The organism is Moraxella sp. CTOTU49097, from assembly GCF_032064105.1.
In the GTDB taxonomy this organism is placed as follows: domain Bacteria; phylum Pseudomonadota; class Gammaproteobacteria; order Pseudomonadales; family Moraxellaceae; genus Faucicola; species Faucicola osloensis_B.
Window position 1 is genome coordinate 1 of the sequence record NZ_DAMBOA010000007.1, and the last position, 57,671, is coordinate 57,671.

A 57,671-nucleotide genomic window follows, 5' to 3' on the forward strand; every position below is an offset into this window, starting at 1 on the left:
TTTATGTTTGTGATAGTTGTAAAAGTACATTAAAATGCATTGATATCATAAATAACTAGGATAAACAATGTTCACAGGTATTATTGAAGCTACTGGAAAAATCGTTGCCATTACGCCGACGCAAGGTGATGTACGCTTAAAAGTTCAATCTGACGATTTAGACTTTGCTGATGTCAAATTGGGGGACTCGATCGCAAGTAACGGGATTTGTCTCACTGTTGTAGAACAGGGTAAAGACTGGTACGCTGTTGATGTTTCACGTGAAACACTCAATAAAACAGCGATGCAACAATGGCAAGTAGGCGATGTATTAAACCTTGAAAAAGCCATGTTGCCTACCACACGATTTGGCGGACACATTGTCACCGGTCATGTTGATACCACGGGTACGGTTAAACTTATAAGAAGTGATTCGCGCTCGATTTACATAGAGATTGAGATTCCAAGCGAGTTTACCAAATATGTCGCTACCAAGGGTTCTGTAACGGTCGATGGTATTAGCCTGACCAGTAATTTGGTAGAAGGTAATGTGATTAGTTTAAATATCATCCCGCATACAGCGCAGGTCACCAACATAGCCAGACATTGGAAAGTGGCAACAAAAGTTAACATCGAGGTGGATGTGGTAGCCAGATATTTAGAAAAGCTTCTTGTGTCAACATCAGGGAACATGTCAAATTCTAACCATGAAGGCATTACCTTAAGTTTCCTACAACAAAACGGATTTAGCAAATAGCATGGATAATATACCTGCTACACGTTTAGCTGAACAAAAATCGTCAAATTTGCATTTATTTTTAGGCGGTAAACAGGATGTGCTTACTGTAGTGGCTACAAAGGTTGTCCATTAAGAAATATTTATCCATTAAGGAATATTGGTAGCAAATGATATTGGTGGTTAAAAATAACAAATAGTCAGTTGCTAATTGCAAATCATAAATTTGTCAGCAATTGACGAAAAATTTTGAGTATGGTGAAAGATTGAACTTCTTTTTTCTCGAAAAAAGTGCAACAATAACTCAATCAAATCAATGTGTAATGATACATATTGAAACATGAGGTTAAGGTTATAGGGAGTTTAAATGGACACGCTACTATCAAATAATTTTTTCAACCGTGCTATCATGTTAACACTGTTAGCAACTTTATTAACCGCTTGTGGCGGTGGGGGAAGTAGTAACAGCGATAGTTCAAACCCTACACCTATTCCTACACCTACCCCTAACCCTACACCTATTCCTAACTCTACCACTAATAGCACAGTAGAATTGGCGGCGATGAATTTATTGAATAAAAATCGCAGTGAGTGTGGTTTTGGTAGTCTGACAGCCAATCAAAATCTTAACGTTACAGCAATGAATCATGCCAACTATATGGCATCGGTAACTGAAACAAATAAACAGCCATTTGCAAGTCACGAAGAGCAAGCTGAAACGGGTTTATTAGATACAGGGATTACCAACCCCTATTATTCAGGTATTGATTTAGCCGATAGACTAAAGCCCTCTACCTTGGGTAAAAATGCCGTTAGTACTCATTACGCTTCTCAAGCAGAAGGTGAGAATATTTCGTTATCAAACGTCTCCACTAACAATAGTAGTTATACGGTAAATGACACTGCCACAGTCGAAGCCATGTTATATAATTTATTTGCTGCCCCTTATCACCTGCGCAGTTTAGTTTATCCGCAATCTACTGAGGTAGGATTAAGCTATCAATTAGTCAAATGGACCGTCAATAATGAAATTAATCATACCAGTCTATTAGAGATTGTATCTGCATTACCTTCCAGCCAAAAATATATAGAAAATACCAAGCTATTAAATTTCCCTTGTAATGGGGTCACTACTGGCTATGAGCTCACAGATGAAACCCCGAACCCATTTGGTACAACCCGAGATTTAAAAGGCCAGCCGACTGGACAACCTGTATATGTGTTAGCACCTTTTGATAAAACTATTGCCGAGGCGACAGCCACAATAACGCAAAATGGTACATCGATAGGCGTGATACATACGCTCACAAGCCTCTCTGACCCAAATAAACTATTAAGTAAAAATGAAGTCATCTTCATCCCAGATTTACCGCTTAAACCCAATACTAGCTACCAAGTCAGTTACCAACTGGTTTATAATGATGGACAAAAAACCACCAACCAATTTACTTTTAAAACTCGACCCTAATAATATTTGACTTCAAACAAAAAAAGACCAAGTTAATTTGGTCTTTTTTTATTGTCTCAGACCATGTAATGATTGATGGCTTCGATAAGTTTTTGCTTATTGATAGGTTTGGTCAAAAAACTGTCCATGCCCGCTTCTAAACAGATATTTCTATCATCATCAGAATCGTTGGCGGTTAAGGCAACAATCGGCACACTATCTTTATTGAGACGAATAATGCGTGTCGCTTCAATACCATCTAAGATTGGCATACGACAGTCCATCAACACAAGTCCGATTCGCTGACGATTTTCACTGAGTAACTTAACCGCTTGCTCCCCATCATCGGCTACAAGATACCGGTAACCCAAGGTGTCCAAATGTTTTTTGGCAATTTTTTGGTTAACGGGGTTGTCTTCTGCTATTAGTATCAATTTTTGACCAGAGTGATGGGCATCGGTTGGGCTATCAACACTTGTTTGCTCGTCATCAACCAATTGAATTGGTGTATCCAATAATACATTATAGTTATTAACGGGTGGTGATGCCGATGCTACGCTAACGTTAGAATGAGAGAGATTAGGGTACTGCTGCAAAAATTGCTTAAATGCCAGTTGTACAGGGAGATGGGTGTTGGTTTTTTCTTTTTTGATTTTTAGCTCATATAGATGATTCACCTCCGCAATCAAGTGGCTTAAAGACGCAGGTTTTTGCAAATACCCATCAAATTGTAATTGGCGTTCGGGTGGCAAAGTTTTGGAGGATTCCATGCTTAAAATAATTTTAATCGCATCAGCATAAAAATGAATATTATCTAATAAATGGTTATTGGCTTTGAGTGCTACATCATCAATCACAAAGACCGGCATCAAGCCTTGTAAATCAAGATTATTAATCGTATCGATAACGGCTTCATCCATAGATGTGAAGATATAGTGCGATAATTCCACATAATTTAAAACTTTATTCACTCGCTCAAAGATAGAAAATGGCGAGATCATAATCAGTGTTACCCTTAAATTACCAGTTTTATATTGGTAAGCAGACTGCAGACTAAACTTTGGAATCGGTAAAAATAGTTGGAATTCACTCCCTTGACCAAATTGACTTTCTAAATGAATAAACCCGCCCAATAAATGTGAAAAACTATTTGAAATAGCTAAACCAAGCCCTGTGCCGCCAAACTGCCGACTAATGGAATCATTGGCTTGTCCAAAGTAGGAAAATAATTTTTGCTGGTCTTTTTCTGTAATGCCCAAGCCGGTATCTTTTACGGATATTTTTAACCAAGCTTTGCTGACAGTGGTATTTTGGCTGGTTTTAGCCTTGATTAATGGGTGATGGCTATCGGTTTTATCAACCGTGATAGCCACGTAGCCCTCTCGGGTAAATTTCACCGCATTGGTCAATAAGTTTAAAATAATTTGGCGTAATTTACCTTCATCACAATCAATAAAACGCGGAGTAAGAGGATCCACAAAAATATACAGACTAATTTTTTGACGTCGGGCATTACCAAGCATCAGCTCAGTGGTTTGGCGTAGTAGTTTCAAGAGATCAATAGACGTGACATTGGTTTGTAGCTTACCTGCGTCTAATTTGGCAACATCCAGCATATCATTGAGCAGTTGAATCATGGTCTGGCTAGATTGCTGCAAGGTTGCGATGGTTTCTTGATGCTCGCTATTAAACTGCGCTTTATCTTCAGCAAGTAGATCTATCATGCCGACTAGACCACTCAGTGGGGTACGCAATTCATGTCCCACTACTGCCCACATTTTATTGAAACTGGTTAATTTATCAGCAGTAAATTTATCTTCGACCCACGCTTTTTGCAGCTTATCGTGATAAGCGGTGGTATCTTCTAAGCCACAGCTATAACCTTGTAGTTGACCAAAACGGTTATAATACGGGGTAATGCGTAAATCAAAATACAGATTTCGCTGTAGATTGGTCACGGGTAAAGTCGCATGAGTCTGAATATTTTCGAGCGAACTTAGTAGCTGCTGCGTGGTTTTATTGGCACCGGTGATAAAGTCACTGAGAATATACATCGACCCCTGTTGAAACGGGGTACTAAACACTTGCGAAAATTTATGGTTAAAGTACACAATCCGACCATTTCTGCTCATGATAAATAGCAAAATTGGTGAAGTATCGATCAAAATATTTTGTCGATAAGTTAACTCGCGAACCTTATCATAATATTGCCCCATCTTATAAGCATATCGGTTAAACAGCTGAGCCAAATAGAGCGGTTCAGGGTGGTTACGAAACTCATGAAGCTTGGCAGGCTGATAACCTTCACTAATTTGCAAGTGCAAATTTTGGGCATAATCAAGAAATTTATACCAAACCTCGTAACTCTTTCGCAGCTGAATCATCACATATAAAAATAGGCAAAGCCCTAGTAGCAGCGGCAGCAAATAGATAGGGTTGGCAAAATCACGCCAAAACGGGAAATATTGTACTTTAACGTATAAGCGGTAACCCGCTGCCAGATTTTGCCAAACTTCAAAGCCACGAGCATCATAAAATATTTTATTGCTTTGTTTGGCAGATAGCGTCCAATTCGGTAAGGCGTCAGAGAAATCGTTATGGTCGTTTTTGACAACGGTAGTATCACCCGTCGGCTCAAAGACAATCAACTGATAATTTTCAATCATTTCATGTTGGTCTAAATTAACCTGACTCCAATCGTGCTCACCGTGGGTGATTTTATGATTGAGTTTATCAACCAGTTCAACGAGGTAGCTTTTACCAAGCTGCTGTTGCTGCTGCAACGCATAAAGCCAAAGCAGTCCATAACCTGCCACTATTAGTATCAGCTCGATAGCCACTAAGGTTATGATGAGTCGCCGAGCTGCTGGGCGATTGTAGAGAGAAAACTGGTTTGACACAGCGTGATATACCCAATAAAGAAAACGGTCAATGAAGGTAAAAGAAAAAAACCCATCATCACAATGCTAGATTTAAGTATTGTGCCAATTCATATTATAATAGCAGAAATTTATTGTATTTAAGACGAAATTTATCATGTCTCAAACCCCGCTTAGGGTCGTATTTGCTGGTACGCCCGAATTTTCTAAAGTCGCCTTACAAGCACTCATCAGTCACCAAAAAGCCCTTAATATTGACATTGTGGCAGTCTATACACAGCCTGACCGCAAATCTGGTCGTGGGCAAAAAATTAGCGCATCGCCCGTGAAGGCACTTGCCTTGGAAAATAACATTGCTGTGGAACAACCTGAAAGCTTTAGCTTAAAATCAGCTAATGGCAATGTTTCACGTGAAACACTTAAACACTATCGACCCGATATCATGGTGGTAGCGGCTTATGGATTGATTTTACCGCTTGGCGTGCTACATATCCCAAAATTTGGCTGTATCAATATTCATGGCTCATTATTGCCACGCTGGCGCGGTGCAGCGCCCATTCAGCGTGCGATTTTAGCAGGTGACGACACTACAGGTATTACCATTATGCAAATGGCGCAGGGACTCGATACGGGCGATATGCTGTATAAAATAGAATGCCCAATCACTGTCACAGATACCACCCAACTATTGCATGATAAGTTAGCCAAATTAGGCGGTGAAGCCATTGTCACGGTGTTGTCAGATTTAGAAAACTATCAACAAAACGCGCAAAAACAAGACGACGCTTCGGCTAATTATGCCGAGAAAATCACCACGGCAGACGGTGAGATTAACTGGCAAAATGATGCCATCAGTATTCAGCGTCAAATCCGTGCGTTAAATGCCTTTACCTATCTGGATGAACATAAAGACCCCAACAGCCGTATCAAAATAATAGAAGCAGCGCCCATTAAACTCGACCAACAAACCCATGAACCTGCAGGTAAAATCGTCAGTGTGGGTCGTAACGCGATTTTGGTGGCCTGTGGCAAAAACGCGACCAACCACCAACATCAGGGCGTACAACATCTGATTAATATCACCCAAATGCAGTGGCCAGGTGGTAAGCCGTTAACCGCTGAGCAAATTGCCAATGGAGATAAACTCAACGATGGTGATATTTTTCACTCATAACCAATTAGGCACATCATGACCCAATTACATTCTCAGCTTAACACTCGCGCCAAAGTTGTCGCCACCCTTGAGCGTATCCAACAAGGCGAGTCATTAGCTAGCTTGCTTGACCCACTACTTAACCAAGTGAGCGAAAAAGACAAAGGCTTTGCCCATGAATTATTGCTTGGCACACTGCGTCAATGGTGGGCACTCGCTCGTATTGGTGAAAGCTTGATTGAACATGAAGTCACTGACAAAGGCGTATGGGCAGCACTCAATATCGGACTTTACCAACTACTGTATATGGACACGCCAGATTACGCGGCGATTGGTGAAACGGTCGAAGCAGTCAAACAACTGGATAAAGGTTACGGTGCTGGACTTATCAATGCCATACTGCGAAAGGTGCAAAAAAACCCTGCCAAATTTGCCAAAAAAATTGAGAAAAACCACAGTCTACCTAATTGGCTTGCCAAACAGCTCAAACAGGATTGGGGTGAATACTATGCCGAGCTTGGACAAGCGCTTCGCCAACCTGCGCCCATATTCTTACGCGTCAATCGCAAATTTTGTAGTGTAGAGGATTATGCCGATATATTAACCCAACAAGGCATCGGTTTTGCCCTAGTGTTCATTGGCATTGAGAAAGTGCAAACCATTCAACTCACTGATTCTATAAGAATCACCGATTTGCCTAAATTTGCCGAAGGATGGGTCAGTGTGCAAGACAAACACGCCCAGTTATCAGCACATATTTTGGCAAGCCTCGCCTTAGACAAATCTTTGACGGTACTAGATGCTTGCACTGCGCCTGGGGGTAAACTGGCGCATTTATTGGAGCTTGATCAGTCAAAAACGTTTCACGTGAAACATCAAAATATCGCGCATGTAATCGCTTTGGACAATGATGAAAAACGTTTACAACGGGTAAGCCAAAACCTTGAGCGTTTGCAGTTAAACCAAGAGAATGTACAATTGGTATGTGATGATGCCACAACGTTTCAAGCAGATACCCAATTTGATATGATAGTGCTTGATGCACCTTGTACCGCAACGGGTGTGATTCGCCGCCATCCTGATATCGCATTGCTACGTACTGAAGAAGATGTGGGGCAAACTGCCGCGTTACAAGCCAATATTTTAGCCAACTGTTGGCATAATTTAGCTACTAACGGCTATCTACTCTATATCACTTGCTCGATGTTAAAAGCAGAGAATGAAGACCAATTACAAGCGTTTTTAGCCACACACAAAGCGGCGCAAATCGTGGATTTTAGCCTTAATTTATCTAACCAAATCAAACGGGACATCGGCTATCAATGCTTGCCGCTTCATCAAAACGATGGCGATGGCTTTTATTATGCCTTACTGCAAAAACGTGGCTAAAAAATTGGCATTCATCGCAATGCTAGGTTTATGCTAAACTGCATCAAATTGATTAAATGGATGGAAAGATGAACTATATCAGCACCCGTGGCAAAACGGCCCCTATGCAATTTAGTGATGTGTTATTGATGGGGCTTGCCCCAGACGGCGGCTTAATGCTACCTGAAGAATACCCACAGATTGATGAAGCAACCCTTACCCAATGGCGCACTTTAAGCTACCCTGAGCTTGCCTTTGAAATCATGCAATTATTCGCCACCGATATCCCAAAAGACGATTTAAAAACACTGATTGATAAAACTTACACCGTGCAGGCATTTGGCAATCCCGATATCACCCCTGTTCGTACACTCAAAGATGGCATTAAAATCATCGAGTTATCAAACGGTCCCACACTGGCATTCAAAGATATTGCCATGCAGTTTTTGGGCAATGCTTTTGAATATGTGTTAAAGAAAAAAAATGAGCGTCTGACCATCATCGGCGCCACATCAGGTGATACAGGCTCAGCTGCTGAATATGCGCTGCGCGGCAAAGACAATATCGAAGTGTTCATGATGTCACCCCATGGCAAAATGAGTGAGTTCCAGCGCGCACAAATGTATAGCCTCGATGACAAAAATATCCATAACATCGCCATCAAAGGTATGTTTGATGACTGCCAAGATATCGTAAAAGCCCTGCAGCAAGATGCTGAGTTTAAAGCCAAATACAGCCTTGGAACTGTCAACTCTATTAACTGGGGTCGTATCCTCGCGCAAATCGTCTACTATTTTAAAGGTTACTTTGCCAGCACCACTGACAATAGCCAAAAGGTGAGTTTCTGCGTGCCATCGGGTAACTTTGGTAATATCTGCGCGGGACATATTGCCCGTGAAATGGGATTACCCATCGAGCGTTTAATCGTTGCCACCAACGAAAACGACGTTCTGCACGACTTTTTTACTACTGGTAAATACAGCCCGCGTACCGCTGACAAGACCTATGTGACATCAAGCCCATCGATGGATATTTCAAAAGCGTCGAATTTTGAGCGTTTTGTGTACCTGCTCGCTGAGAAAAATGGCGAAAAAATTAATACACTTTGGCAGGATGTCAACGCAGGCAGAGGCTTTGACATGTCGGATTTGATGGCAAACATCAATGGAAAATATGGCTTTGCATCGGGTAAATCAACGCATGCCGACCGTATCGCCACGATCAAACAAGTGTATGCCGAAGACAATCAGCTAATTGACCCGCACACCGCTGATGGGATAAAAGTGGCACGTGAAGTACGCAAAGAGGGTGAGGTGATTGTATGCGCTGAAACCGCCTTGCCAGCCAAATTTGCCGAGACCATCACCGAAGCTGTCGGTCAACTTGACATTCCCCGTCCTAAGCATACCGATAATATCGAAAGCTTGGCGCAGTATGTGACTGTACTTGATAACGATGCAAATTTGGTGCGTGCGCAAATTGAACAGTTTGTGGTAGCCAAATGATAGCTATCTAATAAATTGGGTCTAATAAAAGCCTTTTAATTTGCTGGTTAAAAGGCTTTTTTGCATTATTGTTCTTTTTTGCCTTACTGTTTATGGACAAATTTGCGCAGTATCGCTTTGACTTCATCCGTCTGCAGACGGTTACTAAAGTGAGTATTTTCTTGTTGAATACGCGCTAGGATTTCTGTGGCATTACGCATCAAGTCTTTGGTTTGTCGTACCGATGGCACCGATTTTTTGGCAAGTATTTCTGCTTTTTGGCGCGCCGTGCTTAATACCTCATCGCTAGTAGCAAAAGCTTGATTGGCTAAGCCTAATTCAACTGCCTGTATGCCTGTAATTTTTTCACCCATCACAAACACCTCAAAGGCACGCTGATAACCAATTTTTTGCGTCAGTAAAAGGGTCGAACCTGCTTCTGGCACCAACGATAAATCCACAAATGGGGCCAATAATTTAGCGTTTTCTACGATATACACCAAATCACAATGAAGTAGCAGCGTCAAGCCAATGCCAACGCCTGAGCCTGTCACCGCTGCCACAATGGGTTTGGGGTAATCGCCCAAAAACTGCACGAAATCTAACGCATTAAGCTCGGCATCGTCGTTTTCAGCTTTGTTTAAAAAATCGACAAGATCATTACCTGCGGTAAAAAAATCACCGGTTGACGTAAATAAAATCACTTGAATATTATCGTCACTTTTTGCCTGTTCCATCGCAGTTTGTACGGCTTGGTACATGGCATTGGTTAGGGCATTTTTTTTATCGGCACGATTAAATTGGATTTCTAAAACGCCATTTTGCGTGTGAAACTTGACAAATTGTTCCATGAAAGTGTTTACCTTAGTATCTCATCAGTGTCTAGTAGGTATCTAGTGCTAAAAACCAAGTCAACAATATAGCATTATTCTAAGCTTAGATTCCAAACTTAGTAAGACAATGAGCGCAAAAAAATCAAACTAAAAAAAATTTAAAGCCAAAATGCCAAGCGTTAGATACTATGTATTCAGAAAATTTTAGGCAATAAAAAAGGCATTTAAATTAAATGCCTTTTATAAACTGATTTTTTAAATTAATTGCATAGTTAACTCATACAGTATTAACCAATACGGCGTTTACCAGTGGCTAGTTCATAAACGAATAGCACAATAATGGCCCCAATGACTGAAAAGATTAAACCGGTAAAGCCACCATTGGCATTCATGCCTAGCATACCTGCTAAGAAGCCGCCTACTAACGCACCAATAATACCCAGTACAATAGTAAGAATCCAGCCCATTGCGTCCGCACCTGGCTTGATAGCACGTGCGATAACACCAACGATAAGACCCATGATAATCATATAAATAAAGCTCATTTTAACACTCCTAATTTTTTAACTTGTCTAATTTTTAACTTATTTTGTTGACTAATCGATTGGCAGGCGTTACAGCGCTAAATTATTATATTTATAGTTTTGACTAATAACTGCTAACTGCCTCTCTGATGACTGTTATTTTATAGACAAGCTACCAGCAGTTAAAATGTTGGTTTGTTAATTATGTAAGTTCTCTTTGAAGTATTAAGAGGATTTTTTATTTAATGTAATGCTATGTCAGTAGACACGATTAAATGTAAGTTCCGTTATCTAGATTCGATTTCTTGATAAAGCGCAGCGTATTGTTGGGTAAGTTTATGTTTAGCGTCCAAATAAATCAGCGGTAAACTTTGATGATGGGATTGTTTCATGATAATCGAAGGGCTAAGTTTGGTGTCATACACAGGATAGCCTTCATTGACTAACGTTTGCACCACTTCTTTGGGTAAATTGGCGCGTGGGTCAAACTGATTGACGATAATGCCTTCAATTAACAAGTCACTATTATGGTCTTGGCGCGTCTCTAAGATGTTTTGCACTAAGGTTTGCAGCGCGCGTTTGGAGAAAATATCACAATCAAACGGAACGATGACACGATCAGCTGCGATCAATGCCGACAAAGTAAAAAAGTTAAACGCCGGTGGCGTATCAATGTACACCCGATCAAACTGCTGTGTTAAAAGCTTTAAGCCGTCTTTTAATTTATAAATTTTATGTTTGCTTTCAAGGGGCTGCAAAATATCGGCAAGCATGGGGCTGGCTGGAATCACTGATAAATTATCAAATCGGGTGGTGTGAATACAGTGCTCCAACCCTTGATTGCGACTACCCGTCATACCGCCAAACGGAAATGCAAACATCATCGGCATGGGGCTAGACGTCGCTTGCAGGGTTTGCGAAAAGAAATTTTCAATATTGGGTTCTGTGATATGCGCGGGATGAATGTCTGTGGCAGCATCGCCGATGATATATTGGGTAGCGTTGCACTGTGGGTCAAGGTCGATGAGTAGGGTACGCAAACCTTGATGGGCGCTCATCGCGGCAAGATTGACAGCAATGCTGGATTTACCAACACCGCCTTTTTGATTAAAAATGACTCGGGTAAGCATTGTGTAACCTAATATTTTTACAAGTAATCATGAGTATGCTAAAAAATCACGATTTTTGCTAGCAAATTTACAAGGTTAGAACAGTTAGGCTTGCTGCAGTGCCTTCACCAGTCGACCATGAATACCTTCAAAGCCGCCATTTGACATCACAATCACCGCATCGTCATCGCCAATGTGCGCTGCAATATGCTTAATAATCGCATCGGTCGATGTCATCACTTGTTGGTTGGCAGCATTGCCTATCGCATCGGCAACTGACCAATCTAAATTGGCAGGTTGATACCAAATGACTTGGTCGGCGATACTCGCTGACGGCGCAAGCAAACCTTGGTGGGTACCAAGTTTCATGGTATTTGAACGTGGTTCAATCACTGCCCAGATTTTACGGTTTGGGTTATCCGCAAAACGTTTTTTGGCACCATCGAGCGTGGTTTCAATGGCGGTTGGGTGGTGGGCAAAGTCGTCATAAACTTCTATCTGTTTGCCGTTGTTATCGATTGTACCGACCAGCTCCATACGGCGTTTGATGCCCGCAAAATTGGATAAGGCTTCACAGGCGTGTGCAACCGATACGCCAACATTGTAGGCTGCCGCAATTGCCACTAAACCATTATTGACGCTATGTAGCCCGCTCATCTGCCAATTGACTTGTCCTTTGTGCCCCTCAAACATGACTTCGTATTGGCTTCCGTCTTGTTTCACTAGCTTTGCTTGCCAATCCGCGTGTGAATTAGTGGCAGCAATCGCTGTCCGCCAAATCGGTGACCAACAGCCTTTTTTAAGGGTTTCTTCCAAGCTTTCGGTATCTGCTGGCATGATGATTTTGCCATTTGACGGTATCATGCGTACCATGTGATGGAACTGGGTTTGGATGGCGGCAAGGTTTGGGAAGATATCGGCGTGGTCGTATTCAAGGTTGTTTAAAATTGCGGTGGTTGGGCGATAGTGGACAAACTTAGAGCGTTTATCAAAAAAAGCACTGTCATACTCATCCGCTTCGATGACAAAGTAACCTTCATGATCCGCAGTTTTATCACTACCCAAATAACTACTGTGGGCAAACGCTTTTTTTAGGCGTTCATCTGGGGTATCAACAAGTGGCACGCCACCAATCAAAAAGCCGGCATCAATGCCTGCATAGTGTAAAATCCACGCCAGCATGGTGGTAGTGGTGGTTTTGCCATGCGTGCCTGCGACGGCTAATACATGACGGTATTGCAATACCTGCTCTGCCAAAAACTGCGGGCCTGAGGTATAAGGAATACGCTCATTGAGCATATATTCAACCGCTTCGATACCGCGCTTCATGGCATTGCCGACAATCACCAAATCAGGTGCAGGTTGTAAATGACTAGCGGCATACCCTTGTATAATCTCAACACCCGCATTTTCAAGCTGGGTGGACATTGGTGGATAGACATTGGCGTCTGAGCCTGTCACGGTATGTCCAAGGTCACGCGCAAGCAGCGCCAACGAACCCATGAAGGTACCACAAATACCAAGAATATGAATGTGCATAAGTTTGCCTTAGGTCAAATACGCATTAGCGGCTAACCAAAGCCGCTAAACCCTGCTAAAAATTAACAATTTTAAAGGACAAATCATGCTTTGTCAGCTATTAAATCCCGTTGTAGGTTAACTTGCTCGCAAACACCCATGTCTAGTTTTCGGCAACGCATCCTGCCAAAGAGGTACAGAAAATAGTTTTACAAATTACTATGACAGTGCTAAGTTACTATAAATTCACCAAAATAGTGTTTTTGCACTATTTTTATGAAGTTAAAGAATTGAGGAGTGGTATGAAAAGCAGTGAGTTATTAAACAGTTTAAAGCAGTGTCATAGCAATGAGCCAGAGTTTATTCAAGCGGTCGAAGAATTCTGGGAAGATATCGCAGCGGTTTATGACCAATCCACTGTTTATCAACACCTTAATCTATTTGACCGCTTAACCAACCCTGACCGTGTTATTCAATTTCGTATCAACTGGGAAGATGACCAAGGCAATGTTCAAGTCAACCGCGGTTGGCGTGTGCAATTTAACAATGCATTAGGCCCTTACAAAGGCGGTATCCGTTTTCATCCCAGTGTGAATCTTTCGGTACTAAAATTTTTAGGGTTTGAACAAATCTTTAAAAACGCATTGACCGGTCTGCCCATGGGTGGGGGTAAAGGCGGTTCAGACTTTGACCCAAAAGGTAAATCAGACGCCGAAATCCGTCGATTTTGCTATGCCTTTATGCGCGAATTAGCGCCTTATATTGGTGCAGATATAGACGTACCTGCGGGTGATATCGGTGTCGGTGGCCGCGAAATCAATTATATGTTCGCTATGTATAAGACGCTTAATCGTGAATTTACAGGGGTATTAACCGGTAAGACGGTGGGACAAGGTGGTAGCTTGATTCGTACCGAGGCAACGGGGTTTGGTCTTGTGTATTTTTTACAAAACATGCTAGAAGCCCATCATGACAGCTTGATGGCTAAAACTGTCCTAGTCTCAGGTGCGGGCAATGTATCGTTACATGCGGCACAAAAATGTATTGAGCTTGGCGCACAGGTACTGACATTATCAGACTCAAAAGGTACTTTATATCTCAAGCATGGCTTTACCTTAGAGCAAATTGAAGCGCTCAAAACTTATAAAGCGCAAGACAAACGTTTAAAAGACTTCATCGGCACCAGTGATGACGCAGAATGGATCGACGGTAGCCGCCCATGGCATATCAAAGCCGATATTGCCTTACCTTGCGCCACCCAAAACGAAATCAACGGGCACGATGCACAAAATCTGGTCAATCATGGCGTTAAATATGTGGCAGAAGGTGCCAACATGCCCAGTGACGCCGATGCCATCGCCATTTTCCAAAGTAAGGGCGTCATCTATGCGCCGGGGAAAGCCTCAAATGCCGGTGGGGTTGCGGTATCAGGTCTTGAGATGTCACAAAACTCGGTACGTCAATACGCCACCTTTGCGGTGCTTGATGAGCAATTAAAAACCATCATGAAAAATATCCATGACGATTGTTTTAACCATGGTAAACAAGCGGATGGGAGCATTGATTATAAAAAAGGCGCCAATCTAGCAGGTTTTAACAAGATTGCTAAAGCCATGGTGAATTACGGCATTTTATAATGTTAGAAGTAATCTTAAAAAACCCCTCATTAACTTTAATAAATAAAAGCTCCGTCATTGTGATGGCGTTTTTTATTGAAGCCATAGCAATTAGTCAGCACAAGCCTGAAAAAATTTAAAGCTGGTGCTAGGCAGCCAATTCACATTGAGTTTTTTGTTTTGTAATTGCACAAAGCCCACATGTCCACCATGCTCGCTGTACAGTAAGCGCACACAAGGTGACACATCGGCTTGGGTGGCAAGAATGCCCAAAAATGGGTCGTCTTTGGCAGTGATAATCAGCGTGGGTTTAGTGATGTTTTTGAGTACAGGTAGGGCAGAGGCTTGGATGTAATAATTCGCCCCTGTGCCAAAACCATGACGCGGCGCGGTATATAACTCATCAAACTCGTCAATCATCTTGATATTTTTTAAGGCGTTAACTAATGCTGGCTCGTCGACCTTTTTTAAGGCTTTTTGTAATAAAGGATTGAGCAAATAAGGCGTATACACCCGTTTGGCGACAAAACGATGCATGGCTTTTGCCGAAGTCGTCAAATCGACGGGCGCTGAAATCACCACCGCTGCTTCACAGGCAGCTGCATCGCCTTGTTCACCCATATAACGCGCCAGCATATTGGCGCCGAGCGACACGCCACTGGCTACAATTCGGCTATAACCGTACTGAGTTTTTAGCAGGTCAAACATATGCACTGCTTCGGCAGTATCACCCGCGTTATAGTCCAATTCTGAGGTATTATCCACCCCGCCGCAGCCGCGAAAATGGACGATAACCGCATCATACCCCAATCGGTGCGCTTGGTGGGCAAAGGCAATGGCGTAATGGCTATCACTGCTGCCTTCAAGCCCATGAAACATCACCGCCAATGGCTTATCGAGGTTTGGCTGATTGTCGGTATTGGCAAATACAAAGTCATAAGCCACTTGGGTGGTGCCGGTACGGTCAGGGTGAAGGTGACGCTGATAGTTAGGTTTTGGCAGTTTAATAAACTTGGGTAAAATGGTTTGAACGTGGGGATTGGCTAAGAAAAACGGGGTGCGAAATGGTGTTAGGGGTAGTTGGTGAATATTCATAATATGCCTAGTGATTGTTATGATTTTTGACTATTTTACGGCTTTTTGACAGTTTTTTCATGGCGACTTGTGAGGTAAGTTTGGGGTGTTATGTAGGGTTTTTGAGAAAAATTTTGCTAGGCTATCACTTTTACGCTGCTTCTTTGGTTATTGGCTTTTGGTTATTCGCTGGCTTTCACAGTTCCATAAAAGCCGATTTTTTCGCTGAGTGTTTGAACCGACTTTTGCGCAAGCTCCACGGTCAAAACGACATTTTTACCATAATCAACCTTTAAAATCATGGCATTAAAACCGTCTAATGTATGCCTGACAAAGGACTCATTGGCAAAATCGGTTTCAATCAGTATCAGGCTTAACGGCACAAACGCGTGCAAATTCATGTTATCAATCACGGCTTGCGCGGTGCTACTATAGGCACGTGTCAGACCGCCTGCACCAAGTTTGATACCACCAAAGTAACGCACCACAATCACCACGCAGTTACCAATGCCCTTGTGTTGTAACACGTTTAAAATCGGCTTGCCTGCCGTACCACTGGGCTCACCATCGTCATCAAAACCTGCTGAGGTAGTGTTGTGTGGGTCGCCAATAATATAGCCATAGCACACATGGCGCGCATCGGGATATTGGTTGCGTAATTGTTCCACGTGAAACATTAATTGCTCGCGGCTATCAATGGCAAATCCAAAGCCCAAAAATTGGCTTTTTTTAATCTCAAGTGTGGCAGTACATGGGTCGCTAAGCGTGTAATAGGTCATGGTTAATCTATGTTACAATAAACAAAACAAGCACTAGGATAACAAAAAAATGCGTTTAGACAAATTTTTAAGCAAAGCCACCGAGCTATCGCGTAAAGACTGCAAAAAAATCTTGCACGCAGGCGAAGTCACTGTCAATGGCGAGGTGGTCAAAGATTCAAGCTTACACATCGATGAAGTGGGTGACGATATCGAATGGGCGGGTGAGCCGTTATCAGTCGCGACGGGCAATCGCTACTTACTGCTATATAAGCCAGAAGGCTTTGAATGCACCCTAAAGCCAAAAGAATGGCCGATTGTTACAGACTTGATTGATGTACCCCAGCTAGGTAGTTTGCGGATTGCAGGGCGACTCGATGTCGACACCACCGGTGCGCTGCTACTTAGTGATGATGGTGGCTTTTTGCACCGTGTCACCAGCCCCAAACATCATGTGGCAAAAGTGTATGAGTTGACCCTTGCCGACCCAATGACTGAATCACAACAGGCATTTGCTATCAAAGAATTGGCAAAAGGCATCATGCTTGAGGATGAGTATGATAAAACCAAACCCGCTGAGTTAAGTTTTTCTGATGCTACCCATGCCAAGCTGGTACTCACGGAAGGCAAATACCACCAAGTCAAACGCATGATGGGCTACTTTGGCAATAAAGTCATTGAGCTACACCGTGCCAGCATCGGTAACATTACCTTAGCAGGATTAGAAAAAGGCGAAAGCCGATTTTTGACCGCTGAAGAAATTGACCAGTTTTAAGCATTTAGCGGCAATGTCACACCCACGATTTTCCAATGAATAAGCCCTTGGCGCTGTAAGCGGAGCGTTAAGGGATAGCCACGTACCTGTCCGGTGACTTCAAAACAGTTAACACCACAATAGTGTGTGGTCGGTTGGGTCTGTGACGTTGCTGTGGTGGCTTTGGGATTAGGCGATTGTAGTTGTTGTTTGATTTTTTGATTAAGCTCAGCTGAATTGCGCGCCAAAATCAAGTCTTTAATATCAATCTTATCCATCGCTACTGCCACCAAGCCCCCCAGTAGTTTGACATTTGTTTTGAGCAGCTCGGTGGTCGCTTGTCCTGTCAGCGCATACTGTACGCCCTCTGGCGTGACGGTATTATCCACGGCTTGATTGACCATTTTATTCACTAGGTCATCAGGGTTTAGCGTAATATTGAGCATCTGCAAAATAGGGGATTTTGCCACATGATTGGCTTTTTCCACCAATACAGGGCTTAGCTGCGATTTGATACTTTGCTGTAGTTGCGTAAATTCAATTGCTGCACTGATAGTGTCTGCTTGTTGTGCATCATAGGCTTTTTTCAGTTGGTACACTGCCCAATAAGGGGATGCAAATACCCAAGCGACGACAATCAGTGCGAGGATGATTAGCAAAGAGAATATTTTTTTCATAAATGACTATCAGGGTTAAAGTTTGCTAATTAGTTTAAAACAATGGGCTAAGCTGTTGCGTATTTTTCTTGCAAAAAAGGGAAAATATTTTTGCGCTGATTGCCGATTATTTGCTTGATTATTTAACAAAAATCGCCACTATATTGCATATTTTTAAATTTTAGTCTTTCAAAGGTTTGGCAGCTGTTAAACGTTGCTACCGGTCGAATCCACTCTTCCGTACTGTCAAAACTATGCTGCCAAAGGAGTTACTATGTCAAAACGCGATTTTTATGAAGTATTAGGGGTAGATAAAACCGCTAATGAACAAGAAATCAAAAAAGCCTACCGCAAACTTGCGATGAAATACCATCCAGACCGTAACCCTGATGACCCTGCCGCCGAAGAAAAATTCAAAGAAGCCTCGATGGCGTACGAAGTGCTAAGTGATGACAGCAAACGCTCAGCGTATGACCGTATGGGGCATGCCGCGTTTGAAAATGGCATGGGCGGTGGCGGTTTTGGCGGTGGAAACTTCCAAGACATTTTTGGCGATATTTTTGGCGGCATGGGCGGCGGTCGTGGTGGCAGTGCGGGCGGCTTCCAAGACATTTTTGGCGACATCTTTGGGGGTCGCACAGGGGGTGGACGTAGCAGACGCGGTTCAGATTTACGCTATATGCTTGATTTGACGCTTGAAGAAGCGGTGCAAGGGACAAAAAAAGAAATTACCTTTACCGCACCTGCCCCTTGTGAAACTTGTGATGGTAAGGGCGCCAAAGACAGCAGCGATATCGTGACCTGCGCAACTTGTGGTGGTGCGGGTGTGGTACGTATGCAGCAAGGCTTTTTTGCTGTGCAACAAACCTGCCCCAACTGTGGCGGCTCAGGTAAACAAATCAAAAATCCTTGCAATGACTGTCATGGCTCGGGTGTTAAAGAAAAATCACGCACCCTTGAAGTCACCATTCCTGCCGGCATCGACAATGGCGATCGGGTACGTTTAACGGGCGAAGGTGAAGCGATTACAGGCGGTGAAAGCGGTGACTTGTATGTTGAAATCCGTGTGGAACAGCACCCTATTTTTACCCGTGAAGGCGCTGACTTATACATGGATGTGCCAATCAGCTTTGCAGATGCAGCCTTAGGTCGTGAGGTGGAAGTACCAACGCTTGAAGGACGTATCAATTTACGCATTCCTGAAGGTACCCAAAGCCACAAAGTATTCCGTATCAAAGGCAAAGGCGTTACTCCCGTGCGCACGACGATGAGAGGTGACTTGTTATGCCGTGTGGTGGTAGAGACACCGACCAACCTTAACAACGAACAAAAAGAGCTACTTCGTCAACTACAATCATCCATGGGTGATCATCAACAATCACCACAGAAAAAATCCTTCTTTGATAAACTCAAAGAAGATGTCAAAGACTTGTTTGACTAGGTTTTATTGGTCTGATAGATGTTTCACGTGAAACATTAAACCCTTGTAATGATTGCAAGGGTTTTTTTTGGCATAAGCCAGTATTGAGTTAAGCTAGGATTCAGCGAGACAAGCTGTTATGATTTGAACTTAAAAAGTTATGCAAGAAAATCAGGCTAGAAAATCAGATTAGCAAGTTATACTAGGTAATTGGGCGAGATAAAGGATAAACAAATGGTAAAAATCGGGGTCATAGGCGCAGGTGGGCGCATGGGACGTATGCTGATTCAAGCAGTGGCACAAAACCCACAAACTACCCTTGCAGGGGCGATAGAGCGTCAAGGTTCAAGCTTGGTGGGCGTCGATGCGGGCGAGCTAGTTAATCTCGACAAAACTAATGTCGCTTTGGTCGATGACTTGGCAGGGGTCATTCATGATATTGATGTGCTCATAGATTTTAGCTTGCCTGAGTCGACTGCCAAAAACTTACAACTTTGTGCTGCCAAAGGCGTCAATATGGTCATTGGGACAACAGGCCTAAATGATGAGCAAAACGCCATATTAAAACAGGCAAGTGAAAAAATCGCCATCGTGTATGCGGGCAACTACTCAACTGGGGTGAATTTAACCCTTAAACTGCTTGAAATGGCTGCCAAAGCATTTGGTGACAGCGCCGATGTCGAAGTCATTGAAGCCCACCATAAACACAAAATTGATGCGCCATCGGGTACCGCTTATATGATGGCTGAAGCGGTTGCCAAAGGACGCGGTCAAAACCTAAAAGACGTGGCGATTTATGGCCGCGAAGGTCAAACTGGCGCGCGCAAAGCAGGCGAGATTGCTATCCATGCCATTCGCGGTGGCGAGATTGTCGGTGACCATACGGTGATGTTTATCGCCGATGGCGAGATAGTTGAAATCACTCATAGAGCCCGTGAGCGCATGACTTTTGCCGCAGGGGCGGTGCGTGCTGCGGTGTGGGTCAATGAGCAGCAAACAGGACAGTTTGATATGCAAGATGTGCTTGGGCTTAAAGATTAGCACCAACTGCTTGTACAACAAAAAAGCCGAAACATTGCCAAAGTGTTTCGGCTTTTTTATTAGCCAATGCTTATTTGGTTTTGGGTTGTAGCACTTGTTTTTTAAAGCCCGCTTTTTTCATTAGGGTTTCTAAACCATTACGCACTGCTAGCGTTAAATTTTTTGATTTGGTGAGTTGGGCTGCAAATTTTTTCTTAGAGTCAGGGGTTGGTTTTGGATTGGCGATGACGATTTGAGCGGCAGCGATATCGCTACTTAGCGTTTCGATATATTTGTCACGCAAGTTTGATACGCTAGGCTCGGTCAATTTGATTGCCGCAAATTTTTGTTTTTGGTAGCTCTTATAGGCAATCACCTCATTTAAAAACTGGGTCTGAATCGCGGCTTTTTGGGCATCGGTTTTGGCTTCGGCAACTTTAGGTTGGTATTTTTTTTCGATTTCAGCTTGTTTGACTTGGGTCTCAGCTTCCATCGCTTGACCCGCTTTGATTAAGGTCAATAGATTTTGCTGTAGCACGGTGGGTGCTGTTTGGTTGGTAGTTTGGGTAGTAGCACGAGTAGGCGTGGGATTGGTGGGCGCTGCATGCGCAACCTCTGTGGCAAGCACGGCAAGGGTCAAAGCTGTCAGAATTTTAGGGTGCATAAAAACCTCTTGATTTCTTTGTAGTACGCTTGTTTTTTTAATTCAATTAAACAGGGCTTTAAATTTGCGGGTTAAAACCCCGTTGCAAATTAGTAGTTCTGATATGTTGGTGCGTTTTTTCGTCTTAACGTTAATTAATTGGACACTAAAAGGGCACTACCATAACAGGTAACTGATTGAAAAATCAATAAAAAGTATAATAAAAATTGGTGTAAAAAAGCCGCTAAGCTGCAACAAGCATTTGGCAAGTTGACTACGCTAGCGGCTGTACATCATAGCGGCGTTAGATTAGCTGGGGCTTAAACTTCTTTATACAACTGCTTACCTTCCTCAATAAATTTTTGCTTCATCTGCTCCATGCCCAGGCGTACTTCATCGGCAGACGCTTCACCGACTTGCCTGACCAATTCGGTATCCACCTGCTTGATAGCGTGGCTGGCATCCGATAACTCACCTGTATCAGGGGTGATATCTTGCCCAAGCTGTGGCTTATTAAAATCAAGCCCTGCTGCATAATCTCGCACATTTTGGGTGATTTTCATCGAGCAGAATTTTGGACCACACATCGAGCAAAAATGCGCCGATTTATGCGCTTCTTTTGGCAAGGTTTCATCATGGAATTCACGAGCCGTGTCTGGGTCTAGGCTCAGATTAAACTGGTCGTCCCAGCGAAACTCAAAACGCGCTTTTGACAAGGCGTTATCCCGCGCTTGGGCACCTGGGTGTCCTTTTGCCAAATCTGCCGCATGTGCTGCGATTTTGTAAGTGATGATACCGTCTTTGACATCCTTTTTATTCGGCAGACCTAAATGCTCTTTTGGCGTGACATAGCACAGCATGGCCGTGCCGTACCAACCAATCATCGCCGCACCAATGGCGGAGGTGATATGGTCGTAGCCTGGGGCGATATCGGTCGTCAAAGGCCCAAGGGTGTAAAAAGGCGCTTCTTTACAGACTTCAAGCTGTAAGTCCATGTTTTCTTTGATACGGTTCATGGCAACGTGCCCTGGACCTTCAATCATAACTTGTACATCATGTTGCCATGCCACTTGGGTCAGCTCGCCCAAGGTTTTGAGCTCACCAAACTGCGCATCATCGTTGGCGTCTTGTAGGCAACCGGGACGCAAACCGTCACCCAGACTAAACGCCACATCGTAGGCTTTCATAATCTCGCAAATTTCTTCAAAGTGGGTATAAAGAAAATTCTCTTTATGATGGGCAAGACACCACTGTGCCATAATCGAGCCGCCGCGGCTGACGATGCCTGTCAAACGATTGGCGGTCACCGGTACGTAGCGCAGCAGTACACCCGCGTGAATGGTGAAATAATCGACACCTTGCTCGGCTTGTTCAATCAAGGTGTCTTTAAAGATGTCCCATGTCAAATCTTCGGCAACGCCATCCACTTTTTCTAGGGCTTGATAAATCGGTACGGTACCGATGGGCACGGGCGAGTTACGGATAATCCATTCACGGGTTTCATGGATATGCTTACCGGTTGACAAGTCCATGATGGTGTCCGCGCCCCAACGGGTAGCCCAGGTCATCTTGGCAACTTCTTCATCAATGCTAGAGCCCAGGGCTGAATTACCGATATTGGCGTTGATTTTAACCAAAAAATTGCGCCCAATAATCATCGGTTCTGATTCGGGATGGTTGATGTTATTGGGAATAATCGCCCGTCCCGCAGCGACTTCGGCACGCACAAATTCTGGGGTGATGAGTTTGGGGGTATTGGCACCAAAGTTGTTACCAGCGTGCTGACGCATATCAGTCAGGCCATGTTGTTTTTGGGTTTCACGGATGGCGATGTATTCCATCTCTGGGGTGATGATGCCTTGTTTGGCGTAGTGCATTTGGGTGACGTTTTTGCCATTGAGCGCTCGTCTTGGCTTGTCGATATGCCCAAAGCGCAGGTTGGCAGTGGCGATATCATTGGCACGCTCATTGCCGTATTGGCTTGAGAGTTTGGCAAGTTGCTCGGTGTCGCCGCGCGCTTCTATCCAAGCTTGACGCAGTTTTGGTAAGCCTTTGGTTAAGTCAATTTTGACATTGGGGTCGGTATACACCCCTGAGGTGTCATACACATAAAACGGTGGGTTTTTTTCGCCTTCTGCCTTGCCAAAACCACCCACCGGGGTATCGGTCAAGGTGATTTCTCGCATCGGCACTTGGATGTCAGGGCGTGAGCCTTGGATGTAGACTTTGCGAGATGCCGGCAAGGCGCGCGTCAAATCACGTGCTTCTTCTTCAAAGCGGTCGTCGGTAGGGTCACGGTGGGCAGGGGTTTTGTGGGTAACGTTGGTAAGTTGGTTCATAGCGAGTCCATGTTATGTTATGAAGTGATGGTTTGCTGGACTCGGGCGAAGATAGGTGAGTAGGACTGTTTCTAGTAAAAAACTAATTCTAGAAAAAACTGTTTCTAGTAAAAGGCTGATTCTAGTAAAAGGCTGATTCTAGAAAAATACTGGTCTAACTAACCTATAGACGACTTCCCTACGACGGTATTAACCGTTTCAGGTTCGACGGGTATGTCTCAGCCGCTGGTATGTCATCCAACTGCACCCCGAGTCAATATCTCCATATTAACAAAAACTCACAGGTTTACCTAATAGATTTTTAGCCATTTTTTACCGATGATTTACTGCACTAAATTACTGATTTTTTTGACAACTATCGGTATGATAGAGGCTCCTTGGTTGTTGAAAATGTTGTAATTATTGATATGGAATGCATCTGTTTGTGGAATCGTAAAGCGACTGGCGCCCGATGGCGGTTAGGGGCGATGGCAGTGTCATTGATAGGGTCGATGTCCCTCAGCCCAGCCGCGATGGCAAAAGATTTGTGGGAATTGTATAGCGCAGCCCAGCGTACCAATGGCAACTGGGCAGGGCAGCAATATGACTATTTGGCAACGCAAAAAAATGTGCAGCTGGCGTTTGGCGATATGCTGCCGCAAGTGGGACTACAAGGCAGTGTCAAACGTAATCAGTTTTATCCCAAAGACGATAACATCCCTGATACGGGCAATACCGCAAGCCAAGTCGGTATCGGACTGCGCCAAGCCTTGTTTCGTGCTGATAAATGGGCAAACTATGAAAAAGCCGTGCTCGCCAGTCAAGCCAATGACATCCAGCTATTACAGCAGCATCAGCAACTAATCGAGCAAATCAGCAAAGCCTATCTCAATGTATTGCGCGCTGAAGCGATGACAGATAGCCTTAATGCCGAGTTCACTGCACTCAAAGCACAAAATGACATGATGCAAGCGAGACTCGCGCAAGGGGTAGCGGCGCGGGTAGATACCGAAGAGAGCCGTGCAAGGCTTGAAAGCGTCAGCGCCTCTATTGCCAACAATGACGTGGCAATCGTGAATGCCAAACAGCAGTTATCACTGCTCACCGGTCAACCAATCAATCAGCTAGACAGTATCAAATTACCGCCTGATTTGAATCTGGTGGCAAGTCAAAGTATCGAAAACTGGATGCAGCAGTCACAAAATAATAATCTTGATATTCAGCTAGCACAAACCCAAGTGGCGATTGCCAACAAACAAGTCGATTATCTCAAAGCCAATATCTATCCCCGTGTCGATTTGGTAGGCAATGTGGGGTGGCAAGATTATACCCATAATAACCAAAGCGCTATTGATGGCACCAATTATAGCTTTGGGGTAGAAGTGGATTTTCCGTTTTATACCGGTAGGCGGACACGCGCAGGCGTTGAGCAAGGAAATCTGCAAGCACAAGCGGCAAAAAGTCGCCTCGCCTATGTGTACCAAGCCGCCATGACTCAGACTAGCCAAGCGTATCTAAATTTGGTCGCACAGCGTGCCACGATTAAAGCCCAGCAAGTTGCGGTGGATGCCAATCGCCGCGTCGCCCAAGCGTCAAAAACAGGCTATGATTTGGGGGTGCGCTCGATGGTAGATACACTACTGGCAGAGCGCCAATATCACGCTGCCAAACGCGATTTGATTAATGCGTATTTTGATTATCTAAATGCCTACATTGACCTACAAAAAGCTACGGGCAATCTGACCGATGAGACGGTCAAAGTGTTAGATAATCAGCTGATTTGATGCTCTTTTTTGGCAAAGTTTTAAGCTAAAAAACCCCGCCAATCGGCAGGGTTAATTTGCGTAGTACAGTTAAACAGATGACTATTTAACTTTCGTCCATTCTTTACGAACCGCAGCTTTGGTGCCGGCAGGTAGCGGAACGTAGTCGAGTGCAGTTGCTTGTGCATTGCCGTTAGTAAATGCCCAGTCAAAGAATTTAAGCGCTTCTTTGGCTTTTGCACCGCCTGTACGAGGTACGAGGATGAAAGTTGCTGCAGAGATTGGCCATGCGTTGGCTGCTGGCATGTTAGTGATAGTCACTGCAAAACCAGGATATTGTGCCCAGTTAATGTTTGATGCGGCTGCAAACGTTGAATCGTCTGGTAGTACAAATTTACCGGCGCGGTTTTGAAGTTGGGTATAAGCTAAACGGTTTTGTTTTGCGTAAGCATACTCAACATAACCGATGGAGTTTGCAACACGTTGTACGTTGCTTGATACGCCTTCGTTACCTTTACCACCCACGCTTGCTGAAGCATTAGGCCATTTAACGGTTTTGTCCGCGCCTACTTTTGATTTCCAATCGCTTGATACTTGGCTTAGGTAGTTAGTAAATACGAAAGTGGTACCTGAACCGTCTGAGCGATTAACAGTGGTAATCTTAGCGGCAGGTAGGGCAACGCCTGGGTTTAATGCTTGGATACGTGCATCGTTCCAAGTAGTGATTTTGCCCATATAGATGTCAGCAAGGACGGCGCCCGATAGTTTTAATTGACCTGGTTTGACGCCAGCGATGTTGACCACAGGTACGATACCGCCAATGACTGCGGGGAATTGGATTAAGCCGCTGGCATTTAGTTCTGCTGGGCTCATGGGCGCATCAGTGGCACCAAAATCAACCGTTTTTGCTTGGATTTGTTTGATACCGCCTGAAGAGCCGATACCTTGGTAGTTTACTTGGTTGCCTGTTGCTTTTTGATAATCGCTTGCCCATTTTGAGTAAACAGGTTGTGGGAAGGTTGCACCTGCACCTGTGATGTTGACAGCATTGGCTTGTACGCCTACAGCAGCGAATGCCACACTGACGATTAAATGTGATAGTTTCATAATAATTCCTTGATGGACAAATAAGATAATTGTCAGGGAAGATAGTAAATTAGCTTAGGGCGTCGCCAACCAATATGTCGCGTTTTAAATCACCCAACGCTGAAAAATTGTTGCCATGTTAATGTAACAAAATGTCAAATCTGTTACGGTTATGTTAAAGTTTGATGACATTGAAATCTTTGTTAGGTTTTTTGTTTGGTTTATATGATGCGATATCAGCGAATAGTCGCGCTGTTTTTCATCATTTTGTCGTAATTTTTAGTTATAGTTAGCTTTTCTTTAACGGCTTTTTTAATCACAATTTTGCACAGTCCATGAGTCACAATCCATGAGTTAGGAAGGGAAATATGAATTTAATTGGTGAGCATTTATCAAAAAGTTATGACCAGGATTTACAAAACTTGGTCAATTTGTTTTTAAAAATGGGTGGCATGGCAGAAGCCAATCTCACCAAAGCAATTGAATCTTTGGTAAAAAGTGATGTGGCGCTTGCCGAAGATGTCATTGATGGTGACAAAGAAATCAACTTTACTGAGCAGCAGCTTGATGATTTGGTGGTCAAAGTATTGGCACGTCGTCAACCTGCTGCCACCGACTTACGCCTAATCATGGCAGTGAGCAAATGCGGCGCTGACATTGAACGTATTGGTGATGAAGCCAAAAAAATCGCCAAGATGGCGCGCCGTGCCACCCGTGAAGGTCAATCACCGATTGGGTATCATGAAGCGCATCAAATGGGTAATTTTGTGCAGATGATGCTAAAAAATGCACTAGAAGCTTTCGCCAAGTTTGATGCAACAGGCGCTTACCAAGTGATAGAGCAGGATAATGAAATTGATGCGATGTACAAATCCGCGTCACGTGCGATGATGACCTACATCATGGAAGATGGTCGCTATGTAGCAAAAGTCATTGATATTTTATGGGTGCTGCGTTCGATAGAGCGTATTGGTGCGCATGCGCGTAATATCGCTGAGCAATTGATTTTTTGTATTACCGGTGAAGATGTGCGTTATCAAAAACTGGGTGCCAAAAAGGACAGCGCGCTGAATCCGGCGGCTAGCCATGAAATCGCCGATGCCTCACTAGATTATCAACCGAGCAATGGCGAAAACTAACGTTTTTTAGTCAAACCTGCTTTTAACCTGAATTGGTTGTCAGGGTTAGGTTATTTTAATGGACGGTTGCATGGTATTTTTAGGTGATTCTGCTACACTGTAGCCTATTAACTTTGGTGAAAAAACGATAGGAAACACCATGTCTAGCGAATCACTTAACACTCCAATCCCCACATCCACTGGGGAAAATATTACCCAAAAATCGTTACTTATTTTTGACTTGGACGGTACGTTGATTGATAGCGTCCCAGATTTGGCGGACGCCGTCAATGCGATGCTAACTACGCTTGGCAAAGCCAACTTTAGCGAAGATGTCATCCGCAACTGGGTGGGCAATGGCGGCAAAGTACTGGTGCAACGTGCTTTATCAGGCTCACAAACCATTGACCCCAATCTCACTGAAAACGATACCAATCAGGCGCTTGCCCTGTTTTTTGACTACTACCATCAAAACACCTGCGTCAGAACCCAGCCCTATGCAGGGGTGAGCGAAGGGCTGCGTCAGCTTAAAGAGCAAGGCTATACCCTCGCTATCGCCACCAATAAACCCATTGATTTTGTTCCTGCGATTGTAGAAAAATTGGGTTGGCAAGACCTTTTTGCTTATATTTTGGGTGGTGATAGCTTGCCTGCCAAAAAACCCGACCCGATGCCGCTACTGCATGTCTGTGACCAATTAGGCTTTAGCATCGCTCAAAGCTATATGATTGGGGATTCCAAAAACGATATTTTGGCAGGGCAAAATGCGGGCATGGATACGCTTGGATTGTCATACGGCTATAACTATGGGCAGGATATTCGTGATTATCATCCGACCCAAACCTTTGATGACTTTGCCACGCTGACTGAGTTTTTGAGTCATGCACGAGTTTAACTATCATCTCAACTTTGATACGCTGAATTTTCGCGAACACCCAGCGTTGTATCGGGTGGGGCGCGGTGAGCAAGGGGTGTTATTGGTGGAGCCGTATAAATCCGAGATTTTGCCGCATTGGCGATTTGCTACGCCAGAACTTGCGCGTGAGAGCAGCAATACCATCTATGCGATGTTTTTGGACTACCTTGCTAAAGGGGATTTTGTCGGTGCTGATATGGCGCGTAAATTTATCCAAATGGGTTATACGCGCTCACGGCGTTATGCCAATCACAAAGGGGGCAAAAAATATGACGGCGCTGTCCCTGACGCTAAAAAAGGACAAAGTGGCGCGCATGGGCGTGAGCAATTGCCGCAGCAATCACAACAGCTTGACTCTGCCCAAATAAAAGCCCAATCCGCGCAAATTTTTAAGCAAAAATGGGATGAATGCCGCGCCAATGCGGACTACAAAGCGCTAAAAAAACAGTTTGAAGCCAAATACGTCAACCACACCCAATACGATAACCTGCCGCCCACATTTTTTCGCGAGCATCCGTTTTTATAGCCTTGCTATATCTTGCTCTATGATGAGTTAGCACGAAAATTAGGCATTCGTTAATTGGCTGCGATAACTTAATGCCTCAGTTAAATGCGCGGTTTGGATTGCTTCACTGCCTGCTAAGTCCGCAATCGTGCGGGCGACGCGAAGGACGCGATGATAACCGCGCGCGGATAGATTCAGCCGACTTTGTGCCATTGCCAAAATACGACTTTCTGCATCGCCAAGCGGCGCAAATTGGTCAAGTTCACTGGGGGAGAGTTCATTATTGGCTTTGCCCTGTCTGGCTTGCTGACGCTGATAGGCTTGTATCACCCGCTCACGCACTGCCGCAGAAGATTCACCCCTCTGTGCTGACTGCAAATCACTGGCAGGCAGGGCAGGCACGGTAATATGCAAATCAATACGGTCTAGCAAAGGTCCTGATAGCTTTTCTTGATAGCGTTTGATTTGCTCAGGTCGGCACTGGCAGCGACCTGATTTATCCCCATAGTAGCCACAGGGGCAGGGATTCATCGCTGCTACCAGCTGAAAATTGGCGGGAAAGCGTACTTGAGAGTTGGCACGGCTGATGACAATTTCTTTGTTCTCGATGGGCTGTCTGAGTACCTCAAGCACCTTGCGATCAAACTCTGGAATCTCATCCAAAAATAACACACCCCGATTGGCGAGGGTGATTTCACCGGGTTTGGGCGACGAGCCGCCGCCCACGAGCGCCACTGCTGAAGTAGTATGATGGACTTGGCGAAAAGGGCGTGTGCCGTAGTCATAATCACTGTTGGCAATCGAATAGATACTGGCAACTTCAAGCGCTTCATGGTCGTTGAGCGGTGGCAAAATGGTGGGTAGGCGAGATGCCATCAAGGTTTTGCCTGTCCCCGGTGAGCCACAAAATAGTAGCGAATGCCCGCCTGCTGCCGCAATCTCTAGCGCACGTCTGGCTTGGTGTTGTCCTTTGACATCGGCTAAATCAAGCATGTAACTGGCTGATTGGTAAGATGCCTTGTGCTCGGCTTGGCTAAGTGGTTGCTCATTCATCAAGTGTTGGCACACCGCTTTAAGGGTATCGGCTTGCAACACCTTCACGCCATCGACTTTGACCGCTTCATCGGCATTGTCTTTGGGAACAATCAAGGTTCGCTGCTCCGCCTTGAGTGCGCGTGATACTGCCAACGCCCCAGCAATGCCTCGTAAATCGCCATTGAGCGCCAATTCGCCAATAAACTCGTACTGCGCAAGCACCGTTTCATCAATTTGACCACTCGCTGCCAAGATGCCTATGGCAATGGGCAAATCAAGCCGTGCGCCATCTTTGGGTAAATCCGCGGGCGCAAGGTTGATAGTTAATCTGCGATTGGGAAATTGAAAACCCGAGTTGATAATGGCAGAGCGCACCCTATCTTTACTCTCGCGTACCGCTGCTTCGGGTAATCCGACCATGGTCACAGCTGGCAATCCTTGAGATAGATGTACTTCAACCATCACGCTTGGCGCGTTTAAACCCACCACCGAGCGTGTATATACTTGAGCAAACGACATTTTTAAAATCCTTTTCCAACCACTTGGCGGCTACCTTGACATACAGCAGGCAGTTTTTTTATGGCAGCAACTAGACAATTTTTGATAAAAACGGCTAAATCATAGCATAATTCATCTGCTTTCTCATCATCGGCTATCTATGATGACTATGTTATAATCACAACCAATATTCCGAGAATTTTACGCTACACGCTATACGAGACTATTATGACAGACCAAACTCGCCCTTTATCTGACAGCGAACTGCCCACCTTTGATCGTCCTGTCGAAATCATCGAAAATCCGTATGCCAATGCCAATCGTAGCTACACGACCCAAACCCATTTGTTTAATGAAGCTATCATCAATAAATACAACCGCTCAGGTCCCCGTTATACCTCGTACCCAACCGCGCTAGAATTTACCCCGATTACTGACGGCATGGAAGCCCGCGTTTTGGCAGAAAAAGACCCACGGGTGCCAGTGTCTTTGTATTTTCATATCCCGTTTTGTCGCCATCTGTGCTATTACTGCGGCTGCAATAAAATCATCACCAAGAAAAACAGTGATTCAGGCGACTATTTAGCGTATCTTTTTGCCGAAATTCGGCATAAACGCAGCTTGATGCAAGGGGACCCTATCGTCGAACAAGTACATTTTGGCGGGGGCACACCCACCTTTTTGACTGATGATGAGTTGGTCAAATTGTGGAACTTTTTGCAAACCCAGTTTACTTTTAGCGATAAACCTACCGCTGATTATTCGATTGAAATTGACCCGCGAGAATTGCGTCCGACCACGCTTGAGATATTGCGTGGACTTGGGTTTAATCGGGTGAGTTTTGGTGTGCAGGATTTGCAAGAAAAAGTACAAATTGCCGTCAATCGCGTGCAGTCAGAAGAAATGATTCAAGGCGTGATGACGGAAGCTCGCCGCCTTGGGTTTCATTCTATTAATATTGACTTGATTTATGGGTTACCGCACCAAACGGTGGATAGCATGCGCAATACGGTTGAGCGCATCATCGATATATCGCCAGACCGTCTGTCTGTTTTTAACTATGCCCATTTGCCAGAGCGATTTAAAGGTCAGCGTCAAATCAATGAAGCGGATTTGCCAAGCCCTGCCGACAAACTGACCATGCTCGGTAATACCATCCATGCACTGACTGACGCAGGCTATCAATATATCGGCATTGACCACTTTGCCAAGCCTGATGATGAGCTGGCGATTGCGCAACGTGAGGGCAAATTGCACCGCAATTTTCAAGGGTATACCACGCATGGTAATTGTGATTTACTGGGGTTTGGGGTGTCGTCGATTAGCCAGATTGGTCTTCATATTTTGCAAAATCCAACGGATTTGAATGATTATCAAAATCTCATCAATGCGGGAAAATTGCCTGCGGTGAAGGTGATTTCTGCGCGCTTGCCTGACTTGCTGCGCCGTTATGTGATTATGAATCTGCTATGCCATGATTATATTGATTTTAAAGATGTGAATGCGCGCTTTAGTATTGACCCGATGACCTATTTTATTGATGAAATCCGCCAACTGGGCGAGATGCAAGCGGATAAACTCGTTGATATGGATGCCAAAGGCATTCGGGTGTTACCAAAAGGGCGACTGCTTGGACGTAATGTGGCGATGGTGTTTGATACTTATTTGGCGAGTAAAGAAGGCAATCGCTTTAGTAAGGTGATTTGATTTTAAAGAGAATGGTTATGAAAAAATTTTTGTTCGTTGCCTTATTATCGCTCAGTAATGTTGCGACGGCTGAAAATATTCCAAAAGCCTTTCAAGGAAAGTGGGTCGGCACTTGGCAAAGCCACATCAAGTCCAATGAAGTTAAAGCCTATTGTCAATTAAATGACTTTGACCACGTTTTAACGTTATCAATCAATAAAAATACCATGCAAATGAATTACTGGGAAGCAAGCGAAACAGTCAGTAATTTTAAATTTAGCCAAGTGAAACCTAACTATTTTTTAGGAACAGCAAAATTTGTACAGAGTGGATTTCTAACCGATGATGACGGTAACTTAATCGATAAAGATATTGTACTCAACCGTAAAGTTGAATTTATGCTAAAAAAGGGTGAGTTGATTGAGCTATATCGAGATGACCAAAACGATACAGGCAAATCCATTTGGTATAAACGCTACTGGAAAAAATGTAATTAGTGTTAATTTTAGGAAATGAAATGACCCATAAAATCCCCACCGACTTACTCAAAAAATCTGCCCACTGGCGCGAAGACATCCAGTTCACCCAAGACGTACTCGGCAAGCCGTTTCACTTTACCAGCACTTGGGGAATTTTCTCGCCCGAAAAACTCGATGAGGGCAGCCTTATGCTGCTTGACTATATCGAGTTCAAAGACGATGACCACTCAATCGACCTAGGCTGTGGCTATGGTGTACTAGGGATGACTGCCGCCCGTGAATGTCCAAACGGACAGCACCTGCTCATCGACAAAGACTTTGTGGCGGTGGAATATGCCAAACTTAACTGCCAAAAAAACCATTTAAATAATGCCCAAGTTCAGCTATCCAATGGCTTTCGTGATGTTGAAAAAGACAAAAAATTTAGCCTAGTGATGAGTAACTTACCTGCCAAAGCCAGTAAAGAGCAGCATTATCTGTATTTGCTCGATGCCTACAATGCGATGGAAAGTGGCGCACGGTTTTACGTGGTGACCATCAACGGCTTGCGGGACTTTATGAAACGCTCATTTGCTGAAGTTTTTGGTAATTCGGATAAAATCAAGCAAGGTAAAACTTATACCATTACCTTAGCAATCAAAGACTAACGCCCTTCAGCTAAATTCTGACCGTTTGGGTTTTTGATTTACTGTAGGCTCGTAACCGAATGTACAGGGTCTTGGTGACGGTGGCGACCACTTCATTTTGGTCGTCAACCACCTGTACCTCATAGTTGCGGAACACCGCTTTACCATCCTTTGCTAAGGCTTTTATGGAATCGATTTCGGTGTCATCAAGGTGAAAATCGGCAAACACATCGCTTTTGCCCGCTTTAACAAAATCAATGCTCGCCGACTTGTCCCATACCACGTACTCATTGCCCAGCGCTTGCATCAACAAAATCATCAAAAATGGGTCGGTCATCGAATACAAACTGCCCCCAAACTGGGTGCCGACGATGTTTTGATTGAGTTTGTTTAAGGGTAAACGCACGCGAATATGGTGGTTGATAAAATCAAGGCTTTCAACACGGATACCTGCCCCAAAATATGGCGGATAAAAGTTAAAAAACTGCTTTAAAAGCTTGGGGTTATGAAACGGATTAAAGTAATCTTTGGCTTGAGATTGAAAGGTTTGGCTTAGCTTGGATAAATTGGATAGCTTAGATAACATGGCAGACTCGTTTTTAACATGAAAAAAAGTAGTGGACAACACGCCATTGGCAAGGCAACAATGCTATTGTATGATGGATACCACTGATAGCAAAGCGTGACAAAATAATGGCAAAAGGTAAAGCAAAAAATAACGAAGATGAAGCATTCTGGGAGGCGATTTTGGCGGAAAAAGCGCCATCGCCACCGTGTGAATTGTGTGGACGTGATGAAGTTGAACTAACCCAGCATCATCTGATTCCCAAATCCCGCCACGACAAAGCCCGTACCAAACGCGAATTTAGCCGTGATGAAATGAAAAACGACATCGCCATGCTGTGTCCTGCTTGTCATGCACAAGTGCATGAAGTGTTTAGCAACCAAGAATTATCCAGCTACTACCATACGGTTGAGCGGCTAAAAGAACATACCGAGATGCAAAAATTTATCAATTGGGTAAAAAAACGCCCCGCTGGGCAAACTATTCGTGTCAAAAGTGGGGGTTCAGATTAAGATAATAACCACTTTTTAACCAGCTTGGTATAGCGCGGCATCACCACATACACCATCATAAACACCACCAGTCCGGTGATAATCAGTTTGGCAAGTAACGGTGTAGGGTGAACATTTAAAGCGTTAACAACTTGTTCGTACAGCCAAAAAATTACCGTGACTAGGGGAAAAATCGCTGACCAAGTCAGTAAAAACTGTTTCCAAGGTTTTGGCGTGGGTGGGGGCGAAACGTTGACCAAGTGTGGGTTTTGTGTCGGCAGTGGCTGAAATAAAAATTCTAACCCGCTTTGCACGTGATAGTTGTCATCATCTAGCAAATAAGGTTTGACCTCATCAATCAACTGGCGGCGTTCAGATGACGCCAGCCATGTGTGCAAATGCTCAGCCGTATCAAATCGCAAAATCACGGTAAAGGTTTGGGTCTTGCCCGCTATCGGGGTGATGACATGGCGATCAATAAACCCTGCAAACGGCTTTGAAAGCGTATCAACCTTTTCGAGCCACATTTGATAATGCACATGGTGCTCAGGCTTGACCCGATGACTAATGATTGCCGTCGCGCCTTGGTGGACAGAATGTAATGCGTTCGCGGTCGACGACATAAATTTTGCCTTGATAAATTGAGTTAATTGTAAAATTGCGATTCAGAAATTCTAACTAGTTTATGTTTATAATTTCTCTGACAGTATATCTATTTCATCAAATATTGGCAGTAAATTTACAGTCATCATATAGCTACCATAGTCAATAAAGGTAAGTTTATTGATGTTATCTTTTTCAAACCATAAAGCTTCGCATTCATCACATAAAAAAGCTTCTTTTGACAATTTTTTTTATCCAGACTTTAAGTATTTTACTTTGCTCACAGCGCGGACATAACATCCTTTAAATTTCCATAAGTCATAAAGTCGATAAAGTTTAATGTTCAATGCAAAAGTATAGTTACTTTAAAGATTGAAAAGTGATTGAATTAACTTAATATAGTATAAAAATCGTGAAATAGTAAACAAGCAATGCCCAAAAACAAAACGCCCACTATCGACCCTGCAACCATTGAAATTGCTGCAGCGACTGCCGACCGCAAAGCGCGATTGGATCACTTGATTAAGCGCCTGCCCAACTTGCCAGGCGTGTATAAAATGCTGGGCAAAAATGGCGACATCATCTATGTGGGCAAAGCCAAATCGCTCAAAAGCCGCGTCAATAGCTACTTTGCCAAAACCATCGACCACCCCAAAACGCGGGCGCTGGTGCAACGTATCGACAACATCGAAACCATCATAACCCGCTCTGAGACCGAAGCGCTGCTGCTTGAGCAAAACCTCATCAAGCTACATCGCCCGCCCTACAACGTGCTACTGCGTGATGATAAATCCTATCTGTACGTATTTATCTCAGCCGATAAACCTTATCCAAGACTGGCCTATGGGCGCGGCAAAGGGCAACACCAAAAAGGCAGATTTTTTGGACCTTTTCCTTCGGCGCATGCTGCCAAGCAAACCTTATTAATGATGCAAAAAATGTTTATGGTGCGCCAATGTACCAATACATTTTTTGCCCAGCGTCAGCGCCCTTGCCTAGAGTACCAAATCAAACGCTGTAAAGCGCCGTGTGTCGGACTGGTATCGCCCGAAGAGTATGCCGATGACGTCAACAACACCATTCGATTTTTAAAAGGTGAAGGCACGGATTTGCAAGTCAAATTGGTGGGTAAAATGGAGCAAGCGGCTGAAGACATGAACTTTGAGCAAGCCGCCTTGTATCGCGACCAACTGTCGATGCTACGCGAAGTACAAGCCAAGCAAGCGGTATATACGGTCAAAGGTGAAGCCGATATCATCGCCATCGCCAGTCAAGCGGGCATTACCTGTGTGCATGTCATGAATGTGCGTAATGGGCAGGTTTTGGGTGGCAACAACTATTTTCCTGATGTGGATAGCGAAAACGACATAGCGGATAACTTGTCTGAGTTTGTCAGCTCGTTTTATTTTCAAGTCAGTGATGATTTGCCCGAAGAGCTGATTATAAGTCATGAGTTGCCCGACCAAACCGCGATGACAGAAGCTTTAACTGAAACCTTTGGCAAAAAAGTGACGATAAAAACCAAAGTTCGTGAGCAGCGCAATGAATGGCTCACCCTTGCCCAAATGAATGCCAACAACGCCCTGCAAACCAAATTGGGCGATTATTTGGAAGTTAAATCTCGCTTTAACTCACTCAATGCGGTATTAAAAGAGTCGCTGCAAGGCAAATCGCTCGACCGTATCGAATGTTTTGATATCTCGCACACTATGGGTGAAGCCACCATCGCCAGCTGTGTGGTCGCTGACCAAGGCGGACTGCGCAAACGCGACTATCGCCAATATGCCATTCATGGCATCACGGGTGGTGATGACTATGCCGCCATGAAGCAAGTATTAAACCGCCGCTATAGCAAACAGCCGCTGCCCGATTTATTGCTGATTGATGGCGGTAAGGGGCAGCTTAATATGGCAAAAGACGTACTGAGCGAGCTGGGGATTTTATCCCAAACCTTGCTCGTCGGGGTGGCAAAAGGCGAAGGTCGCAAGGCTGGGCTTGAGGTACTGCATTTTATTGACCGTGAGCCACTCGATTTGCCAGCTGATAGCAAGGCACTGCATTTGATTATGCATATTCGCGATGAAGCACACCGCTTTGCCATTACCGCTCACCGCAAAAAACGCGATAAACGCCGCTCAAGCTCAGTGCTAGAAGCCATTCCTGGGTTGGGGGAAAAACGCCGCCGAGAGTTGCTCAATCATTTTGGCGGCTTGCAGCAGCTGCTTGGTGCGTCACAAGATGAAATTGGGCAAGTAAATGGCATTGGCAAGGTGATGGCCAATACCATTTATAAAGTGTTGCATGGCTGATATTAAATTTTTAGCCGTTTTGGATGAAACGGGTAGTTAACAATGATAATGACATGGCATTGTAAAAATGGCAGAAATTTTTTTTAAATCAATCGCAGCGGCGGATAGCGATATCTGCATGCACTGTGGCGCATGTTGCGCTAACTATCGGGTGTCTTTTTATTGGGCAGAAGGCGAGACACTCGGTATCCCCGAGGAGATGACGGTCAAAGTCAATGATTTTTATAGCTGTATGAAAGGTACCGAAACAAAGCCGGTCAGATGTATTGCATTAGCGGGCGAAGTCGGTAACTTGGTGGCTTGCCAAATCTATCATAAACGCTCAAGCACTTGCCAATCGGTACAAGTCGGTGACGAGCAATGTATCAAAGCCCGTCATCACTATGGGTTATCTAACGATATCTTTAGTCAAGTGCGTGCTTAATGGCTTTGATGGCTTTGTGATAAACGAACAGTCAGCTGTTTTTCCACTTCGGTTTTGAGCCATTGATTCAAATCCTCATTCATCAGCGTCATTGATTCGAGCAAATAGTTGTCGATATAGCCTTGTAGCTGTTTGACGATATCTTGTTTGATTTGTTCAATAGCGGGCGTGGTGGCGATAGATGGGTTGGCAATATCAACAAGTGGGTCAGTAACGCTCGTTTCTTGGGTCATCACGGCCGCTGTTGGGTCATGAGCTAACGACTCAGCAATGTTATCGGCAGTATCAGTGTGATCAATAGCATAGACCATCTCACTGCGATGGCGCTCAATCGTGACATCGCTGGTTGCGGTATCCGTGGATTGAGTTTGTTCATCTGGCTCGTGATTTGCACCCTCGATTGAGCCAGTTGATAGTTGCGTCGCTGGTTGGGGTGGGTTTGCCTGTTTTGCCAGATGCGCTTGTTTGGCAATGGCGCGTTCTTGCTCCAGCGCCGCAATGGCTGCGTCATCTTGTGCTTGGCGTTCGCGTTGTAGACGTTCTTCTTGCGCTTGGCGTTCTTTTTCGTTTTCTTGTGTTAACTGTATTTGTTCAAGATGCTGTTGTTCAAGTCGTTGTTGCTCAAGGCGCTCTTTTTCCAAGCGCTCGGTTTCTAGGCGTTCTTGTTCTAGCCTGTGTTGTTCCAATCTTTCTTGTTCTAGGCGTTGTTCTTCAAGCTCGCGCTCACGTGCTTGCGCTTGTAATTTTTCTTGGTGGTCACGCTCGATAGCCAGTAATTCCTCGACTTTATCATGCAGATTAGGCACGCTAAATTGATACTCATCAAGGTCGGTATCGGGGTAAAGCAAGGTAACGATATCATCGAGTTCTTGAATAATGGCGTGTTTGACAGGGGTAGGGGTGGCAAGCCAGCGCTTTGAAAATTGGTGGGAGAAGGCAAATCCTGACATGAATGGTGTCCAGCGTTAAGGATGAAATAGGATAGCTTCATTTAACGAAAAAACGGCTACAATTTCAATAGCCGTTTTCAAAATTCACACCCTTAAAATATTAATGCTATCATCGCTGTAATTACCATTTATCGTGACTGCCATTTGGCAAACAACAGCGAGCCATTGGTACCACCAAACCCAAAGCTGTTAGAAATCGCATGAGTTAAGTGGTTGACTTTACGGGCAGTATGCGGTACATAGTCAAGCTTGCACTCAGGGTCTTGATGATCCAAATTGATGGTCGGTGGCAATATTTGTTGTTGTAGCGCCTTAACGGTGAAAATCGCTTCGATACCGCCTGCAGCGCCCAGTAGATGACCGGTCATCGATTTGGTGGAACTTGCCACCATATTCTCACCAAAGATACCCGCAATCGCACGGCTCTCTGCCACATCACCCGCTGGGGTACTGGTGCCATGGGTATTGATGTAGCCAACGTCACTGGGTGCAATGCCAGCATCACTCAAGGCGTGGCGCATCGCCATAGCGGCACCTTCACCATTTTCCGGTGGCGCAGTGATGTGACTGGCATCATCACTCATGCCAAAGCCGACAAACTCTGCCAAAATCGTCGCACCGCGCGCTTTGGCATGGGCAAAGCTTTCCATTACTAACACGCCTGCCCCATCACCCAGCACAAAACCATCACGGTCTTTGTCAAATGGACGACTGGCTTTGGTAGGTGCATCGTTGCGCGTTGATAAGGCTTGCATTGCCGAGAAACCACCAATACCGAGCTGGCTTGAGGCTTTTTCACAGCCGCCCGCTACAATCACATCGGCATCGCCATACGCAATCAACCGTGCTGCCAAGCCAATCGCATGAGTCGCTGTGGTACAAGCGGTAGAAGTAGCAAGATTTAACCCTTTAATCCCATGACGAATCGCCACTTGCCCAGCTGCCATATTCACAATGGCTGAGGGCACAAAAAACGGCGAGATTTTACGCGGACCTTCGCTATTAAGTTTTACCGCTGTATCTTCAATGGTGGTGATACCGCCAATCCCTGAGCCGATAATCACCCCGATACGGTCAGGATCAACCTGCTGTACAGGCGCGGCTTGCAACTCACTGATAAAGCCTGCTTGCTTCAAGGCTTGTGCTGCTGCGGCAACGCCGTATTGTACAAAGGTGTCATACCGACGCGCGTCTTTGGCGTTCATGTACAAGCCGATATCAAACCCATCCACTGTGCCGGCGATTTGTGCGCGGTAGTCAGTGGCGTCAAAATGGCTAATCGCTTTGATACCGCTTTCGCCATTAATGAGCCGTTGCCAAGTGCTCTCTACATCCAGTCCTAGCGGGGTAATGGCTCCCATGCCTGTGATGACAATACGCTCATGGTCAGGGCGCTCGTCGTAGCGGGGCTTTTTTTGGCTAATTTTTGTAGTCATTTTATGCTCGAATTTTTGAATAATATTTTTTGAATAACATTTTATGAAAGTTTAGCAAAAATAGTGTACGAGTGTAAACACAATAACTTTAACGTCTTTAGGTTGATTGTATATAATCTTTAGCCCTTTGAACAACATTAGCCCTTACCCAAAGATGACCGAAGCCCAGTATAAAGGCTATAAGTTAAGTGTTATATGTCAGCGCTATAAGTAAGTGCTATCAATGTCATTGTCGATGTAAAAAACACGCGCCGTGTTAAAAACATACCTGTCCCAATACCACTTTTTTATTTGCCCCGGTGACACTGGGTAAGTTACTCGGTACGTTCAAAATCGTCTGCTGAGCCAGCCACGCAAACGCTACGGCTTCGACCCACAACGGCGACAACCCAATTTTATCAGTAGTTTGTATGCTCCAAGTGGCTAAATTATCTTGTAAACGGCTCATTAAATAGGCATTTAACGCCCCACCGCCACAGACAAACAACTCGCCTTGCGCACCAGCAGTGACGGACACAATGGCATCGCTGACGGATTTGGCGGTAAGCGCCACCAATGTCGCTTGTACATCGGCAGGTGAATACGCCAAATTGGGGAATTGCTGACCCAATTGTTCTAGCATAGCGTCAAGCCAAGCCAAATTAAACTCCTCTCGCCCGGTGCTTTTTGGGAACGGCTTGGCAAAAAATGGGTGGGTTAAAAGCAAATTTAATAATGGCTCAATCACTTGCCCCGATTTTCCCCAATCGCCATTGTAATCATAAGCTTGTTGGGTATGACGCTGGCACCAAGCATCAATGAGCAAATTTGCCACCCCTGTATCAAATCCAATCACATCATCGCTGCCATCAAGTACCGTAATATTGGCAATACCGCCTAAATTTAAAATCACTTTTGGCATGAATTTATCGGCATGATAAGGCGGTGTAGCAAACATGGCCTGGTGAAACGCAGGCACGAGTGGTGCGCCTTGTCCACCCACTGCCATATCACGGCGCCGAAAATCGCTCACCACCGCAATAGCAGTGCGCTCAGCGAGTACATTCGGGTCAAGCAGTTGTAAGCTAAATGACCACTGTGGACGATGACGCACGGTTTGCCCATGACAACCAATCGCGGTTACTTCATCAGGGGTCACCTGCGCTTTCTCGAGCAATTGATTGACCAAATTTGCGGCAAACTCAGCATAAAACACGCTCGCCCAACCGAATACATCCAGTTCGCTCTCGAACGCCAAATTCTCATCAGCGATGAGTTGTGCCACCCCGTTTGGTTGGGTGAGCGCTAACAACACGGCGCGTAAATCAGCGGGAAACGGCTCGCTCACCGTCGCCAAAATCTCGACAGGCTCATCATTGTCTTCATCAATCTCATAAAACTGGCACAGCACCGCATCGAGTCCGTCAAGGCTGGTGCCACCCATCATGCCAATCACATACGGCGAGTCGGCAAGTGGGTTTTCTTTGGTGGTCATCATATCATCCATGATGTCGGTAAAATGGCTAAAAAAACCTTCATCAAAAGGCAGGTTGGCAGGTAGTCCAGTCGGCAACGTTTGGCTCATAATTATTCTCGTTAGGGCTGTCAAAGTAGAGAGTGCCTTGATTATAGCATACTAAAAGCCTGCCTTATTTTATCTGCAAATTTGCTATAATGGCTAAACTTCACTTTTTTTCAGCCGTTTTAACCCGCGCTTTTTTCGAGGTAAGCATGACCGATTCTACTCATAGATTTTTACCAGCAGAAGAACAACTCAAACTCATCCAACGTGGTACGCACGAAATTATTTCGCAAGACGATTTAATTAAAAAACTCAAAGAAAACCGCCCACTGCGAGTCAAAGCAGGGTTTGACCCGACCGCACCCGATTTGCACTTGGGTCATACGGTTTTAATCAATAAACTCAAGCATTTTCAGGATTTGGGACACCAAGTGTTGTTTTTGATTGGGGATTACACCGCGCGCATTGGCGACCCAACGGGTAAAAATACCACTCGTCCGCCATTGTCTGAAGAAAAAATCTTGGAGAATGCCCAAACTTATAAAGAGCAAGTATTTAAAATCCTTGACCCCGCCAAAACCCAAGTGATGTTTAACTCTGACTGGTTTAGCAAAATGTCGGCAGGCGACATGATTGGTTTGGCAAGCCAGCAAACCGTGTCTCGTATGCTCGAGCGCGATGACTTCTCAAAACGCTATCACAGTCAAACGCCGATTTCGATTCACGAATTTTTGTACCCACTGGTGCAAGGTTATGACTCAGTCGCCATGCAAGCCGATGTTGAGCTAGGTGGTACTGACCAAACCTTTAACCTACTCATGGGTCGTACCCTGCAATCTCGCTACGGCCAAGTGCCACAAGTCTGTATCACCGTGCCGATTTTGGAAGGTTTAGACGGCGTACAAAAAATGAGCAAATCGCTTGGCAATTACATCGGTATTTACGACAGCGCAGGCTCAATGTACCAAAAAATCTTGTCCATGCCAGACACTTTGATTGCGCGTTATTTTGAGCTACTTAGCTTTAAACCCATGGATGAAGTCGAAGCCTTGCTAAAAGACATCGAAAACGGGCGCAATCCGCAAGAAGTCAAACGTATTTTGGCACTAGAGCTGATTGAGCGTTTCCATGACAAAGAAGCCGCCGAAAACGCTCACAAATCAGCGGGCAATCGCTTGGTAGATGGTGAGTTGCCATTGGATTTGCCAGAGGTGACGATTAGCCTTGATGGGCAAGCGCAGTTATTTATCACCCAAGTGTTAAACCAAGCCAATTTGGTAAAAAACTCAGCGCAAGCGAAAGACTTTTTGAAAAACCAATCGGTGAAAGTGGATGGGCAGGTGGTGGATGCAGGATTTGCCCTCAGTGCAGGACAAACGGTGGTGATTCAAGCAGGCAAAAAAGCGTATGCGAAAGTGACGGTTGAGTGATTTAATTTGTAATGTCTTTTAGGCAAAGTTAATGTTGATAGTAGGGTCTTATATAATTGCTAATAATTTTGCCTAAAATTTATATTGGAAATAATGACAATGAATTATATACCTAAACTTGAAGAGTTGAAAAATGAGTTTATAGATTTACAATTTCAAGATGAAGCTAAAAAAAGTACTCTTTTACAAAAACTAAGAATATATATTGAAAGACTATTTGGTGGACCTTCAAGTTATATTGATGATTTAGAACGAATTTCATTCTTTAGAATGTATTCCAAAACTCAATCTGAAAGTATGGAAGCATGGGAAAGTGGTAAAAAAAGATGTGTTGGTCTGATAGATAATATGATTGAAGATTTAACAATATTTACTCAAACACCAGTTTCTCAAAATCAATATATTAGTGAACCAACTAAAGTTTTTATTGTTCATGGACATGATGATTTAGCGAAAACAGAAGTCGCTAGATTTATTGAAAAGTTAGGGTTAGAGGCAGTAATTTTGCATGAAAGACCTAATTTAGGTGCTACTATTATTGAAAAAATTGAACGTGAAACAGATGTTGGATTTGGAATAGTTCTCTATACACCTTGCGATGTTGGCAACTCACAAGAAAAATCAAACGAACTTAATGCTAGGGCTAGACAGAACGTAATTTTTGAACATGGTTACTTAGTGTCTAAACTTAGAAGAGAAAAAGTAGTAGCTTTGGTAAAAGGTAGCGTTGAAAAACCAAGTGATATTGATGGTGTAGTTTATGAACCAATGGATTCGGCTGGGGCTTGGCAATATAAAATAGCTAAAGAGATGCAAGCGGTAGGCTACAATATAGATTTAAATAAGGTGGGTTGAAAAAATGAAAGCCATCTTCCTCGACCGAGCCACCTTTTCCGCTGATGTAGAGTTAACACCCCCACATGGACTTAGCGACTATCAAGTCTATGCACAAACGCCCAATGACCCCAAAATCATCATTGAGCGTTGCCAAGACGCGGATATTGTTATCACCAATAAAGTTGAGCTTACCGCCGAAATTATCGCGCAGCTTCCAAAGCTCAAACTCATCCAACTGACCGCCACAGGGATGAACAACGTCGATAAAGACGCTTGTGACAAGCACGGCATTACTGTTAAAAACGTCGCAGGCTATGCGCTCAAAAGCGTCCCCGAACATACCTTTATGCTGATACTCTCAGCCATGCGAGCGGCTCGCCACTATCATCATGAAGTGGTCAAGGGTGACTGGCAGAAAGATGGTCGCTTTTGTCTGCTCGACACGCCACTTATTGACCTTGAAGGCAAAACGCTGGGCATTATTGGCTATGGTACGATTGGCAAACGGGTTGGGGAAATTGCCAAAGTCTTTGGTATGACAGTATTGATAGCCGAACACCAAAACAAACCGCCAAGAAATAGCGATTATAGCGCGTTTGATGATGTCCTTGCTCAGTCCGATGTCATTACCCTACATTGTCCATTGACGGAGCAAACGCAGCATTTAGTGAATGCCGATACCATTGCCAAAATGACAAAGAAACCGTTGATTATCAATGTCGCGCGCGGCGGCGTGGTCGATAGTCAGGCAGTGGCTGATGCCGTAACACAAGGTAAATTATTAGGCTATGGGGCAGATGTGTTTGAAGATGAGCCGATTAAAGACAACGACCCATTACTCACACTTAAAGACCACCCAAGAGTGATTTTTACCCCCCATAATGCGTGGGGCAGCGTCAATGCCCAGCTTAACCTGTGGGACATATTGTGTCAGCAAGTGCAAGAGTTTACCCAACTATCCCATAAGGGAAATAACGAAAATAACGGAAAATAGATATGACAAGTAAACTGCAATTTCAGGACCTAACTATTGGCACTGGCAAAACCGCCGAGCGTGGGGCACTGATTACCGCGCATTACACGGGCTATCTACCAGATGGCACGGTGTTTGACTCATCACATCACCGCGGGCAACCGTTTGAAACCGTGATTGGCACAGGGCGGGTGATTAAAGGTTGGGACGTGGGCGTCTTGGGTGGCGAATACGCTCAAAAAATCGGCTATGACAGTCAAGTTGAAGACCCTGCCAATCTCATAGCCATGCAAGTCGGTGGCAAGCGCAAACTCATCGTGCCAAGTCACTTGGCGTATGGTGAGCGCCAAATCGGGAAAATCCCGCCAAATTCAGACTTAACCTTTGAAATTGAATTGTTGGATGTCAAAACTCGTGATTGAGATTAAATTGGGTATTTATCAGCACTACAAAGGCAATCTGTATCAAGTGCTGCACATCGCCAAACATAGCGAGACTGAAGAGGAATTGGTCGTCTACCGTGCGCTCTACCAAGCGTATGGGGTTTGGGTGCGACCGCTTGCGATGTTTGCCGAAACGGTAGAATTCAATGGCGAAGCTGTGCCAAGATTTAAGCTGATAAAACCGCTAGACAGTTAAGTTTGGCGGTAATTGATATAAAAATAATCGACAACAAAAAACCCCAAACTAATAAGCTTGGGGTTAATCGATTTATACCTAAGACAAATAATGGTGGCGTGGGGCAGGATCGAACTGCCGACACACGGATTTTCAATCCGTTGCTCTACCGACTGAGCTACCGCGCCATGTTTGTCAGCATCAGTATTTGAGCGGCTATTAAACTAAAAATCGCCAAAGGTGTCAAGCACTATTTTAAACTTTTTGCAAAAAGTTGCTAGTAACTGGCAAAATCCCAAGTTATATCAAGTTATATCAACTCATACATGGCTAAAATACGATGAATGGCGCCGCAGCCAGGTACAAACTTGGTATTGCCTTTTTTGCGCTCAATGTCGGTGACTTGCTTGACGAATTTGGGGGCAAGACCGCGCCCGCGATTGGCAGGATGCAGCACAATATACTGTAGCAAGCGGCTAGACTCGATGCCTTCATTAAAGCAGCCAATCGCGGCAATCGGTTTTTCATTAAACATCCCCAAATAAAGGATATCACCTTTGGCAAAGGCCTTTTCAAAAAACGCCAAAGCATCACGACCTGTAGCAAACTCAGGCGAGCTGTCGTACAATTTTTCCACCCGCAATTTAAGTTCAGGATCGTCAATGCTGTTGTTTTCAAAGTTATTGATGGCAACGGATTCTAATGGCATAAAGCCCTCCTTGTTAATTAGCTCACGTTTTAATTAGCGCATGTTGATTTAGTATAAAATAGTATAGGATACCAACAAACTTGTAATTGTTATTCCGTGTTTTTTGCTGAAAATAAAAGCTGTCAATGCTTTGGTAAGGCGTTGGGCAGCACGTTGGTAAGCCGTGATGGCTTTTTTGGCTTAACCAAATCTTGGACAAACTCTGTGAAATGATGATGTGTTTTTCAAAACAACCTGCTCGATGCCGTCCATTAACCGAGGGCGAAAAAGCCATCGCGGGTAGCGTATTTGGTGATACGTTACAGCTTGATAGTATACGCCTAAAAACCGCATGGTGGGTACTCAAAGGCTATGCGGTTAGTCCCAATGGTCATGTGTATTTTCATCCAGCAGATTTTTGTGATGATTTTAGTCAGCAAAATGTCTATCTGCGCGCGTGGCTGGTGCATGAATTGACCCATGTTTGGCAAATCCAACAAGGCATTAAGGTGTTTCGCCGCGCCCTGCTCAATCGGCGCTATAGCTACGAGCTGCAAGCCAATAAGCCATTTGGTCGTTATGGTATAGAGCAGCAAGCGCGTATGGTGGAAGATTATTATCGAAAACGTGAACTCAAACAGGATTATGAGCCATTACTCGCCTTTATTCCGTTTGCCAGTTTACAGCCTGCCACCGCCTAGCGTTATCAACTCTCTGTGTCGCTGTCATCACCCAATGTTTGTAGCGATTGCGGTAGTTTTTTAGCATAATTGCTTGATAGATGGGTGTCTTAAGTTTCAGTTAAGCTAAATCTGTATGATAGCCTCATCCTAAATTTGGTTATTATATAATGGCTATTTTTTGGTGCATTTGGATAAGGTGAGTAATCGTATGTCAGTGAATAACTCTCGATGGGTAGCATGGCGTCAGCAAGGTATCAATGCTTATGTGATGATGGGTATTGTCGCGCTATTTTTGACCCTGACCGCAAACGTTACTTTCTTTGATAAAGCCACTGAAGTCTATCCGTTTACCCAGCATATTGGGTTTATAGGCTCATTGCCATTGGTGCTATGCGGTGTGATGCTACTGGTTATTGTGCTGCTTAGCTATCGTTACACCCTTAAAGCGGTATTGATTTTTTTGCTATTGACCGCGGCAGTCACGGCGTATTTTACTGATACTTATGGCACTGTCTATGATGTGAATATGCTACAAAACGCGCTACAAACCGATAAAGCAGAAAGTGCCGATTTGTTTAACGTCAATTTTATCTTACGCATTTTATTGCTTGGGGTATTGCCTAGTGTTTGGGTGGCGTGGCAAAAGGTCACATTTCCCCCCATCAAGCGCAGTCTATTGCAGCGCGGCTTGACATATTTGGTCAGCCTCGGCTTGGTGGTGTTACCGATTTTGGCGATGAGTAAAAATTACGCCAGTTTTTTCCGTGAACATAAACAGCTTCGTAGTTATACCAATCCTGCGACCCCTGTATATGCACTGGGTAAACTTGCCAGTATACAGCTCAAACAAGCACAAGCTCCCAAAACCCAAATCATGCATGCAACCGATGCGGTGCAGGTGAGCAATTCCACCACCCGTAAGCCAAAACTGGTGGTATTGGTGGTCGGGGAAACCGCGCGCGGCGACCATGTGCAGCTAAATGGGTATAACCGAACCACCTTTCCGCAGATGGCTGCGACGGCTGGGGTAACTAATTTTAACCAAGTCATCGCCTGTGGTACCTCAACCGCTTATTCGGTGCCTTGTATGTTTAGTTATGTCGGTATGAAAGACTACGATGTGGATACCGCCAACTACCAAGAAAACGTACTTGATACCTTACATCGCCTAAAGATCAATATCTTGTGGCGTGATAACAACTCAAGCTCAAAAGGCGTCACTAATCGTTTGCCCGCGGCGGATTTTGTCGATTATAAAACCGCGCGCAACAATACGATGTGTAATACCAACCCCTATGGCGAGTGCCGCGATGTGGGTATGCTAGTAGGCTTAGATGACTACGTCAAACAACAAGCTAACCAGAATACGCTTAACCAAGACACCCTAATTGTGCTACACCAAATGGGTAATCACGGACCTGCGTATTTTAAACGATATGATAAGCAATTTGAAAAATTCACCCCTGTCTGCCAAAGCAATGAACTTGCCAAATGCGACCCACAAAGCGTGATTAATGCCTTTGACAATGCGCTACTTGCCACCGATGACTTTTTGGCAAAAACGGTGAACTGGTTAGACAAATATGACAGCACCCACCAAGTGGCGATGCTGTATGTCAGTGACCACGGTGAAAGTCTGGGCGAAAACGGCATCTATTTACATGGCATGCCTTATAAAATCGCGCCTAAAGCGCAAAAACACGTCGCATCGATGTTTTGGGCAGGTAAGCACTCAGGCATTCAAGCAGTGCCATCTAATACTGAGCTCACCCATGATGCCATTACCCCAACTTTGTTAAAACTGTTTGATGTGCGTGCGCAAACCGTACAAGGCAAACCATTATTTATCAAGTAAAGTTATCCAGTAAAGCCATTTGGGTAATTAGAGCCATTTAAGTAATGTTAGACATAAAAAGTGCGTCCAACCCCAGCGACAGTGACGGTAAGATAGATGGTTCAAAATAGATGAATATAAAGATCGCTAAATTAAAAAATTTTGCCAGTAGGCAGACCGTGCTCGGACTGGTGATGGCCATCATCTTTACGCTAACGCTGGAGCACAGTGCTATTGATGTAGCCATCAGCCAGTATTTTTATTCCCCCACAGATGGCTGGCTGCTTGCCAAAGAATCACTACTCCCTAACTTAATTTTTTATACCATTCCCAAAAGATTATTAATTGCGTTTGAAGTCTATATGGCCATCGCATGGCTACAACGCTACTTATTACAACGCCGTGCATCGAGTCATTGGCTTGCCAAGCAACAGGCATGGTTTAAGCCTTTTAGCTCACTATCACTGACTGAAATGGGCTATCTATTTATCGTGATGGTTTTGGTACCTTTGATTATCGCATCGCTTAAAGGGGTGACTCATGTGGTGTGTCCCAATCACTTGCAAATTTTTGGCGGTGAATATCCCTATCTAACGATACTAGAAGACATCCGAGCCGGAACCCGCTCAAAATGCTTCCCTGCGGCGCATGCCAGTGCTGGGTTTGCCCTGTATGCTTGGGCATTTATCCCAAGTCTTTGGCACAAGCGCTGGCAAATCGCAGCGATGGTGACGGTGATAGCTTGGCTAATGGGTGGGTATAAAATGTTGATAGGTGACCATTTTTTCAGTCATACCCTGGTATCTATGAGCTTGGCATGGGGGATTTGCGCAGCGGTGACATGGGCTTGGTGTCGGTTGTATGCTAAAAATACGTCCGCAAAAAATTCGAAGCGCTAATAGTTCATGGTATAAAGCTATAAAAAAGCGTTGAGGAACACCCCACGCTTTTTTTTGGTTTCATGGTTTTATAGCTAGCTTAATCGATTGATGGTCATCACCACTTTATAGCCATCGGGATGACTAGCAGTTAAGCGAGAAGGCAGTTTATCGTTACTGTTGCTATAGCTAAAGGTGGCTGTCCAATCGCCATTTTGGGCACTCACTAGGCGATTAGTGCTGTCTTTTTTACCATTGGCATCACTGGGTGCTGGCTGTCCTTGAATCCAGTAAGGCAGCTGTGAGATGGGCGCTTGCCAACCGGTTGCACGTAATAGCAATTCTTCAGGGGTAGCGGCATTGATGGTGCCTTTTTCGTTGGTTAACGTCGCAGATTGACCATTGTAGCTGATTTTGGTTTGACCTGCATTCATCGCACCGGCAATCTCAATGGCAAAGTTTTGACCTTGCTGTGTCCAAATATAAAACGCGCTGCCTGCCTGCTGCGGCGTGGTCATGCCAATTTTACCATTGATGGTAAATTGCGTGCTTGGTAGCGTACTTGCAGCCGCTTGCTGATTAGTGGTGGTCGATGGCGCCGTGGCTGTTTGGGTATTGACCACAGGGGTTGTCATCCCTGTGGCGACAGGCTTGGCTGTGATGGGTTTGGTAGTTGCTTGTACTGACTGACAGCCTGTTAGCAGCATGCTACTGATGCCCAAACAGGCAATACTTAACCCCGTGATTTTGCTGGTGATAGCTGGTAATAAATGCATAATATCCTCAAATGTTAATCAAATTTGTTAATCAAGTTTTCATCAAATGTTAACTGGTTGTGCTCAAGTATGATGGTTTAAAAAACTGATGGGTAAACTATAAATAGCCATTGTTAAGCCTGTTTTACTTAACTGCTCAAATTGGTGAAAAAGCGGTTGTTATTTATCTGTTGTTTATCTGCCATTTACCTGTCATCTATCTGCCTTACAACCGTCATTGTTCGCTAGTCGTCATGCTTAGAGACGATTTTAGGCAGCGCTATTGCAGATTTTCGGGTTGATAACCGAGCTCATTGACCAAAATTTGGTTGATGCGATCCGCTTCTTTTTGGTTACCCAAATTTAAGTACGCTTGTTGTAGCAGCAGGCCGCTAATCACATCGGGTACGATATCAAAATTATCTGATAACAGACTAATGACGGTAGCGTTATCAAACTGATGCAGCGCTTGTTGCGACAATATTTGCCGCGCCTTTAAACCGACTTCTTTATCATTGATTAATGCCGTCAGTAGGGCGGTCACTTCTTCATTATTTTGTTTTAAATTGACCAAGGTTTGCGCATATTCGAGTTGATAATCCACGTTTGCCGGTGCAAGGCGAATCAATTCTTTTAACAATCGCAGCTTACTGGCGTTATCATCATCCGGCAGTAACAACACCTTGGCAAATAAGATATCGGTATTATTGGGTAAACTGGTTTGTGCGCTATTAAGCAAGGCTAATGCTTGCGCGGTTTGGTTATTTTTTTGCAAAATATTGGCTTGCATGATGTAGCTTTGCGGCGCAAAACTGTCAAATTGCTCCCGTAGCTTGATGCTACTGGCAATCGCTTCCTCAAAACGCTTTTGCGAGATTAATAAATCAATCTGTTGCTGTCTGGCTTTGAGCACCAAGTCAGGTTGCATCACTTTGCCATAGTAGCCAATCGCATCATTGAGTAGGTTCTGGCGTTCGGCACTGACAGCCAAATAATAATTGGCTTGGTCCTTAAAGTTGGGGCTGGCAAGCAATGCTTTGAGCAAGCGATCTGCTGCGGCGTATTTTTTCAAATCAATACCCACCAAAGCGGCCAGTAGTTTGATTTCTTCATCTGTCAAAAACTGCTGATTAGCCGTGGCATTGAGCTGTTGCCAGACCTGCGCGCTTTTGCCTTGCTTTAGCATATAGCGAATTTGATAGACAAAGAGCGCTTTATTGTCAGGCACGGTTTTACGCGCCTTCGCAATAAACGCAATCACTTGATTACTGGGCGATAAGGCTTGCAGGATATCTGCTTTTAACGTCAAAAAAGCCGGGCTTTTTGGGTTGGTTTTAAGCGCCCGATTAATCGCCACTAACGCGGCTTTGGGCTGTTGAAACTGTAGCAGCAGACCTGCTTTCATGACCAGTAATGAAGGGTTGTTTTTGATGTCTAATCGATTGAGCGTAGCAAGCAGTTCAGCTTGGTCACGGGTTTCGGTGGGATAAATCCCAATCAAAATCTGACTTAAATCAGCGTCAGGATCGTACTGCAAAATTTGATTGAGCTTTTCGCCGGCTAATTCATACTCGTGCGCTTTGAGTGCCAAATGGGTCACATAAAAAATCGCAGGCACATGGTCAGGGTTTTGCTGCTGCCACGCATTGGCAAAAGCGAGCGACAACTGTGGTGGTTCATTTTGTAAAGATAAACCCAGGGCGCGTTCAAATACGGGGGCCGCATCCGCCAAAAAAGACTGCTGCTTATAGGTCGCTAACGCCTGATCGATACGACCGCGATCTGCGGCAAACTCTGCCATCAAAATCGCATACAGGCTTGGCTGGGTGACGGCATTGGCGGAATTTTGCTTTAGACTAGTGGGCTGCAATATCGACGGCGCAGGACGCCCCGTAGGTTTGGTATCAGCTTTGTGGGTGCTGACCACAGCACTCGGCTGATTAACAGACTGACTAGCAGATGCAAAATTTGCCCCGGCACTAAAAACCGCTGGGCTAAACAATAAACTTGCCAACGTGACCGTAGTCGCGACTACCTTTTTGCCTAAAGCGGTAGAGGGTTTAAGTGTATGAAGCGGTTTTAGATTCGGCTTTAGATTGACAAAAAGTTGATGTGGTGTTGTTAAATGCATCGGTAAACAAATCGATAAACAATAAGGCTTGACATATTTCGACGCAAAAAAGCGTGGATTGATGGGACAACCACGCACAGCGCAACAAGCCGATGAAATAACCGCTGGAAACAACTTTCGCATTTAGCTCGCTTGGACAGTAACGTACCTAAAAATTACAGTCAGTATTACAGTTAATGACAAGTAAGATGTAACAAAATGTTCATGAGAAACTTAAATTATACGGGGTTAACTGGTCGAACTATGTAGAATTATGGTTAAATCGTATGGGCAAATAGCAACCAAACGAGCAGATGTGGCAGCGTTAAGTAAAAAAATATGATGATAGCTCGAATGACCGTTCAAAATATTAGGTGTGCTAGATATGTTAATGCTTTAAATCGAAATGCTTTAAAGCATGGCTAAAGAATTTTCCTGAATCAAAAAAGCAGGATGTTTTTCATTTGTTATCAGCAATGGTATAATAATCCACTTTTCTAATTTACTTTTATTAAGTGGTTATTATTAAGTTGCTTTAGGTTTCTTTATATTGCCACTGTTCCCCCTGTGTTATCAAGCATGACAAATGTCGATAGGATGATATGGGCTGGATGTCGCTTAGCTAGCACGCCTAGCTTCACAAAAATCAGCTTTGATAAACGCGGTCATTTTTAAGGTCAGTACGTTATATGCAGCTTCTGGTTATTGGGTTAAATCATAAAACAGCGCCAGTTGCCATGCGTGAGCAATTGGCGTTTGCTGCTGAAGATTTGCCGATTGCCTTAGATTCGCTCAAAGCGATCACCCAAGGCGCGGTGATTTTATCGACCTGCAACCGCACTGAAATCTATGCGCTAGCCCCTGAAGGACAGACCCTTACTAGCACGATGTCACAAGTGATTGAATGGCTAGCGGCTTTTAAAAACACGCCCATGCAAAAAATCGCGCCACACCTGTATCAATATCAAAATAACCATGCACTGCTACATTGGGTGCGGGTAGCGTCTGGGCTAGACTCGATGATTTTGGGCGAGCCGCAGATTTTGGGACAAATCAAACAGGCGGTGCGCCAATCCCGTGCCAAAGAAGGTATCTCGAGTAAGCTTAGCTGGGTGATTCAGCAAGTATTTGCCGCCGCCAAACAAGTGCGTAACGAAACGCGGGTAGGCTCACAAGCGGTATCGTTAGGCTTTGCCGCCGCCAAATTGGTGACCCAAATTTTTCAAAAACCTAGCAACAACACTTTGCTAGTGGTCGCGGCAGGGGAGATGAATCGGTTGGTTGCGACCAATATCGCAGGTCTTGGTGTCGGCAAAGTCATCATCTGTAATCGTAGTCCTGAGCGTGCCGCGCTGCTCGCCTCTGAGCTTGAAGCGATTGTGCCGCACATTGAGATTACCCCGCTTGATCAATTACCCAGCGTGTTGCCGCAAGCGGATATTGTAACCAGCTGTAGCGGTAGCTTATATACCTTAATTGATAAAACCATGGTGAAACAGGCGTTAAAACAGCGCCGTCATCAGCCCATGTTAATGATTGATTTGGCCGTGCCTCGCGATATTGACCCTACTGTCAGTGAGCTAGATGACGTGTATTTATACTCAATCGATGACTTACAACATGTGATTGCAGGCAACCTTGAACAGCGTCGCCAAGCTGCCGTAGAAGCAGAATTATTGGTTAGCCAAATCGTGGTGGCGATTGAGCGCAAATACTTGGTGCGCCAAGTGGGTCAGGATATTCAGCAGTACCGTGAGCAAGCCAAACACCATGCGGATATGATTTTAAGCCAATCCTTACAGCAGCTTGCCGATGGTCATGCAGCCGAAGCAGTATTAACCGAATTGACCCGTAAACTCACCCAAACGTTAACCCATGCACCCTCTAAGCTATTGCGAGAAACGGCTAGCGAACAGCCCGTAGAAACCGTCAATTTTGTGGCACAACATCTGACCCATGCCTTTCGCAAAGACAAATGCCCCTATCTCACCCATAACAACACCCTGCTTGATGACGAGCCAGCGTCACCGTCTTTTGACAAGCAATAATTTTCCTATTGCTGAGCTTTTAAGCCCAATTTTTCGCTACAAGCGGCGGCTAGCTTTTTTGCATCAAATTTGTAATACTTAAAATTGCTCTGCTAACTCTGATAACAATGGCGTTGATTAGGATTTGCTATGTTTACTTGCCCACCGATACTACCGTATTTTACCCCACTGCCTGCGCTTAGCCTGCAAGGCGAAGCCAATCTTGGTATACCCGCTTGGTTAGCAGCAGTGGAAGCGGACTTGGATAAGGCGTTGGCATCTGGCACACCGATTCGCCAAGTCGTCATGGGGCGCTGCTGTGCGATTGATAGCATGATGGCAGCCTTATTTGAGTTGTATGAACTTGATCAAACCGGTTTGACGCTGTTTGCCACAGGAGGTTATGGGCGTGGGGAGTTGCACCCGTTTTCGGATGTGGATTTATTGCTGTTAAGTCCAAACCCGATTGATGAGGCCTTGAACCAAAAAATTTCGCCATTCGTTGCCAAGCTTTGGGATATTGGGATTGATCCTGCTTTAGTGGTGCGCTCTGTTGAAGAATGTGATAAGGCTTGTCACGATGATATCACGGTAGCAACAAGTCTGTTAGAAGCACGAATTTTGGCGGGCAATGTTGCCCAAGCTGGGTTGCCGATGCAGCTACTTAATAAAAACTGGTCACAAACCAAGTTTTATGAGGCCAAAATGGCAGAAGCCAAAGAGCGCTATCTTAAACATAATTCGACGGAGTATAACCTAGAGCCTGACCTTAAAAACGCGCCAGGGGGCTTGCGAGATATTCATACTGTCGGCTGGATTAGTAAGCGCTATTTTCGCGTGACAAACTTGTTTGGACTGGTGCAGCAAGAATTTATTACCGAAAAAGAATTTGATGAGCTGCAAGAAGCGGAAGATTTTTTGTGGTTGATTCGCCATCATCTGCACAAAATTGCCAAACGCAATGAAAACCGTGTTTTATTTGACTATCAGCGCCTGATTGCTGAGCGCATCGGTTACCGTGACAATTCGCATCCCAATGCCGCAGTTGAGCAGTTTATGCGCGATTATTACCGCTATGCCATGTCAAACTCAACATTGTCTGAAATGCTCACCCAGCATTATTATGAAACGTTGATTGAAGCGCGTCTACCCGATGAACAGCGCCCGGTGAGTAAGGTGATTAATGAGCGCTTCAAACTGGTCGGTGATCGCATTGCGGTGACGCATACGCGGGTGTTTGCCCAACATCCGACCGCGATTTTAGAAATGTTTTTGTTGATGGGTCAGCAAAATATTCGCCATATTCGTACCCGCACGCTACGGATTTTGAAAATCGCCGCACGGGGCATTGATGAGCATTTTCGCAATGATCCCGCCAACAAAGCCATGTTTATGGACAATATCAAAGAGCAAAATCTGCTATTTTGGCGACTACGAGTCATGAAGCGTTATGGCGTGCTAGGTAGCTATCTGCCTGCTTTTGGTCAAATTACTGGGTTGATGCAATATGACTTATTCCACCGTTATACGGTGGATGCCCATATTTTGATGTTGATACGTATGTTGCACCGCTTTACCGATGACAATTATGTTGATACCTATCCGCTTGTCAGTGGTATCTACCGCCGTATTGACCGTAAAGAGATGCTGGTGTTAGCCGCGATATTCCATGATATTGCCAAAGGTCGAGGCGGTGACCACAGTGAACTTGGCGAGCAAGATGCCATCAAGTTTTGCTTGTCACATGGGTTAAGCCAAGCCGATGCCGAGCTTGTCGGCTGGTTGGTGTCTCAGCATTTATTAATGTCGATGACCGCGCAGAAAAAAGACATCTCTGACCCTGAAGTTGTCGCAGAATTTGCCGATAAAGTCGGGAATGTGACTTATTTGAATTATTTGTATGTGCTCACCGTTGCCGATATGAATGCCACCAACCCGCAGCTTTGGAACAGTTGGCGCGCAACCTTAATGCGTCAACTATATACCCAAACCCGCCGTATCCTGCGAGCCGATATCGATGCGCCGATGAACCGCCAAGACATGATTGCCAGTAACAAGCAAAGCGCCCGTGATTTGCTAGCGGGTGATAATGGCTTGGCTGACATTGAAAGCTTGTGGGATGGGCTAGGAGAGGAGTATTTTTTGCGTGAAGTCCCAAGCGATATTGTTTGGCATTCTAAAGCCATCATGGCGCATGATGAGGTACAAAAACGACGCACAGAGAGCGAGCAACCTGAGCCGCTGATTATTTTGCGCGAACATCGCGAGTTGGCACTCGATGCCGTGCAAGTGTTTATCTACACCCATGATCAATCCAATTTATTTGCGGTGACCATGACCGTGTTTGACCAAATGGATTTGGATGTACTCGATGCGCGCGTCATCACCGCCTCGCGAGATTTTGCCCTAGATTCTTACGTACTGCTTGACCGACATGGCACGCTACTCACCGATACCGAGCGCCAAACTGAGCTCGTTGAGCGTCTAAAACAAGCCTTTATTAGTCCAACGCTGCCTGAGGTGGCGCAGCGACGCATGCCTAGACAGCTCAAGCATTTTCATGTGCCTACCAAAGTGTCTTTTAGTTTTAACCCGCAATCCAATCAGCATATGATGATTTTGGAAACCCTTGACCAGCCAGCCTTGCTCGCGCGTGTGGGGCAGGTGTTTTTGGCGCATGATATTGAAGTGCATTTTGCCCGCATTACCACATTGGGTGAGCGCGCCGAAGATATGTTCTTTATCACTGACCATGAAGACAAACCGCTATCGGATGAGCGCCTTGAAAAACTCAAACAGGCATTGGTAGAAACGCTGAATATCAGTTAAATTTAAATTGTCAGTGGGAAAAGTCGGCGGCAAGCAAGCCCAATCGTAAGTCTAAGCGCAAGCGCAATTACAAGTAAGCTTTGGGGTTTGATTACTTTTGGGTGCGCGCCAAATACACCATTAAACAAACCATGGCAATGAGCGCGACACCTGCCCCTACATAACCCACCATGGCCAGTCCTAGGCTTGCAATCACCAGTCCACCGACGAACGCGCCGCCGCCGATACCGATGTTATAAATTCCTGAAAAAATTGACATTGCTACATCAGTGGCATTCGGCGCAAGCTGCAATACGCGTAGCTGAAAAGCAAGGCTAATCGCCGTAATTGCCAAGCCCCATAGCATCGCTAGGACAAGCCACAAGATTGGCACATGAGGCAGCCAGACCGATGCCAACAACGAAAACAGCAGCGTTGCCATCGCGCTAATCAAAAACGCCCGTGGAAAACGGTCATAAAAGTGCCCAAATAGCCAGCTTGCTAGCAACCCTGCCACCCCAAAACTCAGCAAAATCACCGTGGCAAATTGCTGACTAAACTGACTAATCGTCAGCATATAAGGCTCAATATAACTGTACGCCGTAAAGTGTGCCGTCACACATAGCACAGTGAGTGTATAGACAGTGAGCAAGGGGATATTGTTGAAGATACTGGGTAAACTTGCGGCTGAGCCGACATCTTTGCTCGGCAGTTTTGGCAAAATCCACCACACCATAATCATTGCCAAGA

50 protein-coding genes, 1 tRNA gene and 1 riboswitch (1 of these 52 running past the window's edge) are annotated in these 57,671 nt (G+C 44.7%); of the genes, 29 read left to right on the forward strand and 22 right to left on the reverse strand.

Annotated elements, in window-relative coordinates:
- Positions 1-67: 67 nt before the first annotated feature.
- Entirely contained in the window at positions 68-736 is a 669-nt protein-coding gene (locus RT064_RS05880; protein WP_313062369.1) for a riboflavin synthase, read from the forward strand.
- 346 nt (positions 737-1,082) lie between these two features.
- Positions 1,083-2,183, forward strand: coding sequence for a CAP domain-containing protein (locus tag RT064_RS05885; protein ID WP_313062372.1), 1,101 nt, complete (start codon positions 1,083-1,085; stop codon positions 2,181-2,183).
- A gap of 56 nt (positions 2,184-2,239) precedes the next feature.
- Here RT064_RS05885 and RT064_RS05890 read toward each other — a convergent pair whose 3' ends face one another.
- The gene (locus RT064_RS05890; protein WP_313062374.1) at positions 2,240-5,062 is read right to left on the reverse strand and encodes a response regulator; all 2,823 of its coding nucleotides are present in this window, start codon (positions 5,060-5,062) and stop codon (positions 2,240-2,242) included.
- 136 nt (positions 5,063-5,198) lie between these two features.
- On the opposite strand from RT064_RS05890, the gene fmt reads away from it, so the two are divergent.
- The 3 genes from fmt to thrC all read left to right on the forward strand — a co-directional run bounded on the left by fmt (position 5,199) and on the right by thrC (position 9,067).
- A complete protein-coding gene (gene fmt / locus RT064_RS05895; protein WP_313062376.1) occupies positions 5,199-6,215 on the forward strand; it encodes a methionyl-tRNA formyltransferase in 1,017 nt (338 codons plus the stop codon).
- A 15-nt stretch (positions 6,216-6,230) separates the two neighbouring features.
- A complete protein-coding gene (gene rsmB / locus RT064_RS05900; protein WP_313062378.1) occupies positions 6,231-7,583 on the forward strand; it encodes a 16S rRNA (cytosine(967)-C(5))-methyltransferase RsmB in 1,353 nt (450 codons plus the stop codon).
- 68 nt (positions 7,584-7,651) lie between these two features.
- Entirely contained in the window at positions 7,652-9,067 is a 1,416-nt protein-coding gene (gene thrC / locus RT064_RS05905; protein WP_313062380.1) for a threonine synthase, read from the forward strand.
- An 83-nt stretch (positions 9,068-9,150) separates the two neighbouring features.
- Here the strand turns inward: thrC and RT064_RS05910 are convergent, their stop codons facing one another.
- The 4 genes from RT064_RS05910 to mpl form a co-directional block, all read right to left on the reverse strand.
- Positions 9,151-9,897 (reverse strand): enoyl-CoA hydratase-related protein, encoded by a 747-nt coding sequence (locus RT064_RS05910; RefSeq protein ID WP_313062382.1) that lies wholly within the window; start codon positions 9,895-9,897, stop codon positions 9,151-9,153.
- Positions 9,898-10,166: 269 nt separating this feature from the next.
- Positions 10,167-10,424: a GlsB/YeaQ/YmgE family stress response membrane protein gene (locus tag RT064_RS05915; protein ID WP_036601338.1), complete on the reverse strand. Its 258-nt coding sequence runs from the start codon at positions 10,422-10,424 to the stop codon at positions 10,167-10,169.
- A gap of 266 nt (positions 10,425-10,690) precedes the next feature.
- A complete protein-coding gene (locus tag RT064_RS05920; protein WP_313062384.1) occupies positions 10,691-11,533 on the reverse strand; it encodes a ParA family protein in 843 nt (280 codons plus the stop codon).
- 84 nt (positions 11,534-11,617) lie between these two features.
- On the reverse strand, positions 11,618-13,051 hold the full coding sequence (gene mpl / locus RT064_RS05925) for a UDP-N-acetylmuramate:L-alanyl-gamma-D-glutamyl-meso-diaminopimelate ligase (protein WP_313062386.1): 1,434 nt from the start codon (positions 13,049-13,051) through the stop codon (positions 11,618-11,620).
- A 281-nt stretch (positions 13,052-13,332) separates the two neighbouring features.
- On the opposite strand from mpl, the gene gdhA reads away from it, so the two are divergent.
- Positions 13,333-14,667, forward strand: a complete 1,335-nt coding sequence (gene gdhA, locus RT064_RS05930; RefSeq protein ID WP_313062388.1) for an NADP-specific glutamate dehydrogenase — start codon at positions 13,333-13,335, stop codon at positions 14,665-14,667.
- Between the two features lie 90 nt (positions 14,668-14,757).
- Here the strand turns inward: gdhA and RT064_RS05935 are convergent, their stop codons facing one another.
- Together RT064_RS05935 and RT064_RS05940 are read right to left on the reverse strand one after the other, a co-directional pair.
- Positions 14,758-15,741 (reverse strand): YheT family hydrolase, encoded by a 984-nt coding sequence (locus tag RT064_RS05935; RefSeq protein WP_313062390.1) that lies wholly within the window; start codon positions 15,739-15,741, stop codon positions 14,758-14,760.
- A 161-nt stretch (positions 15,742-15,902) separates the two neighbouring features.
- Entirely contained in the window at positions 15,903-16,499 is a 597-nt protein-coding gene (locus RT064_RS05940) for a YigZ family protein (protein ID WP_313062392.1), read from the reverse strand.
- A gap of 49 nt (positions 16,500-16,548) precedes the next feature.
- Here RT064_RS05940 and RT064_RS05945 point away from each other — a divergent pair, with 49 nt between their 5' ends.
- Positions 16,549-17,253 (forward strand): pseudouridine synthase, encoded by a 705-nt coding sequence (locus RT064_RS05945; RefSeq protein ID WP_313062394.1) that lies wholly within the window; start codon positions 16,549-16,551, stop codon positions 17,251-17,253.
- On the opposite strand, the gene RT064_RS05950 is transcribed toward RT064_RS05945, so the two are convergent.
- Positions 17,250-17,891 (reverse strand): DUF2939 domain-containing protein, encoded by a 642-nt coding sequence (locus RT064_RS05950; RefSeq protein WP_313062396.1) that lies wholly within the window; start codon positions 17,889-17,891, stop codon positions 17,250-17,252. The two genes, RT064_RS05945 and RT064_RS05950, sit on opposite strands and share 4 nt — an antisense overlap.
- A gap of 271 nt (positions 17,892-18,162) precedes the next feature.
- Between RT064_RS05950 and dnaJ the strand changes: the two genes are divergently transcribed.
- Both dnaJ and dapB read left to right on the forward strand, forming a co-directional pair.
- Positions 18,163-19,329 carry a molecular chaperone DnaJ gene (gene dnaJ / locus RT064_RS05955; RefSeq protein WP_313062397.1) on the forward strand — a complete coding sequence of 389 codons (1,167 nt, stop codon included), beginning with the start codon at positions 18,163-18,165 and terminating at the stop codon, positions 19,327-19,329.
- Positions 19,330-19,542: 213 nt separating this feature from the next.
- Positions 19,543-20,349: a 4-hydroxy-tetrahydrodipicolinate reductase gene (dapB, locus tag RT064_RS05960; RefSeq protein WP_313062400.1), complete on the forward strand. Its 807-nt coding sequence runs from the start codon at positions 19,543-19,545 to the stop codon at positions 20,347-20,349.
- A gap of 70 nt (positions 20,350-20,419) precedes the next feature.
- Here dapB and RT064_RS05965 read toward each other — a convergent pair whose 3' ends face one another.
- Positions 20,420-20,992: a hypothetical protein gene (locus RT064_RS05965; protein ID WP_313062401.1), complete on the reverse strand. Its 573-nt coding sequence runs from the start codon at positions 20,990-20,992 to the stop codon at positions 20,420-20,422.
- A gap of 299 nt (positions 20,993-21,291) precedes the next feature.
- Complete coding sequence (thiC, locus tag RT064_RS05970) at positions 21,292-23,310, reverse strand: phosphomethylpyrimidine synthase ThiC (protein ID WP_313062403.1); 2,019 nt, start codon at positions 23,308-23,310, stop codon at positions 21,292-21,294.
- 158 nt (positions 23,311-23,468) lie between these two features.
- Positions 23,469-23,571: riboswitch (TPP riboswitch) on the reverse strand.
- A 161-nt stretch (positions 23,572-23,732) separates the two neighbouring features.
- Between thiC and RT064_RS05975 the strand changes: the two genes are divergently transcribed.
- Positions 23,733-25,073 (forward strand): TolC family protein, encoded by a 1,341-nt coding sequence (locus RT064_RS05975; protein WP_313062405.1) that lies wholly within the window; start codon positions 23,733-23,735, stop codon positions 25,071-25,073.
- An 81-nt stretch (positions 25,074-25,154) separates the two neighbouring features.
- Here RT064_RS05975 and pstS read toward each other — a convergent pair whose 3' ends face one another.
- Complete coding sequence (pstS, locus tag RT064_RS05980) at positions 25,155-26,159, reverse strand: phosphate ABC transporter substrate-binding protein PstS (RefSeq protein ID WP_224054732.1); 1,005 nt, start codon at positions 26,157-26,159, stop codon at positions 25,155-25,157.
- A gap of 347 nt (positions 26,160-26,506) precedes the next feature.
- On the opposite strand from pstS, the gene phoU reads away from it, so the two are divergent.
- From phoU to RT064_RS05995, 3 genes are all read left to right on the forward strand, one after another.
- Complete coding sequence (phoU, locus tag RT064_RS05985) at positions 26,507-27,277, forward strand: phosphate signaling complex protein PhoU (RefSeq protein ID WP_313062409.1); 771 nt, start codon at positions 26,507-26,509, stop codon at positions 27,275-27,277.
- Between the two features lie 139 nt (positions 27,278-27,416).
- Complete coding sequence (locus RT064_RS05990; protein WP_313062410.1) at positions 27,417-28,151, forward strand: phosphoglycolate phosphatase; 735 nt, start codon at positions 27,417-27,419, stop codon at positions 28,149-28,151.
- Positions 28,138-28,698, forward strand: a complete 561-nt coding sequence (locus RT064_RS05995; protein ID WP_313062411.1) for a DUF4385 domain-containing protein — start codon at positions 28,138-28,140, stop codon at positions 28,696-28,698. The genes RT064_RS05990 and RT064_RS05995 overlap by 14 nt, the downstream gene beginning before the upstream one ends.
- A gap of 39 nt (positions 28,699-28,737) precedes the next feature.
- On the opposite strand, the gene RT064_RS06000 is transcribed toward RT064_RS05995, so the two are convergent.
- Positions 28,738-30,231 carry a YifB family Mg chelatase-like AAA ATPase gene (locus tag RT064_RS06000; RefSeq protein WP_313062413.1) on the reverse strand — a complete coding sequence of 498 codons (1,494 nt, stop codon included), beginning with the start codon at positions 30,229-30,231 and terminating at the stop codon, positions 28,738-28,740.
- Positions 30,232-30,438: 207 nt separating this feature from the next.
- Between RT064_RS06000 and hemN the strand changes: the two genes are divergently transcribed.
- The 3 genes from hemN to RT064_RS06015 are packed head-to-tail and all read left to right on the forward strand — an operon-like array spanning position 30,439 to position 33,022.
- On the forward strand, positions 30,439-31,917 hold the full coding sequence (hemN, locus tag RT064_RS06005) for an oxygen-independent coproporphyrinogen III oxidase (protein ID WP_313062415.1): 1,479 nt from the start codon (positions 30,439-30,441) through the stop codon (positions 31,915-31,917).
- Positions 31,918-31,934: 17 nt separating this feature from the next.
- Complete coding sequence (locus tag RT064_RS06010; RefSeq protein ID WP_313062418.1) at positions 31,935-32,393, forward strand: hypothetical protein; 459 nt, start codon at positions 31,935-31,937, stop codon at positions 32,391-32,393.
- A 20-nt stretch (positions 32,394-32,413) separates the two neighbouring features.
- Positions 32,414-33,022 carry a class I SAM-dependent methyltransferase gene (locus RT064_RS06015; RefSeq protein ID WP_313062419.1) on the forward strand — a complete coding sequence of 203 codons (609 nt, stop codon included), beginning with the start codon at positions 32,414-32,416 and terminating at the stop codon, positions 33,020-33,022.
- A 10-nt stretch (positions 33,023-33,032) separates the two neighbouring features.
- Here the strand turns inward: RT064_RS06015 and RT064_RS06020 are convergent, their stop codons facing one another.
- Positions 33,033-33,587 (reverse strand): DUF4442 domain-containing protein, encoded by a 555-nt coding sequence (locus RT064_RS06020; protein WP_313062421.1) that lies wholly within the window; start codon positions 33,585-33,587, stop codon positions 33,033-33,035.
- Between the two features lie 107 nt (positions 33,588-33,694).
- Here RT064_RS06020 and RT064_RS06025 point away from each other — a divergent pair, with 107 nt between their 5' ends.
- Positions 33,695-34,078 carry an HNH endonuclease gene (locus RT064_RS06025; protein WP_144918576.1) on the forward strand — a complete coding sequence of 128 codons (384 nt, stop codon included), beginning with the start codon at positions 33,695-33,697 and terminating at the stop codon, positions 34,076-34,078.
- Here the strand turns inward: RT064_RS06025 and RT064_RS06030 are convergent.
- Positions 34,075-34,680, reverse strand: coding sequence for a putative antibiotic biosynthesis monooxygenase (locus tag RT064_RS06030; RefSeq protein ID WP_313062424.1), 606 nt, complete (start codon positions 34,678-34,680; stop codon positions 34,075-34,077). The two genes, RT064_RS06025 and RT064_RS06030, sit on opposite strands and share 4 nt — an antisense overlap.
- Positions 34,681-35,091: 411 nt before the next feature.
- Between RT064_RS06030 and uvrC the strand changes: the two genes are divergently transcribed.
- On the forward strand, positions 35,092-36,969 hold the full coding sequence (gene uvrC / locus RT064_RS06035; protein ID WP_313062425.1) for an excinuclease ABC subunit UvrC: 1,878 nt from the start codon (positions 35,092-35,094) through the stop codon (positions 36,967-36,969).
- 67 nt (positions 36,970-37,036) lie between these two features.
- Positions 37,037-37,393 carry a YkgJ family cysteine cluster protein gene (locus tag RT064_RS06040; RefSeq protein ID WP_313062427.1) on the forward strand — a complete coding sequence of 119 codons (357 nt, stop codon included), beginning with the start codon at positions 37,037-37,039 and terminating at the stop codon, positions 37,391-37,393.
- On the opposite strand, the gene RT064_RS06045 is transcribed toward RT064_RS06040, so the two are convergent.
- The 3 genes from RT064_RS06045 to RT064_RS06055 all read right to left on the reverse strand — a co-directional run bounded on the left by RT064_RS06045 (position 37,390) and on the right by RT064_RS06055 (position 41,265).
- On the reverse strand, positions 37,390-38,343 hold the full coding sequence (locus RT064_RS06045; RefSeq protein WP_313062428.1) for a hypothetical protein: 954 nt from the start codon (positions 38,341-38,343) through the stop codon (positions 37,390-37,392). The genes RT064_RS06040 and RT064_RS06045 overlap by 4 nt on opposite strands.
- 128 nt (positions 38,344-38,471) lie before the next feature.
- Positions 38,472-39,779: a beta-ketoacyl-ACP synthase II gene (fabF, locus tag RT064_RS06050; protein WP_313062431.1), complete on the reverse strand. Its 1,308-nt coding sequence runs from the start codon at positions 39,777-39,779 to the stop codon at positions 38,472-38,474.
- Between the two features lie 256 nt (positions 39,780-40,035).
- On the reverse strand, positions 40,036-41,265 hold the full coding sequence (locus RT064_RS06055; RefSeq protein WP_313062517.1) for an anhydro-N-acetylmuramic acid kinase: 1,230 nt from the start codon (positions 41,263-41,265) through the stop codon (positions 40,036-40,038).
- A gap of 224 nt (positions 41,266-41,489) precedes the next feature.
- On the opposite strand from RT064_RS06055, the gene tyrS reads away from it, so the two are divergent.
- The 5 genes from tyrS to RT064_RS06080 all read left to right on the forward strand — a co-directional run bounded on the left by tyrS (position 41,490) and on the right by RT064_RS06080 (position 45,159).
- Positions 41,490-42,710 (forward strand): tyrosine--tRNA ligase, encoded by a 1,221-nt coding sequence (tyrS, locus tag RT064_RS06060; RefSeq protein ID WP_313062433.1) that lies wholly within the window; start codon positions 41,490-41,492, stop codon positions 42,708-42,710.
- A 99-nt stretch (positions 42,711-42,809) separates the two neighbouring features.
- On the forward strand, positions 42,810-43,565 hold the full coding sequence (locus RT064_RS06065) for a TIR domain-containing protein (RefSeq protein WP_313062435.1): 756 nt from the start codon (positions 42,810-42,812) through the stop codon (positions 43,563-43,565).
- A 4-nt stretch (positions 43,566-43,569) separates the two neighbouring features.
- Positions 43,570-44,541, forward strand: coding sequence for a D-2-hydroxyacid dehydrogenase (locus tag RT064_RS06070; protein WP_313062437.1), 972 nt, complete (start codon positions 43,570-43,572; stop codon positions 44,539-44,541).
- 2 nt (positions 44,542-44,543) lie between these two features.
- Positions 44,544-44,942: an FKBP-type peptidyl-prolyl cis-trans isomerase gene (locus RT064_RS06075; RefSeq protein ID WP_313062439.1), complete on the forward strand. Its 399-nt coding sequence runs from the start codon at positions 44,544-44,546 to the stop codon at positions 44,940-44,942.
- On the forward strand, positions 44,923-45,159 hold the full coding sequence (locus RT064_RS06080; protein WP_409519536.1) for a DUF1653 domain-containing protein: 237 nt from the start codon (positions 44,923-44,925) through the stop codon (positions 45,157-45,159). Before RT064_RS06075 ends, RT064_RS06080 begins: the two co-directional genes overlap by 20 nt.
- Positions 45,160-45,250: 91 nt before the next feature.
- Here the strand turns inward: RT064_RS06080 and RT064_RS06085 are convergent.
- A tRNA-Phe gene (locus RT064_RS06085) sits at positions 45,251-45,326 on the reverse strand.
- Between the two features lie 122 nt (positions 45,327-45,448).
- The gene (locus RT064_RS06090; RefSeq protein WP_313062440.1) at positions 45,449-45,847 is read right to left on the reverse strand and encodes a hypothetical protein; all 399 of its coding nucleotides are present in this window, start codon (positions 45,845-45,847) and stop codon (positions 45,449-45,451) included.
- A gap of 209 nt (positions 45,848-46,056) precedes the next feature.
- Between RT064_RS06090 and RT064_RS06095 the strand changes: the two genes are divergently transcribed.
- The 3 genes from RT064_RS06095 (at position 46,057) to RT064_RS06105 (ending at position 49,242) form a co-directional block, all read left to right on the forward strand.
- Positions 46,057-46,527, forward strand: a complete 471-nt coding sequence (locus RT064_RS06095; protein ID WP_313062442.1) for a type IV secretion protein Rhs — start codon at positions 46,057-46,059, stop codon at positions 46,525-46,527.
- A gap of 190 nt (positions 46,528-46,717) precedes the next feature.
- Positions 46,718-48,364, forward strand: coding sequence for a phosphoethanolamine transferase (locus tag RT064_RS06100; RefSeq protein WP_313062444.1), 1,647 nt, complete (start codon positions 46,718-46,720; stop codon positions 48,362-48,364).
- A 110-nt stretch (positions 48,365-48,474) separates the two neighbouring features.
- The gene (locus RT064_RS06105) at positions 48,475-49,242 is read left to right on the forward strand and encodes a PAP2 family lipid A phosphatase (RefSeq protein WP_313062446.1); all 768 of its coding nucleotides are present in this window, start codon (positions 48,475-48,477) and stop codon (positions 49,240-49,242) included.
- Positions 49,243-49,316: 74 nt separating this feature from the next.
- On the opposite strand, the gene lolB is transcribed toward RT064_RS06105, so the two are convergent.
- On the reverse strand, positions 49,317-49,997 hold the full coding sequence (gene lolB / locus RT064_RS06110; protein ID WP_313062449.1) for a lipoprotein insertase outer membrane protein LolB: 681 nt from the start codon (positions 49,995-49,997) through the stop codon (positions 49,317-49,319).
- A 259-nt stretch (positions 49,998-50,256) separates the two neighbouring features.
- Positions 50,257-52,230, reverse strand: a complete 1,974-nt coding sequence (locus RT064_RS06115) for a tetratricopeptide repeat protein (RefSeq protein ID WP_313062451.1) — start codon at positions 52,228-52,230, stop codon at positions 50,257-50,259.
- Between the two features lie 545 nt (positions 52,231-52,775).
- Here RT064_RS06115 and hemA point away from each other — a divergent pair.
- A complete protein-coding gene (hemA, locus tag RT064_RS06120; protein WP_313062453.1) occupies positions 52,776-54,134 on the forward strand; it encodes a glutamyl-tRNA reductase in 1,359 nt (452 codons plus the stop codon).
- A 129-nt stretch (positions 54,135-54,263) separates the two neighbouring features.
- Positions 54,264-56,942 carry a [protein-PII] uridylyltransferase gene (gene glnD / locus RT064_RS06125; protein ID WP_313062455.1) on the forward strand — a complete coding sequence of 893 codons (2,679 nt, stop codon included), beginning with the start codon at positions 54,264-54,266 and terminating at the stop codon, positions 56,940-56,942.
- 91 nt (positions 56,943-57,033) lie between these two features.
- On the opposite strand, the gene RT064_RS06130 is transcribed toward glnD, so the two are convergent.
- Positions 57,034-57,671 carry the 3' portion of a sugar transporter gene (locus RT064_RS06130; RefSeq protein WP_313062457.1) on the reverse strand. The gene runs 595 nt beyond the window's last position, so only the last 638 of its 1,233 coding nucleotides appear in the window; the start codon falls outside the window, past its right edge — the gene reads right to left on this strand; its stop codon occupies positions 57,034-57,036.

Excerpts from the sequence above, each read along its gene's own strand:
- tyrS (WP_313062433.1), top strand. The coding sequence starts at position 41,490 with ATGACCGATTCTACTCATAGATTTTTACCAGCAGAAGAACAACTCAAA.
- phoU (WP_313062409.1), top strand. The coding sequence starts at position 26,507 with ATGAATTTAATTGGTGAGCATTTATCAAAAAGTTATGACCAGGATTTA.
- RT064_RS06015 (WP_313062419.1), top strand. The coding sequence starts at position 32,414 with ATGACCCATAAAATCCCCACCGACTTACTCAAAAAATCTGCCCACTGG.
- RT064_RS06105 (WP_313062446.1), top strand. The coding sequence starts at position 48,475 with ATGAATATAAAGATCGCTAAATTAAAAAATTTTGCCAGTAGGCAGACC.
- RT064_RS05965 (WP_313062401.1), bottom strand. The coding sequence starts at position 20,992 with ATGCACCCTAAAATTCTGACAGCTTTGACCCTTGCCGTGCTTGCCACA.
- RT064_RS05940 (WP_313062392.1), bottom strand. The coding sequence starts at position 16,499 with ATGACCTATTACACGCTTAGCGACCCATGTACTGCCACACTTGAGATT.
- RT064_RS05990 (WP_313062410.1), top strand. The coding sequence starts at position 27,417 with ATGTCTAGCGAATCACTTAACACTCCAATCCCCACATCCACTGGGGAA.
- RT064_RS06075 (WP_313062439.1), top strand. The coding sequence starts at position 44,544 with ATGACAAGTAAACTGCAATTTCAGGACCTAACTATTGGCACTGGCAAA.
- RT064_RS06040 (WP_313062427.1), top strand. The coding sequence starts at position 37,037 with ATGGCAGAAATTTTTTTTAAATCAATCGCAGCGGCGGATAGCGATATC.
- rsmB (WP_313062378.1), top strand. The coding sequence starts at position 6,231 with ATGACCCAATTACATTCTCAGCTTAACACTCGCGCCAAAGTTGTCGCC.
- RT064_RS06010 (WP_313062418.1), top strand. The coding sequence starts at position 31,935 with ATGAAAAAATTTTTGTTCGTTGCCTTATTATCGCTCAGTAATGTTGCG.
- RT064_RS05915 (WP_036601338.1), bottom strand. The coding sequence starts at position 10,424 with ATGAGCTTTATTTATATGATTATCATGGGTCTTATCGTTGGTGTTATC.
- RT064_RS06090 (WP_313062440.1), bottom strand. The coding sequence starts at position 45,847 with ATGCCATTAGAATCCGTTGCCATCAATAACTTTGAAAACAACAGCATT.
- RT064_RS05885 (WP_313062372.1), top strand. The coding sequence starts at position 1,083 with ATGGACACGCTACTATCAAATAATTTTTTCAACCGTGCTATCATGTTA.
- RT064_RS06000 (WP_313062413.1), bottom strand. The coding sequence starts at position 30,231 with ATGTCGTTTGCTCAAGTATATACACGCTCGGTGGTGGGTTTAAACGCG.
- RT064_RS06080 (WP_409519536.1), top strand. The coding sequence starts at position 44,923 with ATGTCAAAACTCGTGATTGAGATTAAATTGGGTATTTATCAGCACTAC.
- RT064_RS06065 (WP_313062435.1), top strand. The coding sequence starts at position 42,810 with ATGAATTATATACCTAAACTTGAAGAGTTGAAAAATGAGTTTATAGAT.
- uvrC (WP_313062425.1), top strand. The coding sequence starts at position 35,092 with ATGCCCAAAAACAAAACGCCCACTATCGACCCTGCAACCATTGAAATT.
- RT064_RS06020 (WP_313062421.1), bottom strand. The coding sequence starts at position 33,587 with ATGTTATCTAAGCTATCCAATTTATCCAAGCTAAGCCAAACCTTTCAA.
- hemA (WP_313062453.1), top strand. The coding sequence starts at position 52,776 with ATGCAGCTTCTGGTTATTGGGTTAAATCATAAAACAGCGCCAGTTGCC.
- mpl (WP_313062386.1), bottom strand. The coding sequence starts at position 13,051 with ATGCACATTCATATTCTTGGTATTTGTGGTACCTTCATGGGTTCGTTG.
- RT064_RS05945 (WP_313062394.1), top strand. The coding sequence starts at position 16,549 with ATGCGTTTAGACAAATTTTTAAGCAAAGCCACCGAGCTATCGCGTAAA.
- gdhA (WP_313062388.1), top strand. The coding sequence starts at position 13,333 with ATGAAAAGCAGTGAGTTATTAAACAGTTTAAAGCAGTGTCATAGCAAT.
- RT064_RS05880 (WP_313062369.1), top strand. The coding sequence starts at position 68 with ATGTTCACAGGTATTATTGAAGCTACTGGAAAAATCGTTGCCATTACG.
- RT064_RS06045 (WP_313062428.1), bottom strand. The coding sequence starts at position 38,343 with ATGTCAGGATTTGCCTTCTCCCACCAATTTTCAAAGCGCTGGCTTGCC.
- thiC (WP_313062403.1), bottom strand. The coding sequence starts at position 23,310 with ATGAACCAACTTACCAACGTTACCCACAAAACCCCTGCCCACCGTGAC.
- RT064_RS05920 (WP_313062384.1), bottom strand. The coding sequence starts at position 11,533 with ATGCTTACCCGAGTCATTTTTAATCAAAAAGGCGGTGTTGGTAAATCC.
- RT064_RS05995 (WP_313062411.1), top strand. The coding sequence starts at position 28,138 with ATGCACGAGTTTAACTATCATCTCAACTTTGATACGCTGAATTTTCGC.
- RT064_RS05910 (WP_313062382.1), bottom strand. The coding sequence starts at position 9,897 with ATGGAACAATTTGTCAAGTTTCACACGCAAAATGGCGTTTTAGAAATC.
- RT064_RS06115 (WP_313062451.1), bottom strand. The coding sequence starts at position 52,230 with ATGCGAAAGTTGTTTCCAGCGGTTATTTCATCGGCTTGTTGCGCTGTG.
- dnaJ (WP_313062397.1), top strand. The coding sequence starts at position 18,163 with ATGTCAAAACGCGATTTTTATGAAGTATTAGGGGTAGATAAAACCGCT.
- RT064_RS06070 (WP_313062437.1), top strand. The coding sequence starts at position 43,570 with ATGAAAGCCATCTTCCTCGACCGAGCCACCTTTTCCGCTGATGTAGAG.
- RT064_RS06095 (WP_313062442.1), top strand. The coding sequence starts at position 46,057 with ATGATGATGTGTTTTTCAAAACAACCTGCTCGATGCCGTCCATTAACC.
- thrC (WP_313062380.1), top strand. The coding sequence starts at position 7,652 with ATGAACTATATCAGCACCCGTGGCAAAACGGCCCCTATGCAATTTAGT.
- fmt (WP_313062376.1), top strand. The coding sequence starts at position 5,199 with ATGTCTCAAACCCCGCTTAGGGTCGTATTTGCTGGTACGCCCGAATTT.
- RT064_RS06030 (WP_313062424.1), bottom strand. The coding sequence starts at position 34,680 with ATGTCGTCGACCGCGAACGCATTACATTCTGTCCACCAAGGCGCGACG.
- fabF (WP_313062431.1), bottom strand. The coding sequence starts at position 39,779 with ATGACTACAAAAATTAGCCAAAAAAAGCCCCGCTACGACGAGCGCCCT.
- glnD (WP_313062455.1), top strand. The coding sequence starts at position 54,264 with ATGTTTACTTGCCCACCGATACTACCGTATTTTACCCCACTGCCTGCG.
- hemN (WP_313062415.1), top strand. The coding sequence starts at position 30,439 with ATGACAGACCAAACTCGCCCTTTATCTGACAGCGAACTGCCCACCTTT.
- lolB (WP_313062449.1), bottom strand. The coding sequence starts at position 49,997 with ATGCATTTATTACCAGCTATCACCAGCAAAATCACGGGGTTAAGTATT.
- RT064_RS05935 (WP_313062390.1), bottom strand. The coding sequence starts at position 15,741 with ATGAATATTCACCAACTACCCCTAACACCATTTCGCACCCCGTTTTTC.
- dapB (WP_313062400.1), top strand. The coding sequence starts at position 19,543 with ATGGTAAAAATCGGGGTCATAGGCGCAGGTGGGCGCATGGGACGTATG.
- RT064_RS06025 (WP_144918576.1), top strand. The coding sequence starts at position 33,695 with ATGGCAAAAGGTAAAGCAAAAAATAACGAAGATGAAGCATTCTGGGAG.
- RT064_RS06055 (WP_313062517.1), bottom strand. The coding sequence starts at position 41,265 with ATGGATGATATGATGACCACCAAAGAAAACCCACTTGCCGACTCGCCG.
- RT064_RS06100 (WP_313062444.1), top strand. The coding sequence starts at position 46,718 with ATGTCAGTGAATAACTCTCGATGGGTAGCATGGCGTCAGCAAGGTATC.
- pstS (WP_224054732.1), bottom strand. The coding sequence starts at position 26,159 with ATGAAACTATCACATTTAATCGTCAGTGTGGCATTCGCTGCTGTAGGC.